The sequence below is a fragment of the Sphingopyxis sp. H053 genome (assembly GCF_001468225.1).
In the GTDB taxonomy this organism is placed as follows: Bacteria; Pseudomonadota; Alphaproteobacteria; order Sphingomonadales; family Sphingomonadaceae; genus Sphingopyxis.
The window spans coordinates 55279-108699 of the sequence record NZ_LNRU01000012.1; the positions used below are offsets into that span (position 1 = coordinate 55279).

Consider the following 53421-nt stretch of genomic DNA (forward strand, 5'->3'; position numbering starts at 1 on the left):
CCGAGCGTTCCGATCGGCTTCTACCGCGTCGATGTCGGCGCCGATCCCGAGGTCGGCGACCTCATCCTCTTCCACCCGCCCGAGGCGGTCGCGACGCGCCTCGCGGTGCGCGGCTATGTGCCGCGCGGCGTGCCGCTCCTGAAGCATGTCGCCGCCGGTGAAGGCGCGCTCGTCTGCCGCAGCGGCACCTTCGTGACGATCGACGGCGCGCCGGCAGCGCGCGCGCGGGACGCGGACCGCCTCGGGCGGTCGCTGCCGCGCTGGCTCGGCTGCCATCTCCTGCGCCCCGGCGAACTGTTCCTCCTAAACCCCGCGCCCGACAGTCTCGACGGCCGATATTTCGGACCGCTCCCCGACACCGGCGTCGTCGGCGTCGCGCACCCGCTTCTCGTGCGCGATGCGCCCGGCGCGCCGCTGCGCTGGCGCCGTGACGCCGATCGCTCCGCATTCACCCTCGAAGGAAAGGATATGTCCTCATGATTATCGGAAGCTTTCAAACTGCTGGCGACGGCTATGCCGGACAGATCCGGACGCTGCTGCTCGATGCGATGATCGCGATCGTTCCGGCGAAGCCGAACGACGCGGAAAATGCGCCGGCCTGGCGCGTCCTGCTCGTCGAAGCCGATACCGGCGTGGAGATCGGGGCAGGCTGGGAACGCCGCAGCGAACGCGCCGGCTCCTATATCGCCCTGCAGATCGACGATCCGGCGCTCGCGGTTCCGCTGCGCGCCAATCTGCTCCGTTCGACGCAGAACGAGGATGAATATCATCTCCTCTGGACGCGTCCCGTTCCACGCGAACAAGCGTGAGCATCATGCATCCGGCTCGCTCGGCGCGCGTCCGCGCCGTGCGCCTCGCCTTGCTGCTGCTCTGCTCGGCGAGCGCCGCCCCGGACCGGGCATGGGGCGCGGCACCGGCGGAAGAGCCGACGGCCGCGGCCCACCCCTATGCCGCTCATGTGGCGGAGGCATCGCATCGCTTCGGCGTTCCGGAGGTCTGGATATGGCGCGTGATGCATGTCGAGAGCCGCGGAAAGCCGCGGGCGCTCTCGCATGCCGGTGCAATGGGGCTGATGCAGATCATGCCCGCAACCTGGGCGATGCTGACGGCGCAGCATCGTCTCGGGTCCGACCCCTTCGACGTGCGTGCCAACATCCTCGCGGGCGCGGCCTATCTGCGCGCGATGTGGGACCGATATCGCGACGTTCGCCTCATGCTCGCTGCCTATAATGCAGGCCCCGGCCGCGCCGACGCCTATGCAGCGGGGCGGCGCGGCTTGCCCGCCGAGACGGTGGCTTATGTCGCAGCCATCGCGCCCGCGCTCGGTGCGCCGGCTGCTCCGTCATCTGCGATGGCGCGGACTGCCGAACCGCCGAGCTGGCGCAGCGCCTCGCTCTTCGCCGAGCAGCGATCGGACACGCCGGCTGCAACTTCGGTGCAGCGCGGCGACGCCGCGCCTGCTGGGCCGTCGAATTCCGCGCCTGCTCCCTCGCCCCTCTTCGTCCCGCTTTCCGGGGACAATCGGTGATGGTCGTCCTGGCGATATTTGCTGGAGTGCGCCGGTCCATGGATAGGCACTGCTTGGCGTTCAGAAGGGGTTCGGGGGGATGGCAAGATAAAAGACCTGCCAGCTCGCCGGCAGATTGTGGTTGGATTACAGCGCTTTATGCGTATGGCACCCCCCTCCGGCTGCCATATCGACCTCTGGATTTCCGAGGCAGAACAAGCGCTTACGATATGGCACCGGCGTTGTGAGCGGCGACGAGCATGATTTTCGGGTGCGACCGGGAAGGGGTCGCGATGCGGGTTCGGGATCGGCGCGGCGCGGGAAGAGGCTCGCGGCGCAGGTGCGCAAGGCAGCCGCCCGCTCGGGTTACACCCGCTCCCGTCGGGGCGGCGGCGGTCGCAGCGGAACCGGTCGGCATGGCCGCGGCCGCGCCGCGCTTGCGACGATCCGGCGCGGCCCCGCGCAGCGCCGCGTGACGGTCATGGCGCGCATCGTCCGGCATAAGGGCGCGCAGTTTCGCTCCGCGCCTCTCGCACGGCATATCGCTTATCTCGAACGCGACGGCGTCACCCGCGATGGTCGCGATGCCATGATGTTCGATGCGTCTGGAGATACCGCCGACCGCGAGGCCTTTGCCGATCGCTGCGCCGACGATCGCCATCATTTCCGTTTCATCGTCAGCCCTGAAGATGCGGAGCAATTGCAGGACCTTCGGACCTTCACCCGCGATCTCATGGGCCGGATGGAGAAGGATCTCGAGACCCGGCTCGACTGGGTGGCGGTCGATCACTGGAACACCGACAATCCGCATATCCATATACTCCTGCGCGGCGTCGCCGAGGACGGAAGCGACCTGGTCGTCGACCGCGCTTATATGTCGGAAGGCGTGCGCGGACGGGCGTCGGAGATCGCGACCCTCGAACTCGGCCCGCGAAACGAACAGGAGATCGACGCGAGCCTCGTGCGGGAGACGGGCGCCGAGCGTTGGACCGGGCTCGATGCGCGCCTGCGCGAACGCGGCGGCGAAACGGGGATCGTCGATCTTCGTCCCGACCCAAGCTCGCCGCCGGGCCGCGATCGGCATCTCATCGGACGTGCGGCGAAGCTCGAGGCGCTTGGGCTTGCGACGCGCCTTGGACCCGGCATTTTCGAGATCGATCCGCGCGCCGAAACCCTATTGCGCGACCTCGGCGAGCGAGGCGACATCATCAAGGGCGTCCACCGCGCCATGCGCATGCAAGGGCTCTCCTTCGACGCATCGAGGCTCGCCCTTCACGGCGAGGCGGAGCGTTCGGGCCTCGTCGGGCGGCTGGTCGCACGCGGCCTCGACGATGAGCTTGCCGGCTCCGCCTTCGCCATCGTCGACGGGACCGATGGACGGACCCATCACATCAAATTCTCCGATCTCCAATGGACCGGGGACGCGAAGCCGGGCGCGGTCGTCGAGCTGCGGCGCTGGGAAGGACGCGACGGCGGCGAGCATCTCTCGCTCGCCCTGCGATCGGACCTTGCGGTCGCCGACCAGACATCCGCGCGCGGCGCAACCTGGCTCGACCGCGAGCTGGTCGCGGCGAAGCCCACGGCAGGAACCTCGGGCTTCGGCATCGATGTTCGCCGCGCCATGGCAGCGCGCGCCGAGTTTCTCGCGAGCGAAGGCCTCGCGAGCCGACAGAACGGCAAGCTCGTACTGGCGCCCGATCTCATCGAAACGCTGAAGCGGCGCGACCTCGAGGCGGCCTGCGAAACCATCGCCGCGCGCACCGGGCTCGCGCATCGCCCGCCGGCCACCGGCGACGCGGTGAGCGGGACCTACCGCGAGCGCGTGTCGCTCGCCTCGGGGCGCTTCGCGATGATCGACGACGGCCTTGGCTTTCAACTCGTGCCCTGGCGCCCGGCGCTCGACCGGCACCTCGGGCAGCATGTCACCGGCACCGCCACCGCGGGCGGCATCGACTGGAGCCTTGGCCGCGATCGCGGGATCGCAATCTGAGAAAGGATGAACGATGAGCGACAGGATATTATGGGGCCAGATCTTCGCGGTGCTGCTGATCGTCCTCGCGGCGGTCTGGACCGCGACCCAAGCGACGGCGGAAGCGCTCGGATTTCAGGCGGCGCTCGGTGCCCCCTGGTTCCGCATCGGCGACTATCCCGTCTATCCCCCGCCCGCCTTCTTCTGGTGGTGGTTTGCCTTCGACGCCTATGCGCCGCCGATCTTCTATCGCGGTGCCGCGATCGCCGCGTCGGGCGGGCTGCTGTCGGTTGTCGTCGCGATCAGCATGTCGGTGTGGCGTGCGCGCGAGCGCCGGCGGGCCGAGACCTACGGATCGGCACGCTGGGCGCAGGAGCGTGAGATACGGGCTGCCAACATGCTCGGCCCCGATGGCGTCATTCTCGGGCGCATGGCCGGAACATACCTGCGTCACGATGGCGCCGAGCATGTCCTCTGCTTCGCGCCGACCCGATCCGGAAAGGGCGTCGGCCTCGTGGTGCCGACCCTGCTGACTTGGCCGGGGAGCTGCATCGTCCATGACATCAAGGGCGAGAACTGGCAGCTCACTGCGGGCTTTCGCGCAAAGCATGGCCGGGTGCTGCTCTTCGATCCGACCAACCCCGCATCGGCCGCCTATAATCCGCTCCTCGAAGTCCGGCGCGGCGCGTGGGAAGTACGCGATGTGCAGAATGTCGCCGACGTGCTGGTCGATCCCGAAGGAAGCCTCGAGCGCCGAAACCACTGGGAGAAGACAAGCCACGCCCTGCTCGTCGGCGCGATCCTCCATGTTCTCTACGCCGAGGAGGAAAAGAGCCTTGCCGGTGTCGCGGCCTTTCTGTCGAACCCCGAGCGCAAGATCGAGGCGACGCTCCACCGGATGAAGACCACCAGCCATTTGGGAGATCGCGTCCACCCGGTCGTCGCCGCGGCGGCGCAGGAGCTGCTCAACAAGAGCGAGAATGAGCGGTCCGGCGTGCTGTCGACCGCCATGTCCTTCCTCGGTCTTTATCGCGATCCGGTGATCGCCAAGGTCACGGGACATTCCGAGTGGCGCATCGCGGACCTGATCGGAAGCGAGCGCCCGGTCTCGCTCTACCTCGTGGTGCCGCCCGGCGATATCAGCCGGACCAAGCCGCTCATGCGCCTGATCCTCAACCAGATCGGGCGGCGGCTGACCGAGGAGCTGAATCCCAAGGCACGGTCGCAACGGCTGCTGTTCATGCTCGACGAGTTTCCCGCGCTCGGACGTCTCGATTTCTTCGAAAGCGCGCTCGCCTTCATGGCGGGCTATGGCATCAAGGCCTTTCTGATCGCCCAGTCGCTCAACCAGATCGAGAAGGCCTATGGCCAGAGCAATGCGATCCTCGACAATTGCCACGTCCGGGTCAGTTTCGCGACGAACGATGAGCGCACCGCCAAACGGATTTCCGATGCGCTTGGCACTGCGACCGAGCAACGCGCGATGAAGAATTATGCCGGCCATCGGCTCTCGCCCTGGCTCGGCCATTTGATGGTGTCGCGCACCGAAACCGCCCGGCCGCTGCTCACCCCCGGCGAAGTCATGCAGCTCCCCCCGGACGACGAGATCGTGATGGCCGCCGGCCTCGCACCGATCCGGGCCAAGAAGGCGCGCTACTATGGCGACCGGCGCCTGGCCGGCCGCGTCATTCCGCCGCCCGCACCCGGTCGCGGTCTTCCCGCCGGCCACGATTGGATGGCCGACCGGGTACAGCAGCCGATGGAGACGAAAGCGAAGGCGGCGGAGGACGATGACGCGGCCAATGGCGGCATTCGGCAGGAACCCGAACTTCCCGTCCATGAGGATATCGCGCCGCCGCCGCCGCGCAGCGTCAATGGCGAGTTTGATTTCACCGAGGACGGAGCACAAGCCGATGCAGCGCGGCTTCGCGCCGCCGCGGATCGGCGGATGGCGCGGCGCGCTCAAGCTGCCGCGCTCGATCCCGACGATGGGATCCAGCTGTGATCCGATCGCATGTCAAACAGACATTCCGGATCGAAACCGGCCTGTCGCGCGACCTGACAGACCTTGCCCGCCGACGCGGCCTCACCCGGACCGAAGTGCTGGAGGCTGCACTGCGCTCCTTTCTCTCGCCCGATCAGGAGGAGCGGATCGAGGCGCTGTTGACCCGGCGCCTCGACCGCATCGGCCGCCAGCTCGACCGCATCGAATGGCATGGCGAAATGTCGGGAGAAGCGATGGCCCTGTTCGTTCGACACTGGCTCACGAGCACGGCGCCTTTGCCCGATGATGCATTGCCGGCCGCGCAGGCCAGCGGGAAGCGGCGGTGGGAGGCTTTCGTCGATGCCCTTTCACGTAGGATGGAAGTTGGACCAAAGCTCGCCGCGGAGCTGATGCGTGATGTCGGCGGTTCCAATTGAAGCCTTTAACCGGCTCATCCAGCCCGCAGTTTTAAGAGAAAGCTGATGGCCTCGGCGGGGACACCGCACAGGGCAGCCGCTAGCAGCAGTATCGCGAGAGCCAGATATTTGGCCAGAGGAGTTCGGCACAGCTCGAGAAGCACCGCCGATTTGTGGCGGCCCAATTGCACAAGCGCCATGAACTGGGCGAGCTCGGCCTCACGGTCAGTCATCGGACGATCACCTACGGGCGGGAGAGGGGGCATGTCGGTCATCACAAACCTCACGGATTCATCGCAAAAATGGCGCGCTGTTACAGATGCGCGTGCGGGTTACCGTGAGGGATAAGCCCTCCGGGCTGGAGTGCCCCTCAGGCGAGTCGCTTGTCAACAGGGTGAATCGCAATTTTATCAACAGTCGGGGGTGCGTCTGGGGATATCTTGCCGCATTTCCGGGAAAGCCGGAGTTCGTTCAGTCCTCTTCGCCCTGCTGCTCGCGCTCGCGTAGTCTCTCGGCATAGCGGTAGCTCGCTTCGACGGAGTGATAGTCATCGGCGTAGCGATCGATGTCGCCGAGCGCGCATTCGACCTCATAGGCCACCGTATGGGGAGACGAGCCCGGGCGCTTTCGGCCCAGCCAGCGCTCTAGCTTGTCGAAGCGGCTCTGCATCCCCTGCACGCTGCATGCGATGCGCAGATCGTCGAGATTGCTGCTCGTTCGATTGCGGCTCCAGGCCCTGCAGGCGAACTCAAGCTCTTCACCCCGTGTCGGAGGGCGATCGCTGAGATCAGCCCCACCATCTTTCGCAAGGGTCGGGTCGGCCTGTACACCGGCAAGGCCCGCACTGAGTGCCTCGCACAGTTCGCTATGATATTTATCCCGGAGCGCGGCGTCCCAATCATAGGGGCCAGCGCCGACGAAAAGATGCGGCAGCTTGAAATGCGCCCCCACTGCCTTCGGCAGCATCTTCTCGATCCGGATCACTCCGCGAATGACGCCGAGAAGGCGCTCGGCGTCGATCCCGGCCCAGGGCCGCGCCAGATTTTCGAGCGCGCCAAGGTTCGAATTGGTGGGCGTGTCCCCCGTGTTCCAGTATCGCATGGTCAGTGCTTCAGTTTCTCTTTGGCCTTGATCCCTAATATGGCTTTCGCTTCCTCGCTCGCATTCTTGCCGATCTCGTCGAGGCGCTTTCTCACTATGGGGTCCGCGAGGAGCTGAGCCTTGGGTCCTTCGCCGGAACCGCAGACGACAGCATAGAAGAGCCGGTATAGCTCCTGTGCATGCTCGGCTCCGGCCACGGCAGCGTCGATGTCGCCCTGCCGGTAAACCAGTATGTCCTTGTCATCGATGGGTTCGGGCCTGATCACGCCGCGTCCATCGGGCAATATCTCAGATCTTTGTCGATGGCTGACATTATGGTTCACGATCGTCTTCGGATGGGTGAGCAGGATTGCATCCGGCAGTTCGGAGCTATGACCCCAGACGCGGTGCGCAAACTGGTTACGCTCGGTTCGCGAGGTCTCGGCCACCGACCCGATGGTCTGCAGGAGCAATTGCTGCCATTCAGGAAGCGCTTCCTTGGCCGCGGCGTTGAGCGCCGACCTCTGGCCTCCCGAATTGACGAGCGAAAGATACATGGCCGTGCCCACCGCGATATCGGCTTTCAGCATGCGGCTGAGGATGCTCGCGAGATCGCCATCGATGTGGGCCCAGAGCGCTATGATATAGGCTACATCAGCCGCGAACGGCGAACGGCGCAAAACGCCGGGGCCAAAGAACAGCTGCCCATCGGGCGCGACATCGAAAAGGCGTTCGGGCATCAGCCGCGATCCAGGCCGCCCGTGGACACCACCCGTGCCGAGGCCGTCGCGCGCGCCACGCATCGGCCCTCGGCGTCGAAAAGCTCGCCCTCGAGAAAGGCGACCGTCTTCCCCAATTGGACGATCCGGCCGACACCGGTGAAGCTGCCCGGCCGCGCGGGAGCGAGATAGCTGATGTTGAGCGAGATGGTTGCGCAATAATAGGCGCCCCCCGATTTCACGAGAACCGTCGGTCCCAGCGTATCGTCGAGCATCGCAGCGACGAAGCCGCCCTGGATATTGCCTCCGGGATTACAGAAGGCGGGCTTCCCTTCCATTCTCACCCGTATGGTGCCGGTGGCTTCCTCGGCCTCGATAAGCTCCCAGCCAAGTGTTTCTGCGCAGGGCGGGCGTGCGAAGCTGTCGAATATGCTCATGTCCATCTCCCGATGCTGCCCGGCTAGTGCAGGCATTCGGCAGCATAGTGACGGGCCTCTCCCCCAAACTCCAGACCTGTCGCAATCAGCATTCCATCCTGGACCAATCTGTCTGGTCATGCTCGCTTTTCTCCGGGGGCGAATGCTGGCATCCCCGGTGCTCCATCACATTGGGAGAGAATAATGGACGAAGACGCTTTGTTCGCGGTTGGAACAGTCCTGGCGGCGATCGGCGGCCTGCTGGAACGAAAGGGCGTCTGTACCACCACCGAATTTGCCGAAACTCTTGGCGGCGTTGCCCTGATGACCGCCGAGTCCGGTGAGCAGTACCGGAACCGTGCCGCCTATGTCGGCAGTTGGGCACAGATGGTGCGCGCTGCCGCCGAACATGCTGGCGGCGCGCGCGAGCATTGACCCACCCTCATTCGGCGCCAGCTTCGAAATAGGCGCGCATCCGGTGGGCAATGACTGGGTCGAGCCGGATGAAAGTCCGGCGGCCGTCGATCGGATCGGGCACGCGGCGCGTAATCCCGGCATCGCAGAGGCGCTGTGCCAGCCTCAACGCGCTGCTCATTGGGATCGAGGATGTGACGCACAGCGCGCTGATGGAGAGACGCTTGCGTTCGCATTCGTGAACGAAGAGATCGATCAGCATCTCCCAAGCGGGATCGCCGAATAGTTCGGGTGTCCCGATCAGCTGCTGGCGGAGGAGGCGCCTGCGCATTGCGGCCCTTGCATTGGCCAGCGCAATGTCCCCGTGGTCGATGCGCGCGGGACCTCCCGGACTTCGCAATGTGAAGGAGGCTGACGGAATGGGCGTCCCGGCAAGAGTGTCATTGCTGATGACGTGATGACAGTGGGTTGATGTCACGACGATGTGGTCGATGATCTCGACGTTGAGCGACCGTCCGATCATTTCGAGCTTCCGCGTCGCCTCGATGTCCTCGACGCTGGGGCGATGGTCGCCGCTCGGATGGTTGTGCACGAGGATCAGCCCGGCGGCATTGAGTTCGAGCGCACGCCGGAAGATCGTCCGGGGGTAGATGGCAAGCTGGGCAAGTGTACCGCTTTGCAAAACTTCGTCGGCAAGAAGATGTCGCCCGCCGTCGAGAAAAAGGATGCGGAGCCGTTCGTCGGAAAGCGAGCCCATCGACATGATAAGATAGGAGCGCAGCCTCCGATCGAAAGGATCGATGCTGATACCTCGAAGGTCGCCTGAAAAGCTCTCGGCGGCGAGCTTGCGCGCCTCGAGAATGACCTCTGCCACCTGCGGCGCGTCGCCAATTACGCGAGCAAGTGCTTCGGGCGACTGCGCCCAAATGCGGCTGATCGAATGAAACGCAGCAAGAAGCTGGTCGGCTAGTGCTTCGCAGCGTTCCGGCTCGATGGTCGCAATGAAATGTACCAGGACCGATCGCTGCCGGCCTGAGCCAATCGCTTTTGGTGTTGCCAGGTTGCGGCCACGAGGAGCGGCGGAAGAAGCCAGGATGCAGCAACCTGCATCGTCAGATAAGCTATCGGATGAAGGTCCATGTCGATCGCGCGGGTCGTGTGAGCCAGCAGCGGAAGGAATTGCAGGACCGCCGCCAGCATGGGCCAGAAACGATAGGCCGTCAGCGCTACGGTCATCGTCGCGGCCGCCGCTATCAGATCGATCAGGAGGTGACCCGCATCGACCGAGAGGAAATTCACCGCGAATATCAGGTGTAGAGCTTGGTCGGAAATCAGCATGAACAGGAGAATGGCTGCTACTGCCTTCTCCGGGCCGCCCCCTTTCCGGAGGGCGTAGACGAGAGCCACCAGCAGCAATGTCACGAAGATTGCGATCCGCAGCATCGCGCTCATTCACCATGCCGATGGCCCATCGTCAATGTCGCTCAGCTCACCAGGGCAATCTTCGCCGGGCCAGCCTCGGCAACTGCCGGGCATTCGTGAAGATCGAGGCCCGACGTTTCACGGCCGATGTCGGCAAGGTCGCCATGAACACGAAGGATGTCGCCGCTCACACCAACCAGCGCCAGCTGCGCCTCGGCAATACGGCGGATCGTCGCATGGCCCTTGGCAGCGGGGACGCCTGCCGTGTCGCGACGTGCGGTTACCACTTCCGCCATGAGCGACGATACGGCGATAAGGGCGCCGTCTATCTGTGCCTCAGCGGCAGGCACCACTTTCTGCAACCGCTCGGCCGCAACGTTGTTCAGATTTTGCATAGACTCTCCTCTCCGGGGAAGCGCACCGCGCTCCCGGACCATGGTTCAACAAGAGTTGGGATCAGGCCGCGGCGAGCCGGGTCAGCGAATGACCGATCGACAGGCCTGCGATCACCATGAGCAGGATCGCAATGAGCAAACTCACGACGATCACGACCCGGGCCTGAGGCCTGTAATTTGGCCTCAGCAAATCCCTGAACGGAGAGCCTTCGCTCCGAGGCCCGGCTCGGCTTGCCAAATTATCGTTCAGATGCAGCAAGCTGGCGGGGTCACCGTCCGGGAAGTCGGATGGCACCAGCTCGGGGGCTGGCGGTAGTATGACCGGATCACATGGTATCCGATCATAGGTCTGGCGCAGCCGCGCATAGATGATCGCGGTCTCGTCACGGTTGGCCGCGCCCAGCGTGTCGCGTGCGGTGGTGAGCCGCAGATCCACCGCCTGCTTCGATATGTCGAGGTCGCGGGCGATCTGTTTCGAGGTTTTTCGTTCCAGCAGCAAATCGAGACAGGCCCGCTGCTTTTCTGTCAAGCGCGTCCACCTCAAGAACTCGTCCGAATGCTGCGACCCCGAATCACTCATCCTGACACTGTTGTCAAAATTACGCTCGGCACAACCCGCCGACCTTCATTTAATCGCCACCGAATCGGAACTGATCGCATCGCGGCCTACGCCATTCTCTGTCTTTCTTACCCACAGTACGACGCGCGCAAATCTCTGTTGAAAATAGTGAATCTCTGCGTCTCTTACTCGTCCCCGTCGAGCCGGGCGTCCTTGCCCGGACCATCCAACGGGGACTATCATGGGCGCAGAGCCGGTCCGTTTCGAGGCGCAGGGGCGTGGTGCCCGCATGCTGCGTACAGCGCTTGGCGGCGCAATTGCCGAGTGGCTTGCCGACCCCGCGGTCATCGAAATCATGCTCAATCCTGACGGTCGGCTCTGGGTCGATCGCCTCGGCGCAGGGATCACCGATAGCGGTATCCTGCTCGCGGCCACCGACGGTGAGCGCATCATCCGGCTCGTGGCGCATCATGTCGGCGCCGAGGTCCATGCCGGGTCGCCGCGCGTGTCGGCCGAGCTTCCCGAAAGCGGCGAGCGCTTTGAGGGTCTGTTGCCGCCCGTGGTCGCGGCGCCGACCTTCGCGATCCGCAAGCCCGCGGTCGCCGTCTTCTCGCTCGGCGATTATGTCGCAGCCGGCATCATGTCCGCACCGGCGGCCGAGGCGCTACGCTCCGGGGTCGCCGAGCGCCTCAATATCCTCGTCGCCGGCGGAACCGGGACGGGCAAGACGACGCTCACCAATGCCCTGCTCGCCGAGGTCGCCAAGACCAGCGAACGCGTCGTCCTGATCGAAGACACCCGCGAGCTCCAATGCGCGGCTCCGAACCTCGTCGCGATGCGCACCAAGGATGGGGTCGCGTCGCTGTCCGATCTCGTCCGTTCCTCGCTTCGGCTTCGGCCGGACCGCATCCCGATCGGCGAGGTCCGCGGTGCCGAGGCGCTCGACCTTCTGAAGGCTTGGGGCACCGGACATCCCGGCGGCATCGGCACGATCCACGCGGGCAGCGCGATCGGCGCGCTCCGCCGCATGGAGCAGCTCATTCAGGAAGCCGTGATCACGGTCCCACGGGCCCTCCTCGCAGAAACGATCGATCTCGTTGCCGTTCTCGTGCGCGACGGCGCCGGGCGGCGCCTTGCCGAACTCGCCCGCGTCGACGGTCTCGATGCGTCGACCGGCGACTATCGCATCACCCCCCTCTTTACCCCCGAAGGAGACTGACCATGACCCACGCCGCCCGGCGGGAGGCGCCGCGCTTCCTGCTCGCCTCGACCGCTCTCTATGTCGCGCTCGTTACCGCCTTGCCCGCTCGGGCCGGTGGCTCGTCGATGCCGTGGGAAGCGCCGCTGCAATCGATCCTCGAAAGCGTCGAGGGGCCCGTCGCGAAGGTGATCTCGCTGATCATCATCATCATCACCGGGCTGACCATCTCGTTCGGCGACACGTCGGGCGGTTTTCGCCGCATGGTCCAGATCGTGTTCGGGCTGTCGATCGCCTTCGCGGCGTCGAGCTTCTTCCTGACCTTCTTTTCCTTCGGCGGCGGAGCCGTCGTCTGATGGATGCCCCGGCCGAAGTCACCGGTTTCTTCGCGCCCGTGCACCGCGCGCTCGCCGAGCCGATCCTGCTCGGCGGCGCGCCGCGCGCCCTCGCGATCGCCAATGGCACGCTCGCGGCCGGGATCGGCCTTGGCCTCCGCCTCTGGATCGCGGGTCTCGTCCTCTGGATCGTCGGCCATGCGCTCTCGGTCTGGGCGGCGCGCCGCGACCCGCAATTCGTCGACGTCGCCAAGCGTCACCTCAAATATCCTGTCTGGATGCGGCCATGATGAACCTCGCCGAATATCGCTCGAAGTCGGCCTGCCTTTCCGATTATCTCCCCTGGGTCGCGCTGGTCGCCGAGGGCGCGGTGCTCAACAAGGATGGCTCGTTCCAGCGAACCGCGGCCTTCCGCGGCCCCGATCTCGACAGCGCCACCCCCGCCGAACTCGTCGCGGTCACCGCCCGGCTCAACAATGCGATCCGGCGCCTCGGCTCCGGCTGGGCCTTGTTCGTGGAGGCGCAGCGGCTGCCGTCGAGCGATTATCCCGCATCCTCATTTCCCGATCCGGCATCCGCTCTTGTCGACATGGAGCGCCGCGAGCAATTCCGGGAGGAAGGGGCGCATTTCGAGAGCCGCTATTATCTGACCCTCCTGTGGATGCCGCCGGCCGAGGATGCCTCGCGGGCGGAGGGCTGGCTTTATGAGGGTATGGAGCGCTCGGGGGTCGATCCGAAGGAGCATCTCGCGAGCTTCATCGACCGGTCGAACCGCATCCTTCATCTCGTCGAAGGCTTCATGCCCGAGGCCGAATGGCTCGATGACGGCGAGACGCTGACCTATCTCCATTCAACCGTATCGACGAAGCGGCAGCGTGTCCGGGTTCCCGAGACGCCAGTCTATCTCGACGCGCTGCTGACGGACCAGCCGCTCATCGGCGGGCTTGAGCCGCGGCTCGGCGAGCAGCATCTGCGGACCCTGACGATCACGGGCTTTCCGACCGCGACCTGGCCCGGCCTCCTCGACGATCTCAACCGGCTGGCCTTCGCCTATCGCTGGTCGACCCGCGCGATCATGCTCGACAAGACAGACGCGACCAAGCTGCTGACGAAAATCCGGCGACAATGGTTCGCCAAGCGCAAGTCGATCGCGGCGATCCTCAAGGAGGTGATGACCAACGAGCAATCGGCGCTCGTCGACAGCGATGCCTCGAACAAGGCGGCCGACGCCGACATGGCGTTGCAGGAGCTCGGCGCCGATCATGCCGGCGTCGCCTATGTGACCGCGACCGTCACCGTGTGGGACAGCGACGCGGCCCTCGCCGCCGAGAAGCTCCGGCTGGTCGAGAAAGTCATCCAGGGGCGCGACTTCACCTGCACGATCGAGGGCATGAACGCGATCGAGGCCTGGCTCGGGAGCCTGCCCGGCCACGCCTACGCCAATGTCCGCCAGCCGCCGATTTCCACCCTCAACCTTGCCCACATGATCCCCCTGTCTGCCGTGTGGGCGGGGGCGGAACGGGACGAGCATTTCGGAGACGCCCCCTTGCTCTATGGCAAGACCGAAGGCTCGACCCCGTTCCGCCTTTCCCTCCATGTCGGCGACGTCGGTCATTGCCTCGTCGTCGGTCCGACGGGGGCAGGCAAATCGGTGCTGCTCGCGACGATGGCGATGCAGTTTCGCCGCTATCCGGGCTCGCAAATCTTCGCGTTCGATTTCGGCGGCTCGATCCGCGCCGCAGCCCTCGCGATGGGCGGGGACTGGCAGGATCTTGGCGGGGCGCTCCACGATGGCGAGGGCGGCGTGGCGTTGCAGCCGCTCGCCCGGATCGACGAGGCGTCCGAGCGGAGCTGGGCTGCCGAATGGCTCGCCGCGCTGTTCGCGGGCGAAGGCATGATGATCGACCCGGCGGCGAAGGAGCATCTCTGGTCGGCGCTGACCTCACTCGCGACGGCGCCTGTCGCCGAACGCACGCTGACGGGGCTCGCGGTGCTTCTCCAGTCGCGCGACCTCAAGCAGGCGCTCGCGCCCTATTTGGTCGGCGGACCCTGGGGGCGGCTGCTCGATGCCGACGAGGAGCGCATCGGGGCCGCGCGCGTGCAGGCCTTCGAGACCGAAGGCCTTGTCGGCGCCGCGTCGGCGGGACCCGTCCTGTCCTATCTGTTTCACCGGATCGCCGGACGGCTCGACGGCTCGCCGACGCTCATCATCATCGACGAAGGCTGGCTCGTGCTCGACAGCCCGGCCTTCGCGGCGCAGCTCCGCGAATGGCTGAAGACGCTCCGCAAGAAGAATGCGAGCGTGGTCTTCGCGACGCAGAGCCTTGCCGACATCGAAACCTCTAGCATCGCACCCGCGATCATCGAGAGCTGTCCGACCCGCATATTTCTGCCGAACGAGCGCGCGCTCGAGCCGCAGATTGCCCGCATCTACGAGCGCTTCGGTCTCAATGACCGGCAAATAGAGATACTGAGCCGGGCGACCCCGAAGCGCGACTATTATTGCCAGTCGCGGCGCGGCAATCGCCTCTTCGACCTGGGGCTAGGCGAGGTTGCGCTCGCCTTCACCGCGGCATCTTCGAAGACCGATCAGACGCGCATCGCGGAGCTGTTCGCAGCGCACGGCCCCGAAGGGTTCGCGGCCGCCTGGCTTTCCCACCGCAAGCTCGAATGGGCGGCCGAGCTGCTCCCCACCATTGCCGCCCCCAATGAGGAGTGCCCCCGATGAAGAAGAATATCGTCCGCGCCGTCGCTGCCGCGGCACTTGTGTTGCTGCCCGTGTCGGGCGCGATGCTGGCCGTCCCGGCGAGCGCCCAGCTCGGCGGCATCGTCCACGATCCGCGCAACTATTCGCAGAATATCCTGACCGCGGCGCGCACGCTCGAGCAGATCAACAACCAGATCAAGCAGCTGCAGAATCAGGCGACCTCGCTGATGAACGAGGCGAAGAACCTCAACAGCCTGCCGACATCGACGCTGGGCACGCTCGAGGCGCAGGTCGACCAGACGCGCCAGCTCCTCGCGCAGGCAGAGGGCATCGCGTTCAACGTGTCGGACATCCAGAAGGGGTTCGAGGCGCGCTACAAGGGCGGAGCGCTGACGGGCTCTGCCGCCGAGATGGTCGCCAATGCCGAGGCGCGCTGGAAGGACAGCGTCGGCGCCTTCGAGGATGCGATGAAGGTGCAGGCCGGCATCGTCACGAACATGGGCGGAACGCGGACGTCGATCTCGACGATCGTCGGCGCCAGCCAGTCGGCAACCGGCGCGCTGCAGGCCGCGCAGGCGGGCAACCAGCTGCTCGCCATCCAGTCGCAGCAGATCGCCGATCTCGCCGCCGTCATGAGTGCGCAGGGCCGCGCCGAGATGCTCGATGCCGCGCGCGCGGCATCGAGCATCTCGGCGCGGCCCTGCGCACTCATGACGGCGGCGAGATCGGCGATCTGCTGCGACTGGATGGCGAGCAGCTGGTTGCCCGCCTGCGCGGCCTGCAGCGCGCCGGTTGCCGACTGGCTGGCGCCGACGATCGTCGAGATCGACGTCCGCGTTCCGCCCATGTTCGTGACGATGCCGGCCTGCACCTTCATCGCATCCTCGAAGGCGCCGACGCTGTCCTTCCAGCGCGCCTCGGCATTGGCGACCATCTCGGCGGCAGAGCCCGTCAGCGCTCCGCCCTTGTAGCGCGCCTCGAACCCCTTCTGGATGTCCGACACGTTGAACGCGATGCCCTCTGCCTGCGCGAGGAGCTGGCGCGTCTGGTCGACCTGCGCCTCGAGCGTGCCCAGCGTCGATGTCGGCAGGCTGTTGAGGTTCTTCGCCTCGTTCATCAGCGAGGTCGCCTGATTCTGCAGCTGCTTGATCTGGTTGTTGATCTGCTCGAGCGTGCGCGCCGCGGTCAGGATATTCTGCGAATAGTTGCGCGGATCGTGGACGATGCCGCCGAGCTGGGCGCTCGCCGGGACGGCCAGCATCGCGCCCGACACGGGCAGCAACACAAGTGCCGCGGCAGCGACGGCGCGGACGATATTCTTCTTCATCGGGGGCACTCCTCATTGGGGGCGGCAATGGTGGGGAGCAGCTCGGCCGCCCATTCGAGCTTGCGGTGGGAAAGCCAGGCGGCCGCGAACCCTTCGGGGCCGTGCGCTGCGAACAGCTCCGCGATGCGCGTCTGATCGGTCTTCGAAGATGCCGCGGTGAAGGCGAGCGCAACCTCGCCTAGCCCCAGGTCGAAGAGGCGATTGCCGCGCCGCGACTGGCAATAATAGTCGCGCTTCGGGGTCGCCCGGCTCAGTATCTCTATTTGCCGGTCATTGAGACCGAAGCGCTCGTAGATGCGGGCAATCTGCGGCTCGAGCGCGCGCTCGTTCGGCAGAAATATGCGGGTCGGACAGCTCTCGATGATCGCGGGTGCGATGCTAGAGGTTTCGATGTCGGCAAGGCTCTGCGTCGCGAAGACCACGCTCGCATTCTTCTTGCGGAGCGTCTTCAGCCATTCGCGGAGCTGCGCCGCGAAGGCCGGGCTGTCGAGCACGAGCCAGCCTTCGTCGATGATGATGAGCGTCGGCGAGCCGTCGAGCCGTCCGGCGATCCGGTGAAACAGATAGGACAGGACGGGTCCCGCCGACGCGGCGCCGACAAGGCCTTCGGTCTCGAAGGCCTGCACGCGCGCGGCCCCGATGCGCTCCTCGTCGGCATCGAGCAGCCGCCCCCAGGGTCCGCCGACCAAATAGGGCGCGAGCGCCTGCTTGAGGTCGCGCGACTGGAGAAGCACCGCGAGCCCCGTCAGCGTGCGTTCGGCGACAGGCGCCGTCGCGAGTGAGGTCAGCGCCGACCAGAGATGCTCCTTCGCCGCCGGGTCGATCATCATGCCTTCGCCCGCGAACAGCGCGGCGAGCCATTCGGCAGCCCAGCTCCGCTCGGACGCCTCGTCGATCCGGGCGAGCGGCTGCAACGCCACGCCGCCCTCGCCATCGTGGAGCGCCCCGCCAAGATCCTGCCAGTCCCCGCCCATCGCGAGGGCTGCGGCGCGGATCGAGCCGCCGAAATCGAACGCGAAGATTTGCGAGCCCGGATAGCGGCGAAACTGCATCGCCATCGTCGCGAGCAGCACCGATTTGCCTGCCCCCGTCGGACCGACGACGAGGCAATGACCGACGTCGCCGACATGGAGGGAAAGGCGGAACGGGGTCGAGCCTTCGGTCTTGCCATAGAGCAAGGGGGCGTCTCCGAAATGCTCGTCCCGTTCCGCCCCCGCCCACACGGCAGACAGGGGGATCATGTGGGCAAGGTTGAGGGTGGAAATCGGCGGCTGGCGGACATTGGCGTAGGCGTGGCCGGGCAGGCTCCCGAGCCAGGCCTCGATCGCGTTCATGCCCTCGATCGTGCAGGTGAAGTCGCGCCCCTGGATGACTTTCTCGACCAGCCGGAGCTTCTCGGCGGCGAGGGCCGCGTCGCTGTCCCACACGGTGACGGTCGCGGTCACATAGGCGACGCCGGCATGATCGGCGCCGAGCTCCTGCAACGCCATGTCGGCGTCGGCCGCCTTGTTCGAGGCATCGCTGTCGACGAGCGCCGATTGCTCGTTGGTCATCACCTCCTTGAGGATCGCCGCGATCGACTTGCGCTTGGCGAACCATTGTCGCCGGATTTTCGTCAGCAGCTTGGTCGCGTCTGTCTTGTCGAGCATGATCGCGCGGGTCGACCAGCGATAGGCGAAGGCCAGCCGGTTGAGATCGTCGAGGAGGCCGGGCCAGGTCGCGGTCGGAAAGCCCGTGATCGTCAGGGTCCGCAGATGCTGCTCGCCGAGCCGCGGCTCAAGCCCGCCGATGAGCGGCTGGTCCGTCAGCAGCGCGTCGAGATAGACTGGCGTCTCGGGAACCCGGACACGCTGCCGCTTCGTCGATACGGTTGAATGGAGATAGGTCAGCGTCTCGCCGTCATCGAGCCATTCGGCCTCGGGCATGAAGCCTTCGACGAGATGAAGGATGCGGTTCGACCGGTCGATGAAGCTCGCGAGATGCTCCTTCGGATCGACCCCCGAGCGCTCCATACCCTCATAAAGCCAGCCCTCCGCCCGCGAGGCATCCTCGGCCGGCGGCATCCACAGGAGGGTCAGATAATAGCGGCTCTCGAAATGCGCCCCTTCCTCCCGGAATTGCTCGCGGCGCTCCATGTCGACAAGAGCGGATGCCGGATCGGGAAATGAGGATGCGGGATAATCGCTCGACGGCAGCCGCTGCGCCTCCACGAACAAGGCCCAGCCGGAGCCGAGGCGCCGGATCGCATTGTTGAGCCGGGCGGTGACCGCGACGAGTTCGGCGGGGGTGGCGCTGTCGAGATCGGGGCCGCGGAAGGCCGCGGTTCGCTGGAACGAGCCATCCTTGTTGAGCACCGCGCCCTCGGCGACCAGCGCGACCCAGGGGAGATAATCGGAAAGGCAGGCCGACTTCGAGCGATATTCGGCGAGGTTCATCATGGCCGCATCCAGACAGGATATTTGAGGTGACGCTTGGCGACGTCGACGAATTGCGGGTCGCGGCGCGCCGCCCAGACCGAGAGCGCATGGCCGACGATCCAGAGGACGAGACCCGCGATCCAGAGGCGGAGGCCAAGGCCGATCCCGGCCGCGAGCGTGCCATTGGCGATCGCGAGGGCGCGCGGCGCGCCGCCGAGCAGGATCGGCTCGGCGAGCGCGCGGTGCACGGGCGCGAAGAAACCGGTGACTTCGGCCGGGGCATCCATCAGACGACGGCTCCGCCGCCGAAGGAAAAGAAGGTCAGGAAGAAGCTCGACGCCGCGAAGGCGATCGACAGCCCGAACACGATCTGGACCATGCGGCGAAAACCGCCCGACGTGTCGCCGAACGAGATGGTCAGCCCGGTGATGATGATGATGATCAGCGAGATCACCTTCGCGACGGGCCCCTCGACGCTTTCGAGGATCGATTGCAGCGGCGCTTCCCACGGCATCGACGAGCCACCGGCCCGAGCGGGCAAGGCGGTAACGAGCGCGACATAGAGAGCGGTCGAGGCGAGCAGGAAGCGCGGCGCCTCCCGCCGGGCGGCGTGGGTCATGGTCAGTCTCCTTCGGGGGTAAAGAGGGGGGTGATGCGATAGTCGCCGGTCGACGCATCGAGACCGTCGACGCGGGCGAGTTCGGCAAGGCGCCGCCCGGCGCCGTCGCGCACGAGAACGGCAACGAGATCGATCGTTTCTGCGAGGAGGGCCCGTGGGACCGTGATCACGGCTTCCTGAATGAGCTGCTCCATGCGGCGGAGCGCGCCGATCGCGCTGCCCGCGTGGATCGTGCCGATGCCGCCGGGATGTCCGGTGCCCCAAGCCTTCAGAAGGTCGAGCGCCTCGGCACCGCGGACCTCGCCGATCGGGATGCGGTCCGGCCGAAGCCGAAGCGAGGAACGGACGAGATCGGACAGCGACGCGACCCCATCCTTGGTGCGCATCGCGACGAGGTTCGGAGCCGCGCATTGGAGCTCGCGGGTGTCTTCGATCAGGACGACGCGTTCGCTGGTCTTGGCGACCTCGGCGAGCAGGGCATTGGTGAGCGTCGTCTTGCCCGTCCCGGTTCCGCCGGCGACGAGGATATTGAGGCGCTCGGCGACCCCGGAGCGTAGCGCCTCGGCCGCCGGTGCGGACATGATGCCGGCTGCGACATAATCGCCGAGCGAGAAGACGGCGACCGCGGGCTTGCGGATCGCGAAGGTCGGCGCCGCGACCACGGGCGGCAACAGACCCTCAAAGCGCTCGCCGCTTTCGGGAAGCTCGGCCGACACGCGCGGCGACCCGGCATGGACCTCGGCGCCGACATGATGCGCCACGAGCCGGATGATGCGCTCACCGTCGGTGGCCGCGAGCAGGATACCGCTATCGGTGATCCCTGCGCCGAGGCGATCGACCCAGAGCCGACCGTCAGGATTGAGCATGATTTCGATGACCGCGGGGTCGGCAAGCCACTCGGCAATTGCGCCGCCAAGCGCTGTACGCAGCATGCGGGCACCACGCCCCTGCGCCTCGAAACGGACCGGCTCTGCGCCCATGATAGTCCCCGTTGGATGGTCCGGGCAAGGACGCCCGGCTCGACGGGGACGAGTAAGAGACGCAGAGATTCACTATTTTCAACAGAGATTTGCGCGCGTCGTACTGTGGGTAAGAAAGACAGAGAATGGCGTAGGCCGCGATGCGATCAGTTCCGATTCGGTGGCGATTAAATGAAGGTCGGCGGGTTGTGCCGAGCGTAATTTTGACAACAGTGTCAGGATGAGTGATTCGGGGTCGCAGCATTCGGACGAGTTCTTGAGGTGGACGCGCTTGACAGAAAAGCAGCGGGCCTGTCTCGATTTGCTGCTGGAACGAAAAACCTCGAAACAGATCGCCCGCGACCTCGACATATCGAAGCAGGCGGTGGATCTGCGGCTCACCACCGCACGCGACACGCTGGGCGCGGCCAACCGTGACGAGACCGCGATCATCTATGCGCGGCTGCGCCAGACCTATGATCGGATACCATGTGATCCGGTCATACTACCGCCAGCCCCCGAGCTGGTGCCATCCGACTTCCCGGACGGTGACCCCGCCAGCTTGCTGCATCTGAACGATAATTTGGCAAGCCGAGCCGGGCCTCGGAGCGAAGGCTCTCCGTTCAGGGATTTGCTGAGGCCAAATTACAGGCCTCAGGCCCGGGTCGTGATCGTCGTGAGTTTGCTCATTGCGATCCTGCTCATGGTGATCGCAGGCCTGTCGATCGGTCATTCGCTGACCCGGCTCGCCGCGGCCTGATCCCAACTCTTGTTGAACCATGGTCCGGGAGCGCGGTGCGCTTCCCCGGAGAGGAGAGTCTATGCAAAATCTGAACAACGTTGCGGCCGAGCGGTTGCAGAAAGTGGTGCCTGCCGCTGAGGCACAGATAGACGGCGCCCTTATCGCCGTATCGTCGCTCATGGCGGAAGTGGTAACCGCACGTCGCGACACGGCAGGCGTCCCCGCTGCCAAGGGCCATGCGACGATCCGCCGTATTGCCGAGGCGCAGCTGGCGCTGGTTGGTGTGAGCGGCGACATCCTTCGTGTTCATGGCGACCTTGCCGACATCGGCCGTGAAACGTCGGGCCTCGATCTTCACGAATGCCCGGCAGTTGCCGAGGCTGGCCCGGCGAAGATTGCCCTGGTGAGCTGAGCGACATTGACGATGGGCCATCGGCATGGTGAATGAGCGCGATGCTGCGGATCGCAATCTTCGTGACATTGCTGCTGGTGGCTCTCGTCTACGCCCTCCGGAAAGGGGGCGGCCCGGAGAAGGCAGTAGCAGCCATTCTCCTGTTCATGCTGATTTCCGACCAAGCTCTACACCTGATATTCGCGGTGAATTTCCTCTCGGTCGATGCGGGTCACCTCCTGATCGATCTGATAGCGGCGGCCGCGACGATGACCGTAGCGCTGACGGCCTATCGTTTCTGGCCCATGCTGGCGGCGGTCCTGCAATTCCTTCCGCTGCTGGCTCACACGACCCGCGCGATCGACATGGACCTTCATCCGATAGCTTATCTGACGATGCAGGTTGCTGCATCCTGGCTTCTTCCGCCGCTCCTCGTGGCCGCAACCTGGCAACACCAAAAGCGATTGGCTCAGGCCGGCAGCGATCGGTCCTGGTACATTTCATTGCGACCATCGAGCCGGAACGCTGCGAAGCACTAGCCGACCAGCTTCTTGCTGCGTTTCATTCGATCAGCCGCATTTGGGCGCAGTCGCCCGAAGCACTTGCTCGCGTAATTGGCGACGCGCCGCAGGTGGCAGAGGTCATTCTCGAGGCGCGCAAGCTCGCCGCCGAGAGCTTTTCAGGCGACCTTCGAGGTATCAGCATCGATCCTTTCGATCGGAGGCTGCGCTCCTATCTTATCATGTCGATGGGCTCGCTTTCCGACGAACGGCTCCGCATCCTTTTTCTCGACGGCGGGCGACATCTTCTTGCCGACGAAGTTTTGCAAAGCGGTACACTTGCCCAGCTTGCCATCTACCCCCGGACGATCTTCCGGCGTGCGCTCGAACTCAATGCCGCCGGGCTGATCCTCGTGCACAACCATCCGAGCGGCGACCATCGCCCCAGCGTCGAGGACATCGAGGCGACGCGGAAGCTCGAAATGATCGGACGGTCGCTCAACGTCGAGATCATCGACCACATCGTCGTGACATCAACCCACTGTCATCACGTCATCAGCAATGACACTCTTGCCGGGACGCCCATTCCGTCAGCCTCCTTCACATTGCGAAGTCCGGGAGGTCCCGCGCGCATCGACCACGGGGACATTGCGCTGGCCAATGCAAGGGCCGCAATGCGCAGGCGCCTCCTCCGCCAGCAGCTGATCGGGACACCCGAACTATTCGGCGATCCCGCTTGGGAGATGCTGATCGATCTCTTCGTTCACGAATGCGAACGCAAGCGTCTCTCCATCAGCGCGCTGTGCGTCACATCCTCGATCCCAATGAGCAGCGCGTTGAGGCTGGCACAGCGCCTCTGCGATGCCGGGATTACGCGCCGCGTGCCCGATCCGATCGACGGCCGCCGGACTTTCATCCGGCTCGACCCAGTCATTGCCCACCGGATGCGCGCCTATTTCGAAGCTGGCGCCGAATGAGGGTGGGTCAATGCTCGCGCGCGCCGCCAGCATGTTCGGCGGCAGCGCGCACCATCTGTGCCCAACTGCCGACATAGGCGGCACGGTTCCGGTACTGCTCACCGGACTCGGCGGTCATCAGGGCAACGCCGCCAAGAGTTTCGGCAAATTCGGTGGTGGTACAGACGCCCTTTCGTTCCAGCAGGCCGCCGATCGCCGCCAGGACTGTTCCAACCGCGAACAAAGCGTCTTCGTCCATTATTCTCTCCCAATGTGATGGAGCACCGGGGATGCCAGCATTCGCCCCCGGAGAAAAGCGAGCATGACCAGACAGATTGGTCCAGGATGGAATGCTGATTGCGACAGGTCTGGAGTTTGGGGGAGAGGCCCGTCACTATGCTGCCGAATGCCTGCACTAGCCGGGCAGCATCGGGAGATGGACATGAGCATATTCGACAGCTTCGCACGCCCGCCCTGCGCAGAAACACTTGGCTGGGAGCTTATCGAGGCCGAGGAAGCCACCGGCACCATACGGGTGAGAATGGAAGGGAAGCCCGCCTTCTGTAATCCCGGAGGCAATATCCAGGGCGGCTTCGTCGCTGCGATGCTCGACGATACGCTGGGACCGACGGTTCTCGTGAAATCGGGGGGCGCCTATTATTGCGCAACCATCTCGCTCAACATCAGCTATCTCGCTCCCGCGCGGCCGGGCAGCTTCACCGGTGTCGGCCGGATCGTCCAATTGGGGAAGACGGTCGCCTTTCTCGAGGGCGAGCTTTTCGACGCCGAGGGCCGATGCGTGGCGCGCGCGACGGCCTCGGCACGGGTGGTGTCCACGGGCGGCCTGGATCGCGGCTGATGCCCGAACGCCTTTTCGATGTCGCGCCCGATGGGCAGCTGTTCTTTGGCCCCGGCGTTTTGCGCCGTTCGCCGTTCGCGGCTGATGTAGCCTATATCATAGCGCTCTGGGCCCACATCGATGGCGATCTCGCGAGCATCCTCAGCCGCATGCTGAAAGCCGATATCGCGGTGGGCACGGCCATGTATCTTTCGCTCGTCAATTCGGGAGGCCAGAGGTCGGCGCTCAACGCCGCGGCCAAGGAAGCGCTTCCTGAATGGCAGCAATTGCTCCTGCAGACCATCGGGTCGGTGGCCGAGACCTCGCGAACCGAGCGTAACCAGTTTGCGCACCGCGTCTGGGGTCATAGCTCCGAACTGCCGGATGCAATCCTGCTCACCCATCCGAAGACGATCGTGAACCATAATGTCAGCCATCGACAAAGATCTGAGATATTGCCCGATGGACGCGGCGTGATCAGGCCCGAACCCATCGATGACAAGGACATACTGGTTTACCGGCAGGGCGACATCGACGCTGCCGTGGCCGGAGCCGAGCATGCACAGGAGCTATACCGGCTCTTCTATGCTGTCGTCTGCGGTTCCGGCGAAGGACCCAAGGCTCAGCTCCTCGCGGACCCCATAGTGAGAAAGCGCCTCGACGAGATCGGCAAGAATGCGAGCGAGGAAGCGAAAGCCATATTAGGGATCAAGGCCAAAGAGAAACTGAAGCACTGACCATGCGATACTGGAACACGGGGGACACGCCCACCAATTCGAACCTTGGCGCGCTCGAAAATCTGGCGCGGCCCTGGGCCGGGATCGACGCCGAGCGCCTTCTCGGCGTCATTCGCGGAGTGATCCGGATCGAGAAGATGCTGCCGAAGGCAGTGGGGGCGCATTTCAAGCTGCCGCATCTTTTCGTCGGCGCTGGCCCCTATGATTGGGACGCCGCGCTCCGGGATAAATATCATAGCGAACTGTGCGAGGCACTCAGTGCGGGCCTTGCCGGTGTACAGGCCGACCCGACCCTTGCGAAAGATGGTGGGGCTGATCTCAGCGATCGCCCTCCGACACGGGGTGAAGAGCTTGAGTTCGCCTGCAGGGCCTGGAGCCGCAATCGAACGAGCAGCAATCTCGACGATCTGCGCATCGCATGCAGCGTGCAGGGGATGCAGAGCCGCTTCGACAAGCTAGAGCGCTGGCTGGGCCGAAAGCGCCCGGGCTCGTCTCCCCATACGGTGGCCTATGAGGTCGAATGCGCGCTCGGCGACATCGATCGCTACGCCGATGACTATCACTCCGTCGAAGCGAGCTACCGCTATGCCGAGAGACTACGCGAGCGCGAGCAGCAGGGCGAAGAGGACTGAACGAACTCCGGCTTTCCCGGAAATGCGGCAAGATATCCCCAGACGCACCCCCGACTGTTGATAAAATTGCGATTCACCCTGTTGACAAGCGACTCGCCTGAGGGGCACTCCAGCCCGGAGGGCTTATCCCTCACGGTAACCCGCACGCGCATCTGTAACAGCGCGCCATTTTTGCGATGAATCCGTGAGGTTTGTGATGACCGACATGCCCCCTCTCCCGCCCGTAGGTGATCGTCCGATGACTGACCGTGAGGCCGAGCTCGCCCAGTTCATGGCGCTTGTGCAATTGGGCCGCCACAAATCGGCGGTGCTTCTCGAGCTGTGCCGAACTCCTCTGGCCAAATATCTGGCTCTCGCGATACTGCTGCTAGCGGCTGCCCTGTGCGGTGTCCCCGCCGAGGCCATCAGCTTTCTCTTAAAACTGCGGGCTGGATGAGCCGGTTAAAGGCTTCAATTGGAACCGCCGACATCACGCATCAGCTCCGCGGCGAGCTTTGGTCCAACTTCCATCCTACGTGAAAGGGCATCGACGAAAGCCTCCCACCGCCGCTTCCCGCTGGCCTGCGCGGCCGGCAATGCATCATCGGGCAAAGGCGCCGTGCTCGTGAGCCAGTGTCGAACGAACAGGGCCATCGCTTCTCCCGACATTTCGCCATGCCATTCGATGCGGTCGAGCTGGCGGCCGATGCGGTCGAGGCGCCGGGTCAACAGCGCCTCGATCCGCTCCTCCTGATCGGGCGAGAGAAAGGAGCGCAGTGCAGCCTCCAGCACTTCGGTCCGGGTGAGGCCGCGTCGGCGGGCAAGGTCTGTCAGGTCGCGCGACAGGCCGGTTTCGATCCGGAATGTCTGTTTGACATGCGATCGGATCACAGCTGGATCCCATCGTCGGGATCGAGCGCGGCAGCTTGAGCGCGCCGCGCCATCCGCCGATCCGCGGCGGCGCGAAGCCGCGCTGCATCGGCTTGTGCTCCGTCCTCGGTGAAATCAAACTCGCCATTGACGCTGCGCGGCGGCGGCGGCGCGATATCCTCATGGACGGGAAGTTCGGGTTCCTGCCGAATGCCGCCATTGGCCGCGTCATCGTCCTCCGCCGCCTTCGCTTTCGTCTCCATCGGCTGCTGTACCCGGTCGGCCATCCAATCGTGGCCGGCGGGAAGACCGCGACCGGGTGCGGGCGGCGGAATGACGCGGCCGGCCAGGCGCCGGTCGCCATAGTAGCGCGCCTTCTTGGCCCGGATCGGTGCGAGGCCGGCGGCCATCACGATCTCGTCGTCCGGGGGGAGCTGCATGACTTCGCCGGGGGTGAGCAGCGGCCGGGCGGTTTCGGTGCGCGACACCATCAAATGGCCGAGCCAGGGCGAGAGCCGATGGCCGGCATAATTCTTCATCGCGCGTTGCTCGGTCGCAGTGCCAAGCGCATCGGAAATCCGTTTGGCGGTGCGCTCATCGTTCGTCGCGAAACTGACCCGGACGTGGCAATTGTCGAGGATCGCATTGCTCTGGCCATAGGCCTTCTCGATCTGGTTGAGCGACTGGGCGATCAGAAAGGCCTTGATGCCATAGCCCGCCATGAAGGCGAGCGCGCTTTCGAAGAAATCGAGACGTCCGAGCGCGGGAAACTCGTCGAGCATGAACAGCAGCCGTTGCGACCGTGCCTTGGGATTCAGCTCCTCGGTCAGCCGCCGCCCGATCTGGTTGAGGATCAGGCGCATGAGCGGCTTGGTCCGGCTGATATCGCCGGGCGGCACCACGAGGTAGAGCGAGACCGGGCGCTCGCTTCCGATCAGGTCCGCGATGCGCCACTCGGAATGTCCCGTGACCTTGGCGATCACCGGATCGCGATAAAGACCGAGGAAGGACATGGCGGTCGACAGCACGCCGGACCGCTCATTCTCGCTCTTGTTGAGCAGCTCCTGCGCCGCCGCGGCGACGACCGGGTGGACGCGATCTCCCAAATGGCTGGTGGTCTTCATCCGGTGGAGCGTCGCCTCGATCTTGCGCTCGGGGTTCGACAGAAAGGCCGCGACACCGGCAAGGCTCTTTTCCTCCTCGGCGTAGAGAACATGGAGGATCGCGCCGACGAGCAGGGCGTGGCTTGTCTTCTCCCAGTGGTTTCGGCGCTCGAGGCTTCCTTCGGGATCGACCAGCACGTCGGCGACATTCTGCACATCGCGTACTTCCCACGCGCCGCGCCGGACTTCGAGGAGCGGATTATAGGCGGCCGATGCGGGGTTGGTCGGATCGAAGAGCAGCACCCGGCCATGCTTTGCGCGAAAGCCCGCAGTGAGCTGCCAGTTCTCGCCCTTGATGTCATGGACGATGCAGCTCCCCGGCCAAGTCAGCAGGGTCGGCACCACGAGGCCGACGCCCTTTCCGGATCGGGTCGGCGCGAAGCAGAGGACATGCTCGGCGCCATCGTGACGCAGGTATGTTCCGGCCATGCGCCCGAGAATGACGCCATCGGGGCCGAGCATGTTGGCAGCCCGTATCTCACGCTCCTGCGCCCAGCGTGCCGATCCGTAGGTCTCGGCCCGCCGGCGCTCGCGCGCACGCCACACCGACATGCTGATCGCGACGACAACCGACAGCAGCCCGCCCGACGCGGCGATCGCGGCACCGCGATAGAAGATCGGCGGCGCATAGGCGTCGAAGGCAAACCACCACCAGAAGAAGGCGGGCGGGGGATAGACGGGATAGTCGCCGATGCGGAACCAGGGGGCACCGAGCGCCGCCTGAAATCCGAGCGCTTCCGCCGTCGCTTGGGTCGCGGTCCAGACCGCCGCGAGGACGATCAGCAGCACCGCGAAGATCTGGCCCCATAATATCCTGTCGCTCATCGTTCATCCTTTCTCAGATTGCGATCCCGCGATCGCGGCCAAGGCTCCAGTCGATGCCGCCCGCGGTGGCGGTGCCGGTGACATGCTGCCCGAGGTGCCGGTCGAGCGCCGGGCGCCAGGGCACGAGTTGAAAGCCAAGGCCGTCGTCGATCATCGCGAAGCGCCCCGAGGCGAGCGACACGCGCTCGCGGTAGGTCCCGCTCACCGCGTCGCCGGTGGCCGGCGGGCGATGCGCGAGCCCGGTGCGCGCGGCGATGGTTTCGCAGGCCGCCTCGAGGTCGCGCCGCTTCAGCGTTTCGATGAGATCGGGCGCCAGTACGAGCTTGCCGTTCTGTCGGCTCGCGAGGCCTTCGCTCGCGAGAAACTCGGCGCGCGCTGCCATGGCGCGGCGAACATCGATGCCGAAGCCCGAGGTTCCTGCCGTGGGCTTCGCCGCGACCAGCTCGCGGTCGAGCCAGGTTGCGCCGCGCGCGGATGTCTGGTCGGCGACCGCAAGGTCCGATCGCAGGGCGAGCGAGAGATGCTCGCCGCCGTCGCGTCCTTCCCAGCGCCGCAGCTCGACGACCGCGCCCGGCTTCGCGTCCCCGGTCCATTGGAGATCGGAGAATTTGATGTGATGGGTCCGTCCATCGGTCCCGTCGACGATGGCGAAGGCGGAGCCGGCAAGCTCATCGTCGAGGCCGCGTGCGACCAGCCGCCCGACGAGGCCCGAACGCTCCGCCTCGCCGTGAAGGGCGAGCCTCGATGCGTCGAAGGAGAGCCCTTGCATGCGCATGGCGCGGTGGACGCCCTTGATGATGTCGCCTCGCTCGCCGAGGTCGCGCAATAGGGTTTCGGCGCGCGGATCGATCTCGAAAATGCCGGGTCCAAGGCGCGTCGCAAGCCCAAGCGCCTCGAGCTTCGCCGCACGTCCGATGAGATGCCGATCGCGGCCCGGCGGCGAGCTTGGGTCGGGACGAAGATCGACGATCCCCGTTTCGCCGCCGCGTTCGCGCAGGCGCGCATCGAGCCCGGTCCAACGCTCGGCGCCCGTCTCCCGCACGAGGCTCGCGTCGATCTCCTGTTCGTTTCGCGGGCCGAGTTCGAGGGTCGCGATCTCCGACGCCCGTCCGCGCACGCCTTCCGACATATAAGCGCGGTCGACGACCAGGTCGCTTCCGTCCTCGGCGACGCCGCGCAGGAGTATATGGATATGCGGATTGTCGGTGTTCCAGTGATCGACCGCCACCCAGTCGAGCCGGGTCTCGAGATCCTTCTCCATCCGGCCCATGAGATCGCGGGTGAAGGTCCGAAGGTCCTGCAATTGCTCCGCATCTTCAGGGCTGACGATGAAACGGAAATGATGGCGATCGTCGGCGCAGCGATCGGCAAAGGCCTCGCGGTCGGCGGTATCTCCAGACGCATCGAACATCATGGCATCGCGACCATCGCGGGTGACGCCGTCGCGTTCGAGATAAGCGATATGCCGTGCGAGAGGCGCGGAGCGAAACTGCGCGCCCTTATGCCGGACGATGCGCGCCATGACCGTCACGCGGCGCTGCGCGGGGCCGCGCCGGATCGTCGCAAGCGCGGCGCGGCCGCGGCCATGCCGACCGGTTCCGCTGCGACCGCCGCCGCCCCGACGGGAGCGGGTGTAACCCGAGCGGGCGGCTGCCTTGCGCACCTGCGCCGCGAGCCTCTTCCCGCGCCGCGCCGATCCCGAACCCGCATCGCGACCCCTTCCCGGTCGCACCCGAAAATCATGCTCGTCGCCGCTCACAACGCCGGTGCCATATCGTAAGCGCTTGTTCTGCCTCGGAAATCCAGAGGTCGATATGGCAGCCGGAGGGGGGTGCCATACGCATAAAGCGCTGTAATCCAACCACAATCTGCCGGCGAGCTGGCAGGTCTTTTATCTTGCCATCCCCCCGAACCCCTTCTGAACGCCAAGCAGTGCCTATCCATGGACCGGCGCACTCCAGCAAATATCGCCAGGACGACCATCACCGATTGTCCCCGGAAAGCGGGACGAAGAGGGGCGAGGGAGCAGGCGCGGAATTCGACGGCCCAGCAGGCGCGGCGTCGCCGCGCTGCACCGAAGTTGCAGCCGGCGTGTCCGATCGCTGCTCGGCGAAGAGCGAGGCGCTGCGCCAGCTCGGCGGTTCGGCAGTCCGCGCCATCGCAGATGACGGAGCAGCCGGCGCACCGAGCGCGGGCGCGATGGCTGCGACATAAGCCACCGTCTCGGCGGGCAAGCCGCGCCGCCCCGCTGCATAGGCGTCGGCGCGGCCGGGGCCTGCATTATAGGCAGCGAGCATGAGGCGAACGTCGCGATATCGGTCCCACATCGCGCGCAGATAGGCCGCGCCCGCGAGGATGTTGGCACGCACGTCGAAGGGGTCGGACCCGAGACGATGCTGCGCCGTCAGCATCGCCCAGGTTGCGGGCATGATCTGCATCAGCCCCATTGCACCGGCATGCGAGAGCGCCCGCGGCTTTCCGCGGCTCTCGACATGCATCACGCGCCATATCCAGACCTCCGGAACGCCGAAGCGATGCGATGCCTCCGCCACATGAGCGGCATAGGGGTGGGCCGCGGCCGTCGGCTCTTCCGCCGGTGCCGCGCCCCATGCCCGGTCCGGGGCGGCGCTCGCCGAGCAGAGCAGCAGCAAGGCGAGGCGCACGGCGCGGACGCGCGCCGAGCGAGCCGGATGCATGATGCTCACGCTTGTTCGCGTGGAACGGGACGCGTCCAGAGGAGATGATATTCATCCTCGTTCTGCGTCGAACGGAGCAGATTGGCGCGCAGCGGAACCGCGAGCGCCGGATCGTCGATCTGCAGGGCGATATAGGAGCCGGCGCGTTCGCTGCGGCGTTCCCAGCCTGCCCCGATCTCCACGCCGGTATCGGCTTCGACGAGCAGGACGCGCCAGGCCGGCGCATTTTCCGCGTCGTTCGGCTTCGCCGGAACGATCGCGATCATCGCATCGAGCAGCAGCGTCCGGATCTGTCCGGCATAGCCGTCGCCAGCAGTTTGAAAGCTTCCGATAATCATGAGGACATATCCTTTCCTTCGAGGGTGAATGCGGAGCGATCGGCGTCACGGCGCCAGCGCAGCGGCGCGCCGGGCGCATCGCGCACGAGAAGCGGGTGCGCGACGCCGACGACGCCGGTGTCGGGGAGCGGTCCGAAATATCGGCCGTCGAGACTGTCGGGCGCGGGGTTTAGGAGGAACAGTTCGCCGGGGCGCAGGAGATGGCAGCCGAGCCAGCGCGGCAGCGACCGCCCGAGGCGGTCCGCGTCCCGCGCGCGCGCTGCCGGCGCGCCGTCGATCGTCACGAAGGTGCCGCTGCGGCAGACGAGCGCGCCTTCACCGGCGGCGACATGCTTCAGGAGCGGCACGCCGCGCGGCACATAGCCGCGCACCGCGAGGCGCGTCGCGACCGCCTCGGGCGGGTGGAAGAGGATGAGGTCGCCGACCTCGGGATCGGCGCCGACATCGACGCGGTAGAAGCCGATCGGAACGCTCGGGCTCGCGTTCCAGATGAGGCGCGGTTTCGGCGCGAGCGCTGCCGCCGCGACGAACAGCCCCGCGAAGAGCGTAGCGCTCGCCGCGGTTGCGCGGAACCAGCGGCGGTTCATGGCGCGATCGCCTTGCGCTGGAGCCATGCCCGGTGCCGCTCCGGACCATAGGGCCGGAACGGCAGTCCGGCGGCGATATGGCTGCCGATGTGGCGCCAATGATCGGGCGCCGTCTCGCACGGGTCGAGCCCGTCGGCCTCGATCGCATCGATCGCCGAGAGCACCTGCTGGACCTTCGGCCAACCGTCGACGCGGAGCAGGATGTCGCCTCCGGGACGCACGTAGGGATGCGTCGCGAAGGGGGCGCGGGGCGCGGGCGCCGCGATGACCGAGATGCTCGAGAAGATCGTGCCGAAATCGTTCGCGCCCCAACGGACGAAGCCGAAGACGGCCTCGGGCCGGAAGGAGACGATGCGCGTCCGGCGGCTGACGATGCGCTCGGCGGCGACGCGGCCGAAGCGCAGCCAATTCTCGAGCCGCTGCTCGATCCAGGTCAGCTCAAGGTCGGTGAGACCGCTCGCGGTCGCCGCGACCGGCTGCACGCCGGGAGCGGGCGGGATGTTCTGGGCGGAGCGCATCAGCGGCGGACCGGGCGCGCGGGATGGACGACGCCCTTGCCGGGATCGGATGTCGACTTCTTGCGGCCGATCTCGGCCCAGGCGTCGAGATCAGCGATCGCGTAGACGATCCGCCCGCCGAGTTTGCGGTATTCGGGACCCGTTCCGAAGCAGCGATGTTTTTCGAGCGTCCGGCTCGACAGGCCGAGGTGCAGCGCAGCGTCGGGCGTCTTGAGGTAGCGCGGCGAAATGGGGGTATGCATGTCGCTCAAAAGGGGCCTCCGTTCGCAGCGCCGGGTCCCGTGGGGGGCTCCGGCGGAGAGGCGGCGACATTCGGAAATCGGGATGCGGTTTAGGAACGGACAAAGTGACGACGCGCGGAATGTCCCGATCAGGCGGCGCCGAGCAGCTCCTGATAGCCGCCGTCGCGCATCGCGACCGCGGCGCGGTGCCAGCGCGCGATGCGACGGCGCTCGCTCGATCCGTCCCAGTCGGCGGCCGAGAAATCCTGGGCATCGTCGAGGATGAGGGCGGCGGCGATGTCGCGCGCCGAACGCCCTTCGGCGGAGGCGTCGAGGAGCCGCAGCCACTGGATGAGACGCCAGCGCTCGGATGGTCCGGGGGCGCCTCCCCGCAGGAAGCGATGCGTCGTGACGCCCGCCGAGAAGCGGCGCTGTACGGCGAGGCTCACGGCCATCCGCAGCTCGCTGTGCGGATCGGCCGGATTTACATAGGCGAGCCGTTCATCGGCGAGGAAGCGGCGAAGCCAGAGGCGGAAGCGCCGTCCGTCGGCCACGAACACGAGATGCCACTCGCCCGGCAGGATGATCTCGGAGGCGATATCCGCGGAGGCGATGAGCTCGGCGAGCCGCGGCGCGGCAAAGCCGTCGGGCGCCGGTTCGGCGATGGCGACATGCGCGCAGGCCTCGGGCTGCCAGAGCGCGGGGGATTCGGTGACGGATCGGTCAGGGTCTAGGGCGAAAGACCAACCCCCATCGTCGCGCCAGCCCAGCGAGGCGCGCGGTGCGCCGCCGCGTCGGCGCCAACGCGGCCGAACGATAGGCGCGGCGATAGGCCGGGCTTCGGCGCAGGAACTCCTGCGCGAAATCGGCGCGATCATATGTTTCGAATATTCTCGGAAAATATGGCGATTGCCAATCGACGACCTGATCCATTCGCACCTCCGGCTGATCTTCAGGAATGAAAGCAAAGCCTATCAGCAGCTTGCCCGCATCGGCTGGAACATGGTTAGCGGCATGCAAAGGATCATCGTAACGCATTGCGGCGGAGAATCCCCGCGCGAAAAGCCTCAAAATGAGAGTATCGCCGCCCGGCTTGCGGCCGGGCGGCGTGCTCGATCAGTCCCGCCGCTGGGGACGGGTCCAGACGAGGTCATAGTCGCCGTCGCTTCCTTCGAAGAGCTGCGCGAAGATGGGCGCGGTGAAGCTCGGGTCGTCGAACTTGGTCGAGAGATAGGTGCGGTCGTCCTGGCTGGTCTTCTCCCAGGCCGCACCCACCTCGACGTCGCCGACATAGATGCGGTGGGTCGGAGCGCTGGGTTTGGGATTGTCCTCGGGGACGATGCGAACCGCGTCGACCGAGAGGGCGAGGCTCGCGATTGCGCCCCGATATTCGCCCTTCGCTTTCTTGAAGGTTCCGATCTTGGCCATCTTGAAGTCCTTTCCTTGCTTTCGAGCCGCAGGATCGCGGTCTCGATGCGCATCGGTGGCCGGAAAGGAGACCGCGCCGCAGCCGCAGGCCCGGAGCGAAGCAAAGGACGGCAGCGCAGCGATTTTCTTGGTCCGCGAGGAACGGCGGCACGCCGGGGGAAGAAAATCGGGGAGCGCCGTTGCGGCCAGCGGGCTCAGCGCAGCGGCTTGCCGGCAGATCGCGCAGGGAAGAGACCGTGTTCCTGCGGCGGGAGCGAAGGACTCAGAGGCGGTCGGAAGCGGGCGAAGCGGAGGCCGGGATCGCGGGTGCGCGATCGTCACGTTCCCGGTCGCCGACACCAATTGCATCCACCGAAGACCCGTTAAGTCCCCGGACCGCCGCCACGGCGGCGACGACGGCAGCGAGCATAGGCAGGATCGCCACCAGCATGCCCTCCGTAGCGAAGAGCCGCACGATCCCCGTCATGCCATAATAGCCTGCGACCCCCGCCGGGAGGAGGAAGAGCATTGCGACACAGGCTCGCAGCAATGTCGATCCGCCGTGCGCGTAGAGGTGCCGTCCAGCAAGATGGAGCAGGATCCCCGCCAGGAATGCCATCGCAAGGGCAGCGCCAATGCCATAGCCCCGGTCCAGAAGTTCGAAGGCGAGAGCAATGCCGGTGCCAAGCGGCAGCGCGAGTGCCGCCAGCCGGAACAGAAGCCAGATGAGATAGAGGCCTGCGGCAGCGCCGAGGATAAGCATGAAAGTCACGAGCGTCCTCCCTGGGGACGCGCTCTCCACCACCACCACAGCGCGGTCTGCACCGTCAATCTAGCAGACAGCCGCCCGCGACGGAACCGGAACTGGAACCATCGCGGGGCAAATTTTGCGGGCTCAGCGGTTGAACGGGTCATATTCGCACACGATGTGTTCGGGGTCGCCGTCGAACTCTTCGATGGGCATCACCGCATAGCCTTTTGTCGTTTCGATAAGGACGATGATCGTCATCATCGTGCGGGCGAGGCTCCAGCCGAGCGATTGAGCGGTGGAAAGCGGCATGGGTTTGGCTCCTGTCCTTTCGGAGCGGGACCGTTCCCGCTCGACAGTCGCCCCGCCGGCCGGGGGCGGGCCGCAATCACCGCAGCAAGGCTGCGGCCGCACGCGAAGCGTAGCGGACCCTTCACGGGTTGATTGAAGGAGGCCCGGCTTCGAGCCCAGGGATCAGCGGCTATCGAGAGCGGGTATGGTTTCGCGGGGACTGGAGGCCCTTGCGCCTTCCTCCCGGACCACAATCTGCGTGCGCCGTGGCCCCTGTAGTGGGACTTGGCGATCGTGCCTCTCCACACGAGGTTGCTTGCCTTCTGCCTTGGGTAGGGGTAGGGGGTATCCCTATGGCACATCTTTCAGGCGATAATTCCGAACTCATTGCGCGCGTCCGCCGCATCAGCGGACAGGTTGGCGCGATCGAGCGAGCGCTCCAGTCGCAAGCGCCGTGCGCCGAAGTCCTGCATCTTGTTGCGGCAGTCCGCGGCGCGGTCGCCGGGCTCATCGAGGAAGTGATCTCCGATCATCTCGAGGAGCATGTCTCGCGCCCGGGGCTGACCGACGCCGAGCGCGCGGCCGGTGCCGAGGAGTTGCTCACCGTTATCCGCCGCTACAGCAAATAGGATCGCATAATGGCCACTACCCCCATCGCGGACGCGCGTGTCCACGATCATATGTTCCTGGGCGCGTCACATGACGAGAATGCCCGGCGCACGCTGCTCGTCGTCGTTTTGACCGCGCTGATGATGGTCGGCGAGATCATCGCCGGCTACATCACGGGATCGATGGCGCTGCTCGCCGATGGTTTCCACATGGCGACGCATGCCGGTGCCCTCGGCGTGGCGGCGATCGCTTATGGTTATGCGAAGCGCAATGCGCACAACGCGGCCTATAGCTTCGGAACCGGCAAGGTCGGCGATCTCGGAGGATTTGCCTCGGCGATGGCGCTCGGGCTTGTTTCGCTCGGCATCGGCGTCGAAGCGGTGTCGCGACTGTTCAATCCGACCAACGTCGCTTTTCTCGAGGCGACTGTCGTCGCGGCGGTTGGCCTTGGCGTAAACATTGCGAGCGCCTTCCTGCTGTCGGGCGGGCATCACCATGGTCATGGGCACGGACATCACCATGGTCATGGCCATGGCCATGGCGACGATCATCATCACAACCATGGGCCAATGGCGCAGAGCGGCGACAATAATCTGCGCTCGGCCTATGTGCATGTGCTTGCCGATGCGTTGACGTCGGTGCTCGCCATCGCAGCCCTGCTTGCGGGACGCTATCTCGGATGGGTGTGGATGGACCCCGTAATGGGGATCGTCGGCGCGATCGTGATCGCGCGCTGGTCGTGGAGCCTGATGCGCGACACGGCCGCGGTCCTGCTCGACCGGAGCGACGATCATGTGGCGGAGGAAGTCCGCGAGCTGGTCGAGGCGCCCGGCGATGCCCGGATCGTCGATCTTCACGTATGGCGCCTCGGACCCGACGCGCATGCCGCGATCGTCAGCGTCGCCGGGCCTGCCGGTCTCACCGGCGCGGCGATCCGCGAGCGCCTCGCGCCGGTCCACGAGCTGCGTCACGTCACGATCGAGTGCAACTGAGCGATGCGTTCGCCCTGCATCGAATTATGTGCGTTCGACGGTCGGACGGGCTGGTGCCCCGGCTGCGGCCGCACCCAGTCCGAATGCCGGAGCTGGAAGAAGGCCTCGCCATTCCAGCAGCGCAAGCTGGCCTCGGAGCTTCCGCGCCGATTGGCGAAACTCACGCAGGAAAAATGACGGCCCCGCCCGAAGGCGGGGCCGCTGGGGTCAGCTCGGCGGGTTCCAGATAAGCACCTTCTTCATCGGATCGTCGCCGGGCGCGTTCGCGATATTCGCGTAGATCGTGCCGAATTCGGGGGCCGAAAGGGTGACCGAGACATATTCGGTGCCGTTCGACTGCGACGTGCGGGTCCAGCCGGCGCCGACCTCGTAGCCGTTCTTGCGCGCGATCACGCGGAAGTCGGGCTCATTGTCCTTCACCTTGCGGCCGTTCGGGACGATCGCGATCGGCGCGGTGACCAGAAGGGTCGTCAGCGTGCCTTCGAAGCTGCCGTCGGCCTTGACGGTGAGATTTGCGATGGTGGCCATGTCGTGTCTCCTTGGGTTGCTCGGGACCATCCCCGATGGCGCCGACCGAAGGGCCCGCGAGCCGCCGTCACCGAGCGGTACGCGAGGGCGAACCCCCGCAGGGGGTTGACGGCATGAGGCGAGCCGAGGCCCGCAGTCAGGCAGCCAAGGAGGGAGTGGTCCTGCAACCGGAGCATTTGGCCACCATCAGTGAAAGTCATGGCTCCGGACGCGCAACGCAGGCTCGCGGCTGTCGGGCCCGCCCCCGTTCCGCGCCCCGTCCCCGCGTCCCGGCGCAATGGAAAGCGCGCTGCGCCCGACCTGCCGCAGCATCGCGTCATGGTCGGTTATCCGGTCACAGATGACATGAATGATCTCGCCTTCCTTCTGGACGCGGCCGCGCATCGCGATCATCGACGCCGCCATGACCTGGCGCCGATAGATGTCGAAGCGATCGGGCCAGAGGATGCCGTTGGCGATACCGGTCTCATCCTCGATCGTGACGAACAGCACGCCCTTTGCCGAGCCGGGGCGTTGCCGGACGAGGATCACCCCGGCGACCTCGATATTCCGGCCATCGCGGATCGAGCCGAGATCCGCGCAGCGGACGATCCCCATCCGGTCCAGCTCCTCGCGCAGGAAACTTAAGGGATGCGCGCGCAAACTCAGTTGAAGCGTGCGATAATCCTCCACCACCTCGCGTCCTTCGGTCATCGGCCGAAGCGCGGTCGGCGGTTCGAGCCCTTCGGGCGAGAAGTTCGCCTCGCGCGCGTCGGCGGCCGCGAAGAGCGGCAGCGGCGCCTCGCCGAGGCCGCGGACCTTCCACAGCCCCTGCCGCCGGTCCTCGGACAGAGAGGCAAATCCATCCGCTTCGGCGATCCGCTCGATCGCGGCGCGCGGCACGCCGGCGCGCCGCCATACATCCTCGACGCAGTCGTAGGGCACATCGCCGCGCGCCCCGACGATCGCGGCACCATGTATGTTCGCGAGCGATCGAACCTGGCGGAAGCCGAGGCGAACCGCGAGATAGCGCCCGTCGCTCCTTTCCAGCGTGCAGTCCCAATGGCTGTCGTTGATCGAGACCGGGCGCACCTCGACGCCGTGATTCCGGGCATCGCGCACGATCTGCGCGGGCGCGTAGAAGCCCATCGGCTGCGCGTTGAGCAAGGCCGCGCAAAAGACGTCCGGATGATGATGCTTCATCCAACATGAGGCATAGGCGATTTTCGCGAAGCTCGCGGCGTGGCTCTCGGGAAAGCCATAGCTCCCGAAACCCTCGATCTGCTTGAAGGTACGCTCGGCGAAATCCTTGGGATAGCCGCGCTCGACCATGCCGCCGACGAGCTTGTCGTAGAAATGTGATACGCCGCCGGTGAGCTTGAAGGTCGCCATCGCGCGGCGAAGCTGGTCGGCCTCGACCGGCGTGAAGCCGGCACCGACGATCGCGACCTTCATCGCCTGCTCCTGAAAGAGTGGCACCCCCAAGGTCTTCTCGAGCACGGCGCGAAGCTCGGGCTTTGGATATTCGGGCTTCTCCTTGCCTTCACGCCGCCGAAGATAGGGGTGCACCATGTCGCCCTGGATCGGGCCGGGGCGGACGATCGCGACCTCGATCACGAGGTCGTAGAAGCATTTGGGCTTGATCCGCGGCAGCATCGACATCTGCGCGCGGCTCTCGATCTGGAAGACGCCGAGCGTGTCGGCCTTCTGGATCATCCCATAGACCGCCGGGTCGTCGTCCTGCAGGTCGGCCATGCCGACATCGATGCTCTTGTGTTCGCGGAGCAGGTTGAACGCCCGGTTCATGCAGCCGAGCATCCCGAGACCCAGCACGTCGACCTTCATGAATTTGAGGACGTCGATATCGTCCTTGTCCCATTCGATGATCTGGCGGTCCTCCATCCGCGCCGGCTCGATCGGCACAAGATCGTCGAGCCGCTCCTCGGTCAGCACGAAGCCGCCCGGGTGCTGGGAGAGATGCCGCGGCGTCCCGATCAGCTGCCGCGCTAGATCGAGCGTCAGCCGAAGTCGATAGTCATTGGCGTTGAGGTTAAGCTCAGCGATGCGCTCCTCGGGGATGCCGTCGACCGACCAGCCCCAGACGAGGCCGGTCAGCATCTTGGTGAGATCCCGCGGTAGCCCGAGCGCCTTCCCCACCTCGGCGACCGCCCCGCGGGTTCGGTATCGCGTGACCACGGCGGTCAGCGCGGAGCGATGACGGCCGTAGGTCTCGTAGATCCACTGGATGATTTCTTCGCGCCGCTCATGTTCGAAGTCGACGTCGATATCGGGCGGCTCCTTGCGTTCACCCGACACGAAGCGCTCGAAGAGCAGCTCGTGCTTGATCGGGTCGATCGAAGTCACGCCGAGCAGGAAGCAGACGCAGCTGTTCGCGGCTGACCCGCGCCCTTGGCACAATATGCCGCGCCGCCGGCTCTCGGCGACGATCGAATTGACGGTCAGGAAATAGGGCGCGTAGCCGAGCTCGCCGATCAGGCGCAGCTCGTGATCGATCTGTTTCCGAAAGGCAGGCGGCACGCCGCCCGGAAACATCCGGTTCGCACCTTCCTCGGTCAACGCCGCCAACGCTTCCTGCGCGGTGCGGCCCTCCATCACCTGCTCATAGGGATATTGGTAGCGGATCTCGGCAAGGTCGAAGCGACAGGCTGCCGCGATGTCGGCGGTCGCCGCGATCGCGTCGGGGAACAGCGCGAAGCGCCTTTCCATCTCGGCCGGGCTCTTCAAGGCCCGGTCCATGAAGCGTTCGCGCTTGAACCCGAGCGCATCGACCGTCGTCTTCTCGCGGATCGCGGTCAGCACGTCCTGCAGCGGGCGCCGTTCGGGCGCATGGTAGAGGATGTCGCCGAGCGCGACGCTCCGCACCGCCACTTCCTGCGCCAGCGCATCGAGCGCGCGAAGCCGCGCGAAATCGCCGGGCCGGCGGCGCAGCGCGAGCGCGAGAAAGGCGCGCGGGCCGAAGGCGCCGCTGAGCTCGGCGAGATCGAGCCGCGCCCGTTCGTCGGCTTCACCGGGCAGGAGGATCGCGACGAGGCCCTCGGCCGAGGCCGCGACGTCGGGCCAGTCGAGCCAGCAATTGCCCTTGCCGCCGCGCCCCTTGCCCAAGGAGAGCAGCCGGGTCAGCCGCGACCAGGCCGCGCGGTCCGTCGGATAGAGGAGGATCGAGCGACCGTCGCGAAGGTCGACGCGCGTCCCCGCGATCAGCCGGACGCCGGTTGCTTCCTGTCCCGACAGACCGCGCACCATGCCGGCGACGCTGCCCCGGTCGCAAAGCCCGAGGGCCGAATGGCCGAGGGCAGCGGCGGCCGCGAACAATTCCTCGGGCGAAGAGGCCCCCCGCAGAAAGGAAAAATGGCTCGTGGCGTAGAGTTCGACATAGGTCGTAACGGGGTCCGTCATCCGAACACGCCGTGCATGTACCAGCTGAGGTCACCCGTCTTGTCGGTGATCGCGTCGCCGCGGCGGAAGAGCCAGAAGCGCTCGCCGCTTGTCGCCTCGACCCGGAAATAGTCGCGAACCGCCCACATCTCGCCCGGGCGGCGCCACCATTCGCCATGGATGCGCTCGGGGCCATCGCCTGCGACCACCGCATAGCTCCGCCCGCGCCACGCGAAGCGGCGCGGCGGATGGTCGGGAAGCAAGGCGACGACGCCCGACAGCGCCTCGGGCCGCGCGAGCATCCGGATCGGCCGCGGCCAGACGGGCCAGCCGGCAGGCTGGGCCAAAGGCCCGGCGCGCACGATCGCGCGCTCGGGGACATCGCTTTCGATCGCGGACAGGCGGAACAGCGCGGCATCGCCGGCGCGGCCGGCCAGCGCATCGACGAGCGGAGCGAGGTCGGGCGCCTGGCGTGCCGTGTTGAGCACGGCGGCGATCGCCTCGGGCGCCAGCGCTTCGACCTGCGGCGCCGCGAGAACCATCGTCTCGATCCCGAGCCCCGGCTCGATCCGGTCGATCCGGAGCCTGAACAGGCGCAGCAGATGTTTCGCATCGCGCGTCGCGCGCGCCGTGCCGACGGTGACGAACTGCGCGCCCATGTCGAGCCGGTCGCAGCGCAAGACGAGGCTCCGCACGCCAAGACTGCGCTCGCGCAGCGCGAGCACGAGATCGCCGAGCAGGTCGGCGATGACCTGCTCGATCGCCTCGGCGGTCCCGATCGGCTCGAGCAAGGAACGGCGCGCCTCGGGCATGTCGAACGGGACGACGGGCACGATCGGCTCGGGTACGAACCCTCGCGCCTGGTCGAGCCGCTCGACCGCGCCGCGCCCGAGCCGCCGGGCCAATGGCCCGCGCGGCATCGGATAAAGATCGGCGATCCGCTCGATCCCGAAGCGCGCCGCCGCGGCGAGCGCCTCCGGCGCCAGCCGGAGCGCCGCCAGCGGCAAAGGCGCCAGCGCCTCGCTCTCGCCTCCTTCCGGCAAGATCCGCACGCCCGCGCCGCCATCGCGTGCGAGCGCGTGAGCGGCGCCGGGCGTGCCGGCGATCGCGACACGCGCGGTGAAGCCGAGGCGCCGTAGAAAACCGAGCAGACGCGCCGCGAAACGCTCTTCGCCGCCGAAGAGATGCGTCGTGCCCGACAGGTCGAGCCACAGCCCGTCGATGCCCGACACTGCCGCCGTCGGCGTCCAGCAGCGGGCGGCGTGGAGCGCAAGGCGATCGAGCCACGCGCGATCGGCGTCGGGTGCGGCATCGAGTATGTCGAGATCGGAGACCAGCGCGCGGGCATGGGCGGCCGCCATGCCGGGCACGAGGCCGAGATCGAGCGCCGCCGGACAGGCGGCGGTCACGACGTCGCGCTGGCCGGTTCGCGCGACGACGATCGTCGGACGGAGGCCCCAGAGCGGCGGCAGCGGCGCAGCGATCCCGCCCGACGTCCCGTCGTCCGAGCGCAACGCCCGGAACACCGGTGCGGCAGCTTCGCTCCGCCGTCCGAGCTCGCGCATCGTCGGTCGCTGGTGCGCCGGGAGGGCGTCGAGCGACGGCTCGCCGGAGTGCGTGCCTTGCGCCCAGCGCGCGCCCGGACGCCAGCCGCCGCCGCGCGGCACCGAACAGGTGCCGGGATTGTCGTCGACAGGCTCGGGGAAGCGCGGACCCGCCCGCGCCCGATCAGGCGGCGTGCCCGAATGCGACGGTGTCCGTTCTGCCCGGCGCAACCGCTCGATCGGCAGTTGCGGCAGGAAGAGCGAGGCGACCCTGGTCATCGCACGCCTCCAGTTCGAGGGAAAAAGGCGGCCCGCCGCGCTGCCGGACCAGCTCGACATTCCAGCGCCCGCGCCCGACGCCGGGCGAGGCGAGGCGGCCCGACGACAAGGTGCCGATGCGCCAGCGGGTCATTGCGAGCGACGGATCGGCGAGCGGGCATTGGCCATAACGCCGGTACCGGCGATAGAGGATCATCGGCGTGTTGCCCTCGGATGCTGCCAGTTGCAGCCGGCGCGTCGCGGTCTGATCGGCCGCTTTCACTTCGGCAACGACGCAGGCGAGCGAACCGTCGCGCAGCGCGTCCTCGCACAGCGCCAGCAGTTCCTTGTCGGTCCTGCCTTGAGCATAGAGCACGCGGTCCGGACCGAGCCCCGCCTGTTCGAGACCGGGGGCATAGAGATCGAACCGCGTCAGCGCCCAGAGCGCCGACACGTCGGGCGCCGCCGCGAAGCGCGACGCGATTCCAGCCGCGAAGAGCGTTGCCGCAGCGTCATCGCTCCAGCTTGCCGAGGCGCCCGTGACCTCGTGCAGGCCTGCGCCATCGAGCCCGCCGCCAGCGAGAAGATGATCGACCGGCCCGACGCCGAACGGCAAGACCGGCCCGCGCGAGGCGGCTACACGCGCCACCGCCGCGCGAAGCACGTCGATATCTCTGGCACTTGGCCGAGGTGCAGATTGGGGCGTCGTGCTCATGGGAAATATCGACTCAAATGTTCCCTTTATGTTCCACCGAGTCAAAGGGCGCGTCAAGCGGGCCGCGACGAACCGCCGGGAATCGGTGCGCGCCTTCCGCCCGGCCTCTGTAAAAGCGAAACAAATTGGGCTCATGATCGTGACGGCTGCGTCCTGCTGACGGAACGAGGATCGCCGCCAAAGCATTGGAAGACCGGTGACGGACCTATTGCGAGGCGAATCATGCGTGAGAATCACAGCCGCTATTCCACCGTCTCGATCGTCCTGCACTGGACGATCGCCATCCTGATCATCGCCAATGCCACCTTTGGCGGCTGGATGGAGGACGCCTCGGACAGCGAGAAACTTGGCTATTATCATCTGCACAAATCGGTCGGGATCACGATCCTCGCGCTCAGCATTATCCGGCTCGGTTGGCGCTTCGGCCATCCCTGGCCGGCCTTCCCCGGCGGCATGCCGTCATGGGAACGGATGCTCGCGCGCACGACCCATGTCCTCTTCTATGTGCTGATGATCGGCGCCCCGCTTCTCGGCTGGGCCGCAGCGTCGGCGGGCGGGGCGCCTGAAGTGCCGCTTTACGGCGCCGTGCCCGCGCCCAATCTTCCGCTACCGCTGAACGAGGATCTCGCCGAAGAGCTCGGCGACATACACAAGCTGATGGTGAAGGCCATTTACGTCGTGCTCGCGCTGCATGTTCTCGGCGCGCTCAAGCATCATTTTTTCGACAAGGACGAAGTGCTCCACCGGATGCTGCCGCTGTTTCGCAATCCGCGCGGCTGACACGCGTCGGCGTCACGGCATGCTGTCGTCGCGGCTGAGCAGGCCGAGGGTGCGCTCATCGCGCTCGCCGCCGAACCAGCGGATGAGCGCGGCGGAGAAGAGCGGCCGCCGGCTCACGGCCTCGAACAATGTCAGCGATGAACGCAGCTTGACGGCGTCGACCTCGCCGAAGACCGCCACCGGGTCGCTTGCCGGCAGGTCCTGGATCGCTTCGACGCATTCGGCATAGCGCGCGCCGAGAAGCGGATGGGCCAGATAGGCCCGCGCCTCATCGGCTCCCGCGAGACCGTAGAGCTTCGACGTCGCGCTTCGGCCAAGGCCTGCCAGCTGCGGGAATATGAACCACATCCAGTGCGAGCACTTCTTGCCGCGGCGAATCTCGCCGAGCGCGCGCGGGTAGATTTGCTCTTGCGCGGTCACGAACAGATCGAGTCCCTCTTCGTTCGTCATAAGGCAAGAGCGCCTTGTGCAGGCGGCTTACCATATACCTGCGTCACCTCGAGGCTGCCTTCGGGAAGCCATTTCAATATGTCCTCGGCCGGAACGCGCGGATCGAGCCAAGCGGCCCATTGATCGCGTGGCAGCGGAATGATCTGGCGATGGTGATAGGGTGCGATGTCGGGACCTGCGTCCATGGTCAGGAGGCTGAAGGCTTCGCCGACATGGCTGTCGCGCCAGACGCCGGCCATGCAGAACCAGCGATGGTCCTTCAGCGTGAACAGCCACTTGTCGAGCCGCTTCTGCGCAGGGTCGGTGGGATCGGTGAACTCATAGAAACCGTCGCAGAGGACGAGGCATCGCTGCATGCCGAGATCGCGGCGCTCCGAGCGCACATTATAGACCGGTTTGCCGCCCTGTCCGGGCCAGCTCCAGCGCCGGTTGACGAGCGATCCGGCGGCGGCGCCGTCGCTGCTCTTCACGATCGGCGCTGTATCGGTGATGCGGACATCCTCGCGCGCCGGCACGTTCGGTGCGCCCTCGGGCATGTCGATCTTGATCTGGAGGTTGTCGAAGTCCTCGGCGATCGACGCGATGTCAATTTCGAGCCGATAATCATTGCACATGCGCGTCGGCCCCCTCGCCCTTGCGACTCAACATCGTTCCCATTATGTTCCACATATGGGTATCGCGCCAACCCCTTTCGATCCCGACGCCCCGAGCGGAGGCGTGCAAGCGCTCGTCCGGCGCAATCCCGACAATATGACCGAGATCGAAATGGTCAAAGCGGTTTGGGGTTCCGACCCGCGGTTTAGCGACGGGATCAATTATCGTTTCGTGCGCGCCGAGGGCCGCGCCTTCCCGGCGCGCCGCTGCCTGATCCCGGCGTCCGAGTTTCGCATGGGAACCGGCGATCACCGCTACCGGGTGACGCTCGACAGCGGCAATTTCTTCTATCTCGCCGCAGTGTGGGACCCGCCACTCGCCGACTGGCCGCTGTCCTACCGCATCCTCACCATCCCGGCGGGCGCCGATGTCATTCCCTATCAGTCGCGCCACGGCGTGATCATCCAGCGGCGCGACGCGAACCATTGGCTCGACGGCAGCCTGCCGAACGAGCTGCTGTTCGAGGAACCGCCGCGTCGCACGCTGTTCGTTGAGCCTTTGCGCAAACAGGCGGAACTTCCGCTCTAGGTCATGATGTCGCCGGCCCGCAGGGCCCGAACAACCGCACTCTTGGCGAGCCCGCAGCGGGGCGGCGTGCGATGCGCTCCCGTGCCTAGCCGCCGCCCCGCAAGGATAGCGAGCCGAGTGTGCCGCGCGGCCAAAACAAAAGTGCGACCCCTGGCCGAGCCTGCGAGGCCAGAGCGCGCTCATCAGATGCCGCGCCCGACATGCCGCCGCGCGGCCGTCCCGCCGGGCACGCCGGCGGGACGTACCGGCTCAGCCGTTCAGACGATCCTTGACGGCCTTCGCGGCGCCGAAGGTCAGCTTCTTCGAAGCCGCAATCTGGATGGTTTCGCCAGTCGAGGGATTGCGGCCTTCACGCGCGGCCGATTCCTTGACCTTGAACTTGCCGAAGCCGTTCACCGAGACTTCGTCGCCCTTGGCGGCGGCGTCGGTGATCGCAGCGAAAACGGCATCGACAGCCTTCTTCGCATCGGCCTTGCTCAGACCAAGTGCGGTTGCGACGCTGTCCGACAGTTCGGCGTGGTTCATAAAATCATCTCCTTGAGCGGCCGGAAGGATCCCGGCCGGGCGGGCGCTATAGCGCCGCGGACGGATCGGCGCCATCTGCGCCGCGCCAAGGCGCGGCACGGCGAGTTGCACTCGGTGGCGGCGTGCGGCAGTAGCGGCGGATGCTTCCCCACCGCCTCATCGCATCCGCCCTGCTCCTGCTGGCTGCCGCCTGCTCGCCCGCGACCTCCGCACCCGCGAACCCGTCTGCTCCATCGAAACCGCTCAAGCTTGCGAGCTGGAACCTGGAATTTCTCGCCGCGAGGAACGGCGAAGGCTGCAACCCCAGGGATGACAGCGATTATGCCGCGATGCGCCGCATCGTCGACGACCTCGACGCCGATGTGATCGCCTTTCAGGAGGCCGAGAATGAGACCGCCGCGGCGCGGGTCTTCGACCCCGCCAAATATGTCGTGATCATGGAAGCGCGGAAGGGCGCGCCGGGCGGCACCTGCGGCGGCAAGTTCCCGTCGCAGACGGTGATCCGCCAAGCGGTCGGTTTTGCGATCCGCAAGGATATGGCCTTCGATCGCCATGCCGATGTGACGTCGCTGATGCGCGGCAACGAACAGCTTCGCTCGGGCGTCGACATCACGCTCCGCCCCGAGGGCCGCACACCGATCCGCCTTCTCGGCATCCACCTCAAGTCAGGCTGCTTCTCCGGGAACGAGGCGAAGGCCTGCCCCATATTCCAGGACCAGATTCCGGCGCTCGAAGCCTGGATCGACGCGGCCGCCGCCGGGCCCGAGCGCTTCGCGGTGCTGGGCGACTGGAACCGGCGGCTCGCGCTTCCCGGCGACGCGATCTGGACTAAAATCGACGATGGCGATCCGGCCAACGCCGATTTGATGCTCGCCGACGCGGGCCAGCCGCCGGCCTGCGATCCGCGTTACGACAGTTTCATCGATCATATCGTGCTCGACCGGCGCGCCGCCGCCGACCGGACGGGGTTCAGCGAAACGCTCTATGCGCCCGGCGAGAAGCATTATTCGGACCACTGCCCGATCGCGGTCACGCTGCGGCGATAGAAAAATTCCGGGCCTCGAAGTAGCCCACGGAACCATCGCGCGCCCGGCACGTTTCACTTACCTGTCCAGACGAAAGAATGGCAGAATTTGATCGCATCTTCGGATGCAATCTAGGGAAGCCCCGCTGCAGCGATGTAGCGGGGCTTACCATTTCCGCTCCGCAGATATGCGGGCGCCATGCCGCAGGCGAGAAGCCAAGCGGCCCGACGATCATTCTGCGTCAGGCACGTCCTCGACACTTTCCCGACCGTCGTCATCAGGAAGGGGAACCTGCTCCGGAACTTGCTCGGGGCCGGTCGGGGGAGAATCGGGATGCGGGTCGGGCGGTGCGCTTGCCATGACAGCTCCTATGGACGTTGCCACTGGGAAACGGCCGGCAAGTCCTGCGGTTCCGGCGAGCCCGAGCCGCCCTGCGATCAGGCCGCAGGCCCCGGCACAAAATAGATCCAAAATGGTTTGATCTGGCGGCGGCACTTCCGTTTCCCCCCTGTTGACGATAGCGTGCCGCGCCATGACCGTGGGGGAAGAGGAATCGATCGGACCGGGATCGTTGTGGCTGCGATGGGATCCGCACGTCCACGCCCCGGGCACGATCTTCAACGACCAGTTCAAGGGCGATTGGGAAGCCTATCTTGCCGCGATCGAGGGTGCGACGCCGGCGATCCGTGCGCTCGGTATTACCGACTATTACGGGCTTGAACTCTACAAGGAGGTTCGCGCGCGCAAGGAGCAAGGTCGCCTCAAGGACTGCGACCTGATCTTTCCGAATATCGAGCTTCGGTTCAGCGTGGGAACCGCGCGGTCGTGGATCAACGCCCATCTGCTCGTCTGCCCCGACGATCCCGATCATATCGAGCAGCTCACGCGCTTCCTTCAGCGCCTGACCTTCAAGACCACGACCGACACCTTCGCCTGTAATCCTTCGGAGCTGATCCGCCTGGGACGTTCGCTCAATTCCGAGCTGACCGATGATCGTTCAGCGCTTCGCCACGGCTCCGAACAATTCAAGGTAAGCTTCGATCAGCTCCGTGAAGAATATAAGGGGATGAGCTGGGCGCAGGAGAATATCCTGATCGCGGTCGCCGGCGCGAAGGGCGATGGGACATCGGGACTTCAAGATGGCGCAGACCAAGCTTTGCGCCAGCAGATTGAACATTTTGCTCACATCATGTTCGCGTCGAGCCCGGCGCAACGTGAATTTTGGCTCGGCCGAAAAACCAGTCGCGAGCATATCTGCGAGACCTACGGCGGGCTCAAGCCCTGCATGCACGGCAGCGACGGGCATTCTGTGGAACGAACGGGCGCGCCCGATGGCGACCGCTATACCTGGATCAAAGGTGCGGCGACATTCGACGGACTGAAGCAGGCCTGCATCGATCCCGAGGGCCGCGCTTACGTCGGGACCGAGGCGCCGCCCGCAGCTGCGCCGTCTGAGACGATCCACCGTGTGACCCTGACGAATGCGCCGTGGGCCCCCAATTCGGTGATCGATCTCAACCCGGGCCTCGTCGCGATCATTGGTGCGCGCGGGTCCGGCAAGACCGCGCTGGCCGACATGATCGCAGCGGGCTGCGATGCCCATGCCGACCAGCTCCCTATGCAGTCTTTCCTGGTTCGGGCGAGCGAATATCTCGACGATGCGACGGTGAAGCTCGATTGGGGCAATGGCGTTGTCACCGAACGCGGCCTCGATAATGCCGCGGCGGCATGGGACGGCTACGCCCGCGCTCGATACCTGACACAGCAGTTCGTGGAATCGCTCTGCTCACCGGAGGGAATGACCGATGGCCTGCTGTCGGAAGTCGAGCGCGTGGTCTTTGACGCCCACAGCCCGACCGAGCGAGAGGGCGCGGTCGATTTTGCGGACCTTCGCGACCTCAAGGCAGCCCGGTTCCGCGAGGCGCGACGCCGCGAAGAACAGAAGCTCGAGGAATTGTCCGACCGGATCAACATCGAGCTCGAGAAGCAATCTCAGATCGTGGCCATTCGGAAGCAGGTCGACGAGAAGAAGCTCAAGATCACCCAGCTCACCGAGGACCGCGGCAAGCTTGTCCGCAAAGGCAGCGAGGACCGGATCAAGCGCCTCGAGGCCCTGACCGAGGCGGCAAACGAAGTGCGCGCACGGGTTAGGCGCCTGACCAATCGCGAGCAGAAGTTGCTACTCGTCCAGGACGAGGTTTCGGACTTCCGGACCCATCAGGCGCCCGAAAATCTGCGCGATGCGCAAGAGCGCCACAAGGATGCCGGCATAGCCGGAGAGGCGTGGGACCCGTTTCTGACGCAGTACAGCGGCAATGTGGACGGCATCATCAACGACAACCTGTCCTCCACCCGGAAGAACCGTGACGGGTGGCGCGGGATCGATATCGCAATCACCGATCCAGCGACCCCGCTCATCGCCGACGATGCCGATCTGACGAGACTTCCCCTTGGCCGGCTCGATGCGGAAATCCGGCGGCTCGGCGATATCATAAACGTCGACAAGGAAACACGCGAACGGTTCAATTCCCTGTCGACGAAAATCACGACCGAGACCGAATTGCTCTCGGTCCTGCAGGACAAGCTGAAGGACTATGAGGGCGCAGAGGAGCGCGCCAAGGGCCTGCCTACGGAAAGGCAGTCAAGCTACCGGCGGATCTTCGAAGCGGTGTTTTCGGAACAGCAGGTCCTCAACGACCTTTACGCACCCATCCGGGCGCGAATGGACGAGACGGGCGGGACGCTCGGGAAGCTTGCATTCACCGTCACCCGCCGAGCAGACATGGCGGAGTGGGCAAAGCGCGGCGAGGATCTGCTGGACCTTCGCCGACAGGGCCCGTTCCGCGGCGAGGGCAAATTGCTCGAGGCCGCGAATGACGAGCTTCGCGGCGTTTGGGAGAGTGGGACCGCCGAAGAAGTGACCGAGGCGCTCAAAGACTTTCGCCAAAAATATCAGAAGAGCTTCTTCGAACATGCTCTCGCACAGCGCAGCGATGCCGCCGCATTCCGCGGCTGGCTCAAGCTGTTCGCGCGCTGGCTCTATGGCACCGATCATATCGAAGTCCGGTACAGCGTCGATTATGATGGGGTCGACATCCGCAAACTTTCGCCGGGCACGCGCGGCATCGTACTCCTGCTGCTGTACCTCGCGCTCGACAACGCAGATGAGCGGCCGCTGATCATCGATCAGCCCGAGGAAAATCTCGATCCCAAGTCGATCTATGATGAACTCGTCGGCCTGTTCCTCAAGGCCAAGGCGAAGCGCCAGGTCATCATCGTCACGCATAACGCCAATCTGGTGATCAACACCGACGCCGATCAGGTCATCGTTGCATCGGCCGGCCCGCATCCGGGGGATGGCTTGCCCGAGATCGCCTATGCGAGCGGCGGCCTCGAAGATGCACCGATCCGCAAGATGGTCTGCGACATTCTCGAGGGCGGGGAACATGCGTTTCGCGAGCGCGCACGGCGCCTGCGCGTTCGCCTGGAGCGTTAGTCTCGATATTTTGCACGGGCTCAAGGGGGAGCAAAACCAATGAGGAAAATCATTCTGGCTGCGGCGCTGATCTGCGCGCCGGGACTGGCGCAGGCGCAATCGGGCTGTGCAGCCTATACGGGCACCATGGTGCAGCCCCAGACCTTCGACCAGGCTATCGCGTCCATCAAGCCCGTCGCGCCGAAGGACGAATTCGAGACCAGCGATGCATACCGCGCCCGGCTCGCAGCAGCGGGCGGCTCCGGCCCCCTCATCATCTCGAAGAAGATCGAAGGCGCGGAATATCTGGCCTATAATGCCGATCTCGGAGCCTTCGAGGTGAAGTCCTACCTGTTCGACAATACGAACTTCAGCGCTTGGGACACCTTCTATTATGCAAAAGTCGAAAGTCCGAAGGCCCAACCTCGACGTGACGATTTCGAGCAGCGAGGTCACGACCGGCACCTATTCCGCGCAGAATGGCTTCGGGGCGAAGGCCACCATCAGCAAGATTACCCGGACCGAGAACGCGATCTTCGAGGGTGAACCGGCGCGCTATGGCGAAGAGCTTTTCATCGCCAACAAGGGTGGGGTCATCGGGACCATCCCCATGAGCGTCGCCGAAGCGCAAGCCTTCAAACCCCAAGCCAAGATTGCCTTTGTTGTCGTGCCGAAGCTCCCGAATGTCGTTCGCGCCACCTACCCCTATGGCAAGACGACGATCAGCAATCCGACCGATATCACGGTGAATTCGACGGTCCTGGTCGCCGACATTCAGTGCGGCCTGCTCATGGACGGGACGAACAAGGTCGTCGCAGCCTTCACGACACGATGACCGCGTCAGAAGATCCCGGAGACAATTCCGGTCATAATGCGGCCGATCACCGCGCGGAGGATGAGGCAGAACGCCCACAGCCGCCGGTCGACGAACTCCTCGTTCTCGACGAGCGCCAACTCATCCGGATCGAGGCCGTACACAGGGGTTTCCTCTACCAGCATCTTTTCGCGGCAGCGTGCCTTCTCCTCGCGGGAAAGGCGGGAGCCGAACATATCATCGTCGAGCGGGACGAGGACATTGAAGTCCAGCTTCCGGACGCCCGTATCTATGCGCAGGTCAAAACGCGGCAGGACGTCCTCAATCCCAGTGATATTTCAGGAGCACTAGAGCGTTTCGAGGACATACGTGCGGATCATCAGAACGGCCTGCGAGCTGGCGACGCGAGATTCGTGATCGCGACGAATGCGCCTCCGTCGCCAGCCCTGCTCAAGAAGATTGCCGCGGATGACTGGCCTGACGATGTCGAGCTGCATTGGCCAGGCGGTCCTGAGCCCTCCGACAATTGCCTGCCTCGACCTGCCGACAATGTTGCCGGTATGGCTGCATATTGCTCGGATCTCGCGGCGCAGCTGCCATTCGGGTTGCTCAGGCCGGAGACGCTGACCTGGAAGCTGGCCGCCATGGTCATGCTCGCATCCGCTGGCACGCCTCCGCGCGAGGATCACAGTTTTTCCCGCGAGGAATTGCCGGACCTGTTCGAGCAGCTCGTGGTCCAGATGCAGCAGCTTCCGGCGCCGCCCCCGGTGTACCGCGCCCAGGTCGACGAACCCGCCCTGCTAAGTGACCAGCCCGTCCGCATCATAGCGGGACTTTCGGGCTCGGGGAAAACCGCCTGGATGGCCGAGGCCGCGGTCCATGCTGCGCTCCCGGTCACCTATCTCGACGTTGGGGACACGCCGGGACCCGCGCTCGCGTCAGCGGTAGCGCGCGAAGTGGCGGCGAAGATGTTCGGTCGCTCCAACGACAAGCTCGGCGAAATTCTTCTGCCGGGCGCGAGCGGATTGGACATGGTGAGCGCGCTGAGCATCAAGCTCGGCGAAGACGGCCTTCACGCGGCTGTCGTCATCGATAACAGCCACCGCATTCCCGCGGCCGATATAGAGGCGCTGGTAGCACGGGGCCCCAATCTCCGATTTGTCCTGCTGAGCCAACCGGGTCGGCACATCGCCGAACTCGAAGCAGGACTAGATATTCAAGCCGAGACTCTGAACGGCTGGGACGAAGACACTATCGCGGCGGCAGTTCAAGATGCTGGTTGCCGTGCCGATTTCGGCGATTGCGAGCGGCTATCCAGAATTACCGGAGGCCTGCCATTTTATGTACTCAATGCGGCGACGATCGCGGCGCGCGAATATGGCGGCGACATTAGGGCCTTTTGTACGGATATCGAGCAGCAGACCAATATCGTCGAGACGGCTCAAGAGATTATCCTGAGGCGCGCGTTCGAAGGCTTGCCGCCGGTCGACAGAGAAACGATCGCGGTCCTGAGCCTCGCCGATGTCGCGCTCTCACGGGACGAAGCCAGTGCCTTGCTTCAAGCCGCATGCGACATCGACGCGAAGGCGGCCACGGCCCGGTTGCGCGCGCTTCCCGCAACGGGTGCGCTGGAATTATTCGGGAATAGCGGCCTAAAAATTCACGACGCGGTGAGGATACTCGGCAAAGCGGACGTCTCGGCAAAGGGTCAGGACTTCGAGCAGAAAGCCTTGGGCTCGCTGCAGCGGGTCATCGTAAGCTCGATCCGGACCAACTGGAGCCTCGCGAAGTTAGGACTGCTCATCCGTCTGTTCGGGCTTCTCGGTCAGGCGAGAATATTGGTGCAGTTTGCCACAGACGAATTGTTCCACGAACTCGGGGTCTGGCCGGAAATCGAACCCTATCTGCTGACGATCGCGGCCGATCCGAACGGAGATGCCGAGACAAGGCTGTGGGCGCTCGACGGCCTGGTCTTCAATGATCTGCGCGAGGGAGATTATGAGGCCGGCCGGGAGCGGGTCGACGAGATGGAATCGCTGCTGAGGGCGAACGAGCTCGGCGACGAGGAGTGGATGGCCTGGGGCATGAAGCGGATGTTGCTCTTGTCCGAGCTTGGCGACATTGATGGCGTCCGGGCCATGCTTGACGAAGTTTCGGATCGACTTCCCGACCAGCCCGAACATCTGCGCGTGTTTCGCTACAATCGCGCCCTCGCCCTCTTCAAGCTCGGCGACAACGATACAGCGGTAAGTGAGGCACTCGCCCTC

At 65.6% G+C, this 53421-nt stretch carries 63 protein-coding genes and 2 pseudogenes (2 of these 65 cut by a window edge); 31 read left to right on the forward strand and 34 right to left on the reverse strand.

The genetic code is table 11. From position 1 onward, the window contains the following. The 6 genes from ATE70_RS19945 to ATE70_RS19970 form a co-directional block, all read left to right on the forward strand. Positions 1 to 480, forward strand: the 3' portion of a protein-coding gene (locus ATE70_RS19945; protein WP_037553345.1) for a S26 family signal peptidase. It extends 111 nt beyond the left edge of the window; only the last 480 of its 591 coding nucleotides appear in the window; its start codon lies off the left edge, out of view; it ends in the stop codon at positions 478 to 480. Continuing rightward, a complete protein-coding gene (locus ATE70_RS19950) occupies positions 477 to 809 on the forward strand; it encodes a DUF736 domain-containing protein (protein WP_039579016.1) in 333 nt (110 codons plus the stop codon). Before ATE70_RS19945 ends, ATE70_RS19950 begins: the two co-directional genes overlap by 4 nt. 5 nt (positions 810 to 814) lie before the next feature. After that, the gene (locus ATE70_RS19955; protein ID WP_081932958.1) at positions 815 to 1528 is read left to right on the forward strand and encodes a lytic transglycosylase domain-containing protein; all 714 of its coding nucleotides are present in this window, start codon (positions 815 to 817) and stop codon (positions 1526 to 1528) included. 223 nt (positions 1529 to 1751) lie between these two features. Further along, positions 1752 to 3497: a relaxase/mobilization nuclease domain-containing protein gene (locus ATE70_RS19960; RefSeq protein ID WP_037553348.1), complete on the forward strand. Its 1746-nt coding sequence runs from the start codon at positions 1752 to 1754 to the stop codon at positions 3495 to 3497. A gap of 13 nt (positions 3498 to 3510) precedes the next feature. Further along, on the forward strand, positions 3511 to 5481 hold the full coding sequence (locus ATE70_RS19965; protein ID WP_037553349.1) for a conjugal transfer protein TraG: 1971 nt from the start codon (positions 3511 to 3513) through the stop codon (positions 5479 to 5481). After that, entirely contained in the window at positions 5478 to 5897 is a 420-nt protein-coding gene (locus ATE70_RS19970; protein WP_037553350.1) for a hypothetical protein, read from the forward strand. Before ATE70_RS19965 ends, ATE70_RS19970 begins: the two co-directional genes overlap by 4 nt. A 14-nt stretch (positions 5898 to 5911) precedes the next feature. Here ATE70_RS19970 and ATE70_RS19975 read toward each other — a convergent pair whose 3' ends face one another. The 4 genes from ATE70_RS19975 to ATE70_RS19990 form a co-directional block, all read right to left on the reverse strand. Then, positions 5912 to 6109: a hypothetical protein gene (locus ATE70_RS19975; protein WP_037553351.1), complete on the reverse strand. Its 198-nt coding sequence runs from the start codon at positions 6107 to 6109 to the stop codon at positions 5912 to 5914. Between the two features lie 238 nt (positions 6110 to 6347). Next, the gene (locus ATE70_RS19980; protein ID WP_037553353.1) at positions 6348 to 6977 is read right to left on the reverse strand and encodes a hypothetical protein; all 630 of its coding nucleotides are present in this window, start codon (positions 6975 to 6977) and stop codon (positions 6348 to 6350) included. Between the two features lie 2 nt (positions 6978 to 6979). Continuing rightward, positions 6980 to 7696 carry a hypothetical protein gene (locus ATE70_RS19985; protein WP_037553355.1) on the reverse strand — a complete coding sequence of 239 codons (717 nt, stop codon included), beginning with the start codon at positions 7694 to 7696 and terminating at the stop codon, positions 6980 to 6982. After that, entirely contained in the window at positions 7696 to 8112 is a 417-nt protein-coding gene (locus ATE70_RS19990; protein ID WP_197411523.1) for a PaaI family thioesterase, read from the reverse strand. The genes ATE70_RS19985 and ATE70_RS19990 overlap by 1 nt, the downstream gene beginning before the upstream one ends. A 183-nt stretch (positions 8113 to 8295) precedes the next feature. On the opposite strand from ATE70_RS19990, the gene ATE70_RS19995 reads away from it, so the two are divergent. Continuing rightward, entirely contained in the window at positions 8296 to 8526 is a 231-nt protein-coding gene (locus ATE70_RS19995) for a hypothetical protein (protein ID WP_037553358.1), read from the forward strand. Between the two features lie 7 nt (positions 8527 to 8533). On the opposite strand, the gene ATE70_RS25290 is transcribed toward ATE70_RS19995, so the two are convergent. The 4 genes from ATE70_RS25290 to ATE70_RS20015 form a co-directional block, all read right to left on the reverse strand. Continuing rightward, complete coding sequence (locus ATE70_RS25290) at positions 8534 to 9379, reverse strand: JAB domain-containing protein (protein ID WP_160292463.1); 846 nt, start codon at positions 9377 to 9379, stop codon at positions 8534 to 8536. Between the two features lie 92 nt (positions 9380 to 9471). Next, positions 9472 to 9957, reverse strand: coding sequence for a hypothetical protein (locus ATE70_RS25285; RefSeq protein WP_037553360.1), 486 nt, complete (start codon positions 9955 to 9957; stop codon positions 9472 to 9474). Positions 9958 to 9989: 32 nt separating this feature from the next. Further along, on the reverse strand, positions 9990 to 10322 hold the full coding sequence (locus ATE70_RS20010; protein ID WP_052181967.1) for a hypothetical protein: 333 nt from the start codon (positions 10320 to 10322) through the stop codon (positions 9990 to 9992). Between the two features lie 61 nt (positions 10323 to 10383). Beyond that, the gene (locus ATE70_RS20015; RefSeq protein WP_052181968.1) at positions 10384 to 10902 is read right to left on the reverse strand and encodes a LuxR C-terminal-related transcriptional regulator; all 519 of its coding nucleotides are present in this window, start codon (positions 10900 to 10902) and stop codon (positions 10384 to 10386) included. 220 nt (positions 10903 to 11122) lie between these two features. Between ATE70_RS20015 and trbB (ATE70_RS20020) the strand changes: the two genes are divergently transcribed. The 5 genes and pseudogenes from trbB (ATE70_RS20020) to trbJ (ATE70_RS25545) all read left to right on the forward strand — a co-directional run. After that, complete coding sequence (gene trbB, locus ATE70_RS20020; protein WP_037553362.1) at positions 11123 to 12100, forward strand: P-type conjugative transfer ATPase TrbB; 978 nt, start codon at positions 11123 to 11125, stop codon at positions 12098 to 12100. A 2-nt stretch (positions 12101 to 12102) separates the two neighbouring features. Then, positions 12103 to 12435: a TrbC/VirB2 family protein gene (locus ATE70_RS20025; protein WP_037553363.1), complete on the forward strand. Its 333-nt coding sequence runs from the start codon at positions 12103 to 12105 to the stop codon at positions 12433 to 12435. Continuing rightward, positions 12435 to 12704, forward strand: coding sequence for a VirB3 family type IV secretion system protein (locus tag ATE70_RS20030; RefSeq protein WP_037553365.1), 270 nt, complete (start codon positions 12435 to 12437; stop codon positions 12702 to 12704). The genes ATE70_RS20025 and ATE70_RS20030 overlap by 1 nt, the downstream gene beginning before the upstream one ends. Further along, positions 12701 to 15142, forward strand: a complete 2442-nt coding sequence (trbE, locus tag ATE70_RS20035) for a conjugal transfer protein TrbE (RefSeq protein ID WP_052181969.1) — start codon at positions 12701 to 12703, stop codon at positions 15140 to 15142. Before ATE70_RS20030 ends, trbE (ATE70_RS20035) begins: the two co-directional genes overlap by 4 nt. A 62-nt stretch (positions 15143 to 15204) precedes the next feature. Further along, positions 15205 to 15747: pseudogene (gene trbJ, locus ATE70_RS25545) on the forward strand (P-type conjugative transfer protein TrbJ); the annotation flags it as partial. Between the two features lie 32 nt (positions 15748 to 15779). Here the strand turns inward: trbJ (ATE70_RS25545) and trbJ (ATE70_RS24960) are convergent. The 5 genes and pseudogenes from trbJ (ATE70_RS24960) to trbB (ATE70_RS20060) all read right to left on the reverse strand — a co-directional run. After that, positions 15780 to 16448: pseudogene (gene trbJ / locus ATE70_RS24960) on the reverse strand (P-type conjugative transfer protein TrbJ); the annotation flags it as partial. Continuing rightward, on the reverse strand, positions 16445 to 18886 hold the full coding sequence (gene trbE / locus ATE70_RS20045; RefSeq protein ID WP_052181969.1) for a conjugal transfer protein TrbE: 2442 nt from the start codon (positions 18884 to 18886) through the stop codon (positions 16445 to 16447). The gene trbE (ATE70_RS20045) and the pseudogene trbJ (ATE70_RS24960), both read right to left, overlap by 4 nt. Then, complete coding sequence (locus ATE70_RS20050) at positions 18883 to 19152, reverse strand: VirB3 family type IV secretion system protein (protein ID WP_037553365.1); 270 nt, start codon at positions 19150 to 19152, stop codon at positions 18883 to 18885. The genes trbE (ATE70_RS20045) and ATE70_RS20050 overlap by 4 nt, the downstream gene beginning before the upstream one ends. After that, complete coding sequence (locus tag ATE70_RS20055) at positions 19152 to 19484, reverse strand: TrbC/VirB2 family protein (RefSeq protein WP_037553363.1); 333 nt, start codon at positions 19482 to 19484, stop codon at positions 19152 to 19154. The genes ATE70_RS20050 and ATE70_RS20055 overlap by 1 nt, the downstream gene beginning before the upstream one ends. A 2-nt stretch (positions 19485 to 19486) precedes the next feature. Next, the gene (trbB, locus tag ATE70_RS20060; RefSeq protein WP_037553362.1) at positions 19487 to 20464 is read right to left on the reverse strand and encodes a P-type conjugative transfer ATPase TrbB; all 978 of its coding nucleotides are present in this window, start codon (positions 20462 to 20464) and stop codon (positions 19487 to 19489) included. 220 nt (positions 20465 to 20684) lie between these two features. On the opposite strand from trbB (ATE70_RS20060), the gene ATE70_RS20065 reads away from it, so the two are divergent. The 4 genes from ATE70_RS20065 to ATE70_RS25275 all read left to right on the forward strand — a co-directional run bounded on the left by ATE70_RS20065 (position 20685) and on the right by ATE70_RS25275 (position 23053). Beyond that, entirely contained in the window at positions 20685 to 21203 is a 519-nt protein-coding gene (locus tag ATE70_RS20065) for a LuxR C-terminal-related transcriptional regulator (protein WP_052181968.1), read from the forward strand. Positions 21204 to 21264: 61 nt separating this feature from the next. Further along, positions 21265 to 21597 carry a hypothetical protein gene (locus ATE70_RS20070; protein ID WP_052181967.1) on the forward strand — a complete coding sequence of 111 codons (333 nt, stop codon included), beginning with the start codon at positions 21265 to 21267 and terminating at the stop codon, positions 21595 to 21597. A 32-nt stretch (positions 21598 to 21629) separates the two neighbouring features. Then, a complete protein-coding gene (locus tag ATE70_RS25280; RefSeq protein WP_037553360.1) occupies positions 21630 to 22115 on the forward strand; it encodes a hypothetical protein in 486 nt (161 codons plus the stop codon). A 92-nt stretch (positions 22116 to 22207) separates the two neighbouring features. Beyond that, positions 22208 to 23053, forward strand: coding sequence for a JAB domain-containing protein (locus tag ATE70_RS25275; RefSeq protein WP_160292463.1), 846 nt, complete (start codon positions 22208 to 22210; stop codon positions 23051 to 23053). 7 nt (positions 23054 to 23060) lie between these two features. On the opposite strand, the gene ATE70_RS20085 is transcribed toward ATE70_RS25275, so the two are convergent. Further along, positions 23061 to 23291, reverse strand: coding sequence for a hypothetical protein (locus tag ATE70_RS20085; RefSeq protein WP_037553358.1), 231 nt, complete (start codon positions 23289 to 23291; stop codon positions 23061 to 23063). Between the two features lie 183 nt (positions 23292 to 23474). Between ATE70_RS20085 and ATE70_RS20090 the strand changes: the two genes are divergently transcribed. The 4 genes from ATE70_RS20090 (at position 23475) to ATE70_RS20105 (ending at position 25675) form a co-directional block, all read left to right on the forward strand. Then, on the forward strand, positions 23475 to 23891 hold the full coding sequence (locus tag ATE70_RS20090; RefSeq protein WP_197411523.1) for a PaaI family thioesterase: 417 nt from the start codon (positions 23475 to 23477) through the stop codon (positions 23889 to 23891). Next, entirely contained in the window at positions 23891 to 24607 is a 717-nt protein-coding gene (locus ATE70_RS20095) for a hypothetical protein (RefSeq protein WP_037553355.1), read from the forward strand. Before ATE70_RS20090 ends, ATE70_RS20095 begins: the two co-directional genes overlap by 1 nt. Positions 24608 to 24609: 2 nt before the next feature. Continuing rightward, the gene (locus ATE70_RS20100; RefSeq protein WP_037553353.1) at positions 24610 to 25239 is read left to right on the forward strand and encodes a hypothetical protein; all 630 of its coding nucleotides are present in this window, start codon (positions 24610 to 24612) and stop codon (positions 25237 to 25239) included. Positions 25240 to 25477: 238 nt separating this feature from the next. Beyond that, a complete protein-coding gene (locus tag ATE70_RS20105; RefSeq protein WP_037553351.1) occupies positions 25478 to 25675 on the forward strand; it encodes a hypothetical protein in 198 nt (65 codons plus the stop codon). A 14-nt stretch (positions 25676 to 25689) separates the two neighbouring features. On the opposite strand, the gene ATE70_RS20110 is transcribed toward ATE70_RS20105, so the two are convergent. From ATE70_RS20110 to ATE70_RS25270, 13 genes are all read right to left on the reverse strand, one after another. Then, on the reverse strand, positions 25690 to 26109 hold the full coding sequence (locus ATE70_RS20110; protein ID WP_037553350.1) for a hypothetical protein: 420 nt from the start codon (positions 26107 to 26109) through the stop codon (positions 25690 to 25692). Next, positions 26106 to 28076, reverse strand: coding sequence for a conjugal transfer protein TraG (locus ATE70_RS20115; protein ID WP_037553349.1), 1971 nt, complete (start codon positions 28074 to 28076; stop codon positions 26106 to 26108). Before ATE70_RS20115 ends, ATE70_RS20110 begins: the two co-directional genes overlap by 4 nt. Before the next feature lie 13 nt (positions 28077 to 28089). Beyond that, a complete protein-coding gene (locus ATE70_RS20120; RefSeq protein ID WP_037553348.1) occupies positions 28090 to 29835 on the reverse strand; it encodes a relaxase/mobilization nuclease domain-containing protein in 1746 nt (581 codons plus the stop codon). Between the two features lie 223 nt (positions 29836 to 30058). Further along, positions 30059 to 30772 carry a lytic transglycosylase domain-containing protein gene (locus tag ATE70_RS20125; protein ID WP_081932958.1) on the reverse strand — a complete coding sequence of 238 codons (714 nt, stop codon included), beginning with the start codon at positions 30770 to 30772 and terminating at the stop codon, positions 30059 to 30061. Positions 30773 to 30777: 5 nt separating this feature from the next. After that, entirely contained in the window at positions 30778 to 31110 is a 333-nt protein-coding gene (locus ATE70_RS20130; protein WP_039579016.1) for a DUF736 domain-containing protein, read from the reverse strand. Further along, complete coding sequence (locus ATE70_RS20135) at positions 31107 to 31697, reverse strand: S26 family signal peptidase (protein ID WP_037553345.1); 591 nt, start codon at positions 31695 to 31697, stop codon at positions 31107 to 31109. The genes ATE70_RS20130 and ATE70_RS20135 overlap by 4 nt, the downstream gene beginning before the upstream one ends. Continuing rightward, complete coding sequence (locus ATE70_RS20140; protein WP_052181966.1) at positions 31694 to 32215, reverse strand: DUF2840 domain-containing protein; 522 nt, start codon at positions 32213 to 32215, stop codon at positions 31694 to 31696. The genes ATE70_RS20135 and ATE70_RS20140 overlap by 4 nt, the downstream gene beginning before the upstream one ends. Further along, positions 32215 to 32457, reverse strand: a complete 243-nt coding sequence (locus tag ATE70_RS20145; protein WP_037553423.1) for a helix-turn-helix transcriptional regulator — start codon at positions 32455 to 32457, stop codon at positions 32215 to 32217. Before ATE70_RS20145 ends, ATE70_RS20140 begins: the two co-directional genes overlap by 1 nt. Positions 32458 to 32585: 128 nt before the next feature. Further along, positions 32586 to 32996: a DUF2285 domain-containing protein gene (locus ATE70_RS20150; RefSeq protein WP_257720441.1), complete on the reverse strand. Its 411-nt coding sequence runs from the start codon at positions 32994 to 32996 to the stop codon at positions 32586 to 32588. Between the two features lie 163 nt (positions 32997 to 33159). Then, positions 33160 to 33474, reverse strand: coding sequence for a transcriptional regulator domain-containing protein (locus ATE70_RS25540; RefSeq protein ID WP_331458727.1), 315 nt, complete (start codon positions 33472 to 33474; stop codon positions 33160 to 33162). 78 nt (positions 33475 to 33552) lie between these two features. Then, complete coding sequence (locus tag ATE70_RS20155; protein ID WP_037553344.1) at positions 33553 to 33864, reverse strand: DUF736 domain-containing protein; 312 nt, start codon at positions 33862 to 33864, stop codon at positions 33553 to 33555. A 262-nt stretch (positions 33865 to 34126) separates the two neighbouring features. Continuing rightward, positions 34127 to 34615, reverse strand: a complete 489-nt coding sequence (locus tag ATE70_RS20160) for a hypothetical protein (protein ID WP_058801025.1) — start codon at positions 34613 to 34615, stop codon at positions 34127 to 34129. A gap of 123 nt (positions 34616 to 34738) precedes the next feature. Further along, entirely contained in the window at positions 34739 to 34903 is a 165-nt protein-coding gene (locus tag ATE70_RS25270) for a hypothetical protein (RefSeq protein WP_162928261.1), read from the reverse strand. A 332-nt stretch (positions 34904 to 35235) separates the two neighbouring features. Between ATE70_RS25270 and ATE70_RS20165 the strand changes: the two genes are divergently transcribed. From ATE70_RS20165 to ATE70_RS24465, 3 genes are read left to right on the forward strand one after another with little or no spacing between them, the layout of a single operon-like run. After that, positions 35236 to 35511: a metal/formaldehyde-sensitive transcriptional repressor gene (locus ATE70_RS20165; RefSeq protein WP_037553343.1), complete on the forward strand. Its 276-nt coding sequence runs from the start codon at positions 35236 to 35238 to the stop codon at positions 35509 to 35511. 9 nt (positions 35512 to 35520) lie between these two features. Next, positions 35521 to 36483, forward strand: coding sequence for a CDF family Co(II)/Ni(II) efflux transporter DmeF (gene dmeF / locus ATE70_RS20170; RefSeq protein ID WP_037553341.1), 963 nt, complete (start codon positions 35521 to 35523; stop codon positions 36481 to 36483). Between the two features lie 3 nt (positions 36484 to 36486). Next, a complete protein-coding gene (locus ATE70_RS24465) occupies positions 36487 to 36660 on the forward strand; it encodes a DUF1289 domain-containing protein (protein ID WP_037553340.1) in 174 nt (57 codons plus the stop codon). A gap of 30 nt (positions 36661 to 36690) precedes the next feature. On the opposite strand, the gene ATE70_RS20175 is transcribed toward ATE70_RS24465, so the two are convergent. The 4 genes from ATE70_RS20175 to ATE70_RS20190 all read right to left on the reverse strand — a co-directional run bounded on the left by ATE70_RS20175 (position 36691) and on the right by ATE70_RS20190 (position 42903). Beyond that, complete coding sequence (locus tag ATE70_RS20175) at positions 36691 to 37011, reverse strand: DUF736 domain-containing protein (protein ID WP_037553339.1); 321 nt, start codon at positions 37009 to 37011, stop codon at positions 36691 to 36693. A gap of 186 nt (positions 37012 to 37197) precedes the next feature. Continuing rightward, a complete protein-coding gene (locus ATE70_RS20180; protein ID WP_037553338.1) occupies positions 37198 to 40407 on the reverse strand; it encodes an error-prone DNA polymerase in 3210 nt (1069 codons plus the stop codon). Continuing rightward, positions 40404 to 42209: a DUF6504 family protein gene (locus tag ATE70_RS20185; RefSeq protein ID WP_081932951.1), complete on the reverse strand. Its 1806-nt coding sequence runs from the start codon at positions 42207 to 42209 to the stop codon at positions 40404 to 40406. Before ATE70_RS20185 ends, ATE70_RS20180 begins: the two co-directional genes overlap by 4 nt. Next, positions 42115 to 42903, reverse strand: coding sequence for an ImuA family protein (locus tag ATE70_RS20190; RefSeq protein WP_228383753.1), 789 nt, complete (start codon positions 42901 to 42903; stop codon positions 42115 to 42117). Before ATE70_RS20190 ends, ATE70_RS20185 begins: the two co-directional genes overlap by 95 nt. On the opposite strand from ATE70_RS20190, the gene ATE70_RS25265 reads away from it, so the two are divergent. Then, positions 42902 to 43063, forward strand: a complete 162-nt coding sequence (locus tag ATE70_RS25265; RefSeq protein WP_156420168.1) for a hypothetical protein — start codon at positions 42902 to 42904, stop codon at positions 43061 to 43063. The genes ATE70_RS20190 and ATE70_RS25265 overlap by 2 nt on opposite strands. Positions 43064 to 43125: 62 nt before the next feature. After that, complete coding sequence (locus tag ATE70_RS20195) at positions 43126 to 43683, forward strand: cytochrome b (protein ID WP_037553336.1); 558 nt, start codon at positions 43126 to 43128, stop codon at positions 43681 to 43683. Between the two features lie 12 nt (positions 43684 to 43695). Here the strand turns inward: ATE70_RS20195 and ATE70_RS20200 are convergent, their stop codons facing one another. Both ATE70_RS20200 and ATE70_RS20205 read right to left on the reverse strand, forming a co-directional pair. Then, entirely contained in the window at positions 43696 to 44133 is a 438-nt protein-coding gene (locus ATE70_RS20200) for a DUF1810 domain-containing protein (protein WP_037553335.1), read from the reverse strand. Further along, entirely contained in the window at positions 44130 to 44747 is a 618-nt protein-coding gene (locus tag ATE70_RS20205; protein WP_037553333.1) for an SOS response-associated peptidase family protein, read from the reverse strand. Before ATE70_RS20205 ends, ATE70_RS20200 begins: the two co-directional genes overlap by 4 nt. Before the next feature lie 55 nt (positions 44748 to 44802). On the opposite strand from ATE70_RS20205, the gene ATE70_RS20210 reads away from it, so the two are divergent. Continuing rightward, the gene (locus ATE70_RS20210; protein WP_037553332.1) at positions 44803 to 45315 is read left to right on the forward strand and encodes an SOS response-associated peptidase family protein; all 513 of its coding nucleotides are present in this window, start codon (positions 44803 to 44805) and stop codon (positions 45313 to 45315) included. Positions 45316 to 45564: 249 nt separating this feature from the next. Here ATE70_RS20210 and ATE70_RS20215 read toward each other — a convergent pair whose 3' ends face one another. Continuing rightward, on the reverse strand, positions 45565 to 45840 hold the full coding sequence (locus ATE70_RS20215) for an HU family DNA-binding protein (protein WP_037553418.1): 276 nt from the start codon (positions 45838 to 45840) through the stop codon (positions 45565 to 45567). Positions 45841 to 45980: 140 nt separating this feature from the next. Between ATE70_RS20215 and ATE70_RS20220 the strand changes: the two genes are divergently transcribed. From ATE70_RS20220 to ATE70_RS20235, 5 genes are all read left to right on the forward strand, one after another. Then, positions 45981 to 46886, forward strand: a complete 906-nt coding sequence (locus ATE70_RS20220) for an endonuclease/exonuclease/phosphatase family protein (RefSeq protein WP_037553331.1) — start codon at positions 45981 to 45983, stop codon at positions 46884 to 46886. A gap of 511 nt (positions 46887 to 47397) precedes the next feature. Further along, entirely contained in the window at positions 47398 to 50361 is a 2964-nt protein-coding gene (locus ATE70_RS20225; RefSeq protein WP_037553330.1) for a TrlF family AAA-like ATPase, read from the forward strand. 39 nt (positions 50362 to 50400) lie between these two features. Continuing rightward, complete coding sequence (locus tag ATE70_RS25535; RefSeq protein ID WP_231732706.1) at positions 50401 to 50886, forward strand: hypothetical protein; 486 nt, start codon at positions 50401 to 50403, stop codon at positions 50884 to 50886. 64 nt (positions 50887 to 50950) lie between these two features. Next, on the forward strand, positions 50951 to 51175 hold the full coding sequence (locus ATE70_RS25785; protein WP_231732707.1) for a hypothetical protein: 225 nt from the start codon (positions 50951 to 50953) through the stop codon (positions 51173 to 51175). Beyond that, positions 51172 to 53421, forward strand: the 5' portion of a protein-coding gene (locus ATE70_RS20235) for a YecA/YgfB family protein (RefSeq protein ID WP_197411522.1). It continues 687 nt past the right edge of the window; the window shows 2250 of its 2937 coding nt (coding positions 1-2250); its start codon is at positions 51172 to 51174; the stop codon falls past the right edge of the window. The genes ATE70_RS25785 and ATE70_RS20235 overlap by 4 nt, the downstream gene beginning before the upstream one ends.

Excerpts from the sequence above, each read along its gene's own strand:
- ATE70_RS25280 (WP_037553360.1), top strand. The coding sequence starts at position 21,630 with ATGAGCGCGATGCTGCGGATCGCAATCTTCGTGACATTGCTGCTGGTG.
- ATE70_RS20190 (WP_228383753.1), bottom strand. The coding sequence starts at position 42,903 with ATGAGCACGACGCCCCAATCTGCACCTCGGCCAAGTGCCAGAGATATC.
- ATE70_RS20220 (WP_037553331.1), top strand. The coding sequence starts at position 45,981 with ATGCTTCCCCACCGCCTCATCGCATCCGCCCTGCTCCTGCTGGCTGCC.
- ATE70_RS20140 (WP_052181966.1), bottom strand. The coding sequence starts at position 32,215 with ATGCGCTCCGCCCAGAACATCCCGCCCGCTCCCGGCGTGCAGCCGGTC.
- ATE70_RS20225 (WP_037553330.1), top strand. The coding sequence starts at position 47,398 with ATGACCGTGGGGGAAGAGGAATCGATCGGACCGGGATCGTTGTGGCTG.
- ATE70_RS20115 (WP_037553349.1), bottom strand. The coding sequence starts at position 28,076 with ATGAGCGACAGGATATTATGGGGCCAGATCTTCGCGGTGCTGCTGATC.
- ATE70_RS20100 (WP_037553353.1), top strand. The coding sequence starts at position 24,610 with ATGCGATACTGGAACACGGGGGACACGCCCACCAATTCGAACCTTGGC.
- ATE70_RS20050 (WP_037553365.1), bottom strand. The coding sequence starts at position 19,152 with ATGGATGCCCCGGCCGAAGTCACCGGTTTCTTCGCGCCCGTGCACCGC.
- ATE70_RS19990 (WP_197411523.1), bottom strand. The coding sequence starts at position 8,112 with ATGAGCATATTCGACAGCTTCGCACGCCCGCCCTGCGCAGAAACACTT.
- trbE (WP_052181969.1), top strand. The coding sequence starts at position 12,701 with ATGATGAACCTCGCCGAATATCGCTCGAAGTCGGCCTGCCTTTCCGAT.
- ATE70_RS20125 (WP_081932958.1), bottom strand. The coding sequence starts at position 30,772 with ATGCATCCGGCTCGCTCGGCGCGCGTCCGCGCCGTGCGCCTCGCCTTG.
- ATE70_RS20095 (WP_037553355.1), top strand. The coding sequence starts at position 23,891 with ATGCCCGAACGCCTTTTCGATGTCGCGCCCGATGGGCAGCTGTTCTTT.
- ATE70_RS20030 (WP_037553365.1), top strand. The coding sequence starts at position 12,435 with ATGGATGCCCCGGCCGAAGTCACCGGTTTCTTCGCGCCCGTGCACCGC.
- ATE70_RS24465 (WP_037553340.1), top strand. The coding sequence starts at position 36,487 with ATGCGTTCGCCCTGCATCGAATTATGTGCGTTCGACGGTCGGACGGGC.
- ATE70_RS20185 (WP_081932951.1), bottom strand. The coding sequence starts at position 42,209 with ATGACCAGGGTCGCCTCGCTCTTCCTGCCGCAACTGCCGATCGAGCGG.
- ATE70_RS20215 (WP_037553418.1), bottom strand. The coding sequence starts at position 45,840 with ATGAACCACGCCGAACTGTCGGACAGCGTCGCAACCGCACTTGGTCTG.
- ATE70_RS19975 (WP_037553351.1), bottom strand. The coding sequence starts at position 6,109 with ATGACTGACCGTGAGGCCGAGCTCGCCCAGTTCATGGCGCTTGTGCAA.
- ATE70_RS19955 (WP_081932958.1), top strand. The coding sequence starts at position 815 with ATGCATCCGGCTCGCTCGGCGCGCGTCCGCGCCGTGCGCCTCGCCTTG.
- ATE70_RS25535 (WP_231732706.1), top strand. The coding sequence starts at position 50,401 with ATGAGGAAAATCATTCTGGCTGCGGCGCTGATCTGCGCGCCGGGACTG.
- ATE70_RS20155 (WP_037553344.1), bottom strand. The coding sequence starts at position 33,864 with ATGGCCAAGATCGGAACCTTCAAGAAAGCGAAGGGCGAATATCGGGGC.
- ATE70_RS25265 (WP_156420168.1), top strand. The coding sequence starts at position 42,902 with ATGGGAAATATCGACTCAAATGTTCCCTTTATGTTCCACCGAGTCAAA.
- ATE70_RS20055 (WP_037553363.1), bottom strand. The coding sequence starts at position 19,484 with ATGACCCACGCCGCCCGGCGGGAGGCGCCGCGCTTCCTGCTCGCCTCG.
- ATE70_RS19965 (WP_037553349.1), top strand. The coding sequence starts at position 3,511 with ATGAGCGACAGGATATTATGGGGCCAGATCTTCGCGGTGCTGCTGATC.
- ATE70_RS19995 (WP_037553358.1), top strand. The coding sequence starts at position 8,296 with ATGGACGAAGACGCTTTGTTCGCGGTTGGAACAGTCCTGGCGGCGATC.
- ATE70_RS20025 (WP_037553363.1), top strand. The coding sequence starts at position 12,103 with ATGACCCACGCCGCCCGGCGGGAGGCGCCGCGCTTCCTGCTCGCCTCG.
- trbE (WP_052181969.1), bottom strand. The coding sequence starts at position 18,886 with ATGATGAACCTCGCCGAATATCGCTCGAAGTCGGCCTGCCTTTCCGAT.
- ATE70_RS20090 (WP_197411523.1), top strand. The coding sequence starts at position 23,475 with ATGAGCATATTCGACAGCTTCGCACGCCCGCCCTGCGCAGAAACACTT.
- ATE70_RS25285 (WP_037553360.1), bottom strand. The coding sequence starts at position 9,957 with ATGAGCGCGATGCTGCGGATCGCAATCTTCGTGACATTGCTGCTGGTG.
- ATE70_RS19985 (WP_037553355.1), bottom strand. The coding sequence starts at position 7,696 with ATGCCCGAACGCCTTTTCGATGTCGCGCCCGATGGGCAGCTGTTCTTT.
- ATE70_RS20015 (WP_052181968.1), bottom strand. The coding sequence starts at position 10,902 with ATGAGTGATTCGGGGTCGCAGCATTCGGACGAGTTCTTGAGGTGGACG.
- ATE70_RS20010 (WP_052181967.1), bottom strand. The coding sequence starts at position 10,322 with ATGCAAAATCTGAACAACGTTGCGGCCGAGCGGTTGCAGAAAGTGGTG.
- ATE70_RS25270 (WP_162928261.1), bottom strand. The coding sequence starts at position 34,903 with ATGCCGCTTTCCACCGCTCAATCGCTCGGCTGGAGCCTCGCCCGCACG.
- ATE70_RS20065 (WP_052181968.1), top strand. The coding sequence starts at position 20,685 with ATGAGTGATTCGGGGTCGCAGCATTCGGACGAGTTCTTGAGGTGGACG.
- ATE70_RS19950 (WP_039579016.1), top strand. The coding sequence starts at position 477 with ATGATTATCGGAAGCTTTCAAACTGCTGGCGACGGCTATGCCGGACAG.
- dmeF (WP_037553341.1), top strand. The coding sequence starts at position 35,521 with ATGGCCACTACCCCCATCGCGGACGCGCGTGTCCACGATCATATGTTC.
- ATE70_RS20135 (WP_037553345.1), bottom strand. The coding sequence starts at position 31,697 with ATGAACCGCCGCTGGTTCCGCGCAACCGCGGCGAGCGCTACGCTCTTC.
- ATE70_RS20195 (WP_037553336.1), top strand. The coding sequence starts at position 43,126 with ATGCGTGAGAATCACAGCCGCTATTCCACCGTCTCGATCGTCCTGCAC.
- ATE70_RS20180 (WP_037553338.1), bottom strand. The coding sequence starts at position 40,407 with ATGACGGACCCCGTTACGACCTATGTCGAACTCTACGCCACGAGCCAT.
- ATE70_RS20105 (WP_037553351.1), top strand. The coding sequence starts at position 25,478 with ATGACTGACCGTGAGGCCGAGCTCGCCCAGTTCATGGCGCTTGTGCAA.
- ATE70_RS20085 (WP_037553358.1), bottom strand. The coding sequence starts at position 23,291 with ATGGACGAAGACGCTTTGTTCGCGGTTGGAACAGTCCTGGCGGCGATC.
- ATE70_RS20165 (WP_037553343.1), top strand. The coding sequence starts at position 35,236 with ATGGCACATCTTTCAGGCGATAATTCCGAACTCATTGCGCGCGTCCGC.
- ATE70_RS20175 (WP_037553339.1), bottom strand. The coding sequence starts at position 37,011 with ATGGCCACCATCGCAAATCTCACCGTCAAGGCCGACGGCAGCTTCGAA.
- ATE70_RS25540 (WP_331458727.1), bottom strand. The coding sequence starts at position 33,474 with ATGCGTTACGATGATCCTTTGCATGCCGCTAACCATGTTCCAGCCGAT.
- ATE70_RS20070 (WP_052181967.1), top strand. The coding sequence starts at position 21,265 with ATGCAAAATCTGAACAACGTTGCGGCCGAGCGGTTGCAGAAAGTGGTG.
- ATE70_RS20130 (WP_039579016.1), bottom strand. The coding sequence starts at position 31,110 with ATGATTATCGGAAGCTTTCAAACTGCTGGCGACGGCTATGCCGGACAG.
- ATE70_RS20145 (WP_037553423.1), bottom strand. The coding sequence starts at position 32,457 with ATGCATACCCCCATTTCGCCGCGCTACCTCAAGACGCCCGACGCTGCG.
- ATE70_RS19980 (WP_037553353.1), bottom strand. The coding sequence starts at position 6,977 with ATGCGATACTGGAACACGGGGGACACGCCCACCAATTCGAACCTTGGC.
- ATE70_RS20205 (WP_037553333.1), bottom strand. The coding sequence starts at position 44,747 with ATGTGCAATGATTATCGGCTCGAAATTGACATCGCGTCGATCGCCGAG.
- ATE70_RS25785 (WP_231732707.1), top strand. The coding sequence starts at position 50,951 with ATGAGCGTCGCCGAAGCGCAAGCCTTCAAACCCCAAGCCAAGATTGCC.
- trbB (WP_037553362.1), bottom strand. The coding sequence starts at position 20,464 with ATGGGCGCAGAGCCGGTCCGTTTCGAGGCGCAGGGGCGTGGTGCCCGC.
- trbB (WP_037553362.1), top strand. The coding sequence starts at position 11,123 with ATGGGCGCAGAGCCGGTCCGTTTCGAGGCGCAGGGGCGTGGTGCCCGC.
- ATE70_RS20210 (WP_037553332.1), top strand. The coding sequence starts at position 44,803 with ATGGGTATCGCGCCAACCCCTTTCGATCCCGACGCCCCGAGCGGAGGC.
- ATE70_RS20200 (WP_037553335.1), bottom strand. The coding sequence starts at position 44,133 with ATGACGAACGAAGAGGGACTCGATCTGTTCGTGACCGCGCAAGAGCAA.